Annotated in this window: 50 protein-coding genes (1 of these 50 running past the window's edge); 20 read left to right on the forward strand and 30 right to left on the reverse strand. The window is 62.9% G+C overall.

From position 1 onward, the window contains the following. Positions 1-230: 230 nt before the first annotated feature. On the forward strand, positions 231-437 hold the full coding sequence (locus tag ACT6Q8_RS24425) for a (2Fe-2S)-binding protein (protein WP_054168170.1): 207 nt from the start codon (positions 231-233) through the stop codon (positions 435-437). A gap of 26 nt (positions 438-463) precedes the next feature. On the opposite strand, the gene ACT6Q8_RS24430 is transcribed toward ACT6Q8_RS24425, so the two are convergent. Continuing rightward, on the reverse strand, positions 464-1,012 hold the full coding sequence (locus tag ACT6Q8_RS24430; RefSeq protein WP_156344602.1) for a tetratricopeptide repeat protein: 549 nt from the start codon (positions 1,010-1,012) through the stop codon (positions 464-466). Between the two features lie 127 nt (positions 1,013-1,139). Here ACT6Q8_RS24430 and ACT6Q8_RS24435 point away from each other — a divergent pair, with 127 nt between their 5' ends. Continuing rightward, positions 1,140-1,745: a PAS domain-containing protein gene (locus ACT6Q8_RS24435; RefSeq protein WP_444739451.1), complete on the forward strand. Its 606-nt coding sequence runs from the start codon at positions 1,140-1,142 to the stop codon at positions 1,743-1,745. Here the strand turns inward: ACT6Q8_RS24435 and ACT6Q8_RS24440 are convergent. Then, entirely contained in the window at positions 1,728-3,731 is a 2,004-nt protein-coding gene (locus tag ACT6Q8_RS24440) for a cache domain-containing protein (RefSeq protein WP_054168173.1), read from the reverse strand. The two genes, ACT6Q8_RS24435 and ACT6Q8_RS24440, sit on opposite strands and share 18 nt — an antisense overlap. A gap of 281 nt (positions 3,732-4,012) precedes the next feature. Here ACT6Q8_RS24440 and ACT6Q8_RS24445 point away from each other — a divergent pair, with 281 nt between their 5' ends. Further along, complete coding sequence (locus ACT6Q8_RS24445) at positions 4,013-4,423, forward strand: VOC family protein (protein ID WP_444735129.1); 411 nt, start codon at positions 4,013-4,015, stop codon at positions 4,421-4,423. Here ACT6Q8_RS24445 and ACT6Q8_RS24450 read toward each other — a convergent pair. The 6 genes from ACT6Q8_RS24450 to ACT6Q8_RS24475 form a co-directional block, all read right to left on the reverse strand. Then, positions 4,420-5,127, reverse strand: coding sequence for a GDSL-type esterase/lipase family protein (locus tag ACT6Q8_RS24450; RefSeq protein ID WP_444735130.1), 708 nt, complete (start codon positions 5,125-5,127; stop codon positions 4,420-4,422). The two genes, ACT6Q8_RS24445 and ACT6Q8_RS24450, sit on opposite strands and share 4 nt — an antisense overlap. A gap of 72 nt (positions 5,128-5,199) precedes the next feature. After that, positions 5,200-8,100, reverse strand: a complete 2,901-nt coding sequence (locus ACT6Q8_RS24455; protein ID WP_444735131.1) for a TIM-barrel domain-containing protein — start codon at positions 8,098-8,100, stop codon at positions 5,200-5,202. A gap of 167 nt (positions 8,101-8,267) precedes the next feature. Continuing rightward, positions 8,268-9,890, reverse strand: a complete 1,623-nt coding sequence (locus ACT6Q8_RS24460) for a DUF5597 domain-containing protein (protein ID WP_444735132.1) — start codon at positions 9,888-9,890, stop codon at positions 8,268-8,270. 34 nt (positions 9,891-9,924) lie between these two features. Next, positions 9,925-11,442 (reverse strand): tryptophan halogenase family protein, encoded by a 1,518-nt coding sequence (locus ACT6Q8_RS24465; protein ID WP_444735133.1) that lies wholly within the window; start codon positions 11,440-11,442, stop codon positions 9,925-9,927. Between the two features lie 144 nt (positions 11,443-11,586). Then, positions 11,587-14,568, reverse strand: a complete 2,982-nt coding sequence (locus ACT6Q8_RS24470) for a TonB-dependent receptor (RefSeq protein ID WP_054168178.1) — start codon at positions 14,566-14,568, stop codon at positions 11,587-11,589. Between the two features lie 84 nt (positions 14,569-14,652). Next, the gene (locus tag ACT6Q8_RS24475) at positions 14,653-17,226 is read right to left on the reverse strand and encodes a glycoside hydrolase family 3 protein (protein ID WP_444735134.1); all 2,574 of its coding nucleotides are present in this window, start codon (positions 17,224-17,226) and stop codon (positions 14,653-14,655) included. Between the two features lie 227 nt (positions 17,227-17,453). Here ACT6Q8_RS24475 and ACT6Q8_RS24480 point away from each other — a divergent pair, with 227 nt between their 5' ends. After that, positions 17,454-19,073 (forward strand): alpha-L-fucosidase, encoded by a 1,620-nt coding sequence (locus ACT6Q8_RS24480; protein WP_444735135.1) that lies wholly within the window; start codon positions 17,454-17,456, stop codon positions 19,071-19,073. A 29-nt stretch (positions 19,074-19,102) separates the two neighbouring features. Then, entirely contained in the window at positions 19,103-21,085 is a 1,983-nt protein-coding gene (locus ACT6Q8_RS24485) for a glycoside hydrolase family 97 protein (RefSeq protein WP_444735136.1), read from the forward strand. On the opposite strand, the gene thiL is transcribed toward ACT6Q8_RS24485, so the two are convergent. The 7 genes from thiL to ACT6Q8_RS24520 all read right to left on the reverse strand — a co-directional run bounded on the left by thiL (position 21,076) and on the right by ACT6Q8_RS24520 (position 26,521). Next, on the reverse strand, positions 21,076-22,080 hold the full coding sequence (gene thiL, locus ACT6Q8_RS24490; RefSeq protein ID WP_444735137.1) for a thiamine-phosphate kinase: 1,005 nt from the start codon (positions 22,078-22,080) through the stop codon (positions 21,076-21,078). The two genes, ACT6Q8_RS24485 and thiL, sit on opposite strands and share 10 nt — an antisense overlap. Then, positions 22,077-22,628, reverse strand: a complete 552-nt coding sequence (gene nusB / locus ACT6Q8_RS24495; RefSeq protein ID WP_444735138.1) for a transcription antitermination factor NusB — start codon at positions 22,626-22,628, stop codon at positions 22,077-22,079. Before nusB ends, thiL begins: the two co-directional genes overlap by 4 nt. A 16-nt stretch (positions 22,629-22,644) precedes the next feature. Continuing rightward, a complete protein-coding gene (locus ACT6Q8_RS24500) occupies positions 22,645-23,109 on the reverse strand; it encodes a 6,7-dimethyl-8-ribityllumazine synthase (RefSeq protein ID WP_054168221.1) in 465 nt (154 codons plus the stop codon). A gap of 30 nt (positions 23,110-23,139) precedes the next feature. Then, complete coding sequence (gene ribB / locus ACT6Q8_RS24505; protein ID WP_054168182.1) at positions 23,140-24,282, reverse strand: 3,4-dihydroxy-2-butanone-4-phosphate synthase; 1,143 nt, start codon at positions 24,280-24,282, stop codon at positions 23,140-23,142. A 3-nt stretch (positions 24,283-24,285) separates the two neighbouring features. Further along, positions 24,286-24,876: a riboflavin synthase gene (locus ACT6Q8_RS24510; protein WP_054168183.1), complete on the reverse strand. Its 591-nt coding sequence runs from the start codon at positions 24,874-24,876 to the stop codon at positions 24,286-24,288. Between the two features lie 183 nt (positions 24,877-25,059). After that, on the reverse strand, positions 25,060-25,602 hold the full coding sequence (locus ACT6Q8_RS24515; protein ID WP_054168184.1) for a PadR family transcriptional regulator: 543 nt from the start codon (positions 25,600-25,602) through the stop codon (positions 25,060-25,062). Between the two features lie 88 nt (positions 25,603-25,690). Further along, on the reverse strand, positions 25,691-26,521 hold the full coding sequence (locus ACT6Q8_RS24520; RefSeq protein WP_444735139.1) for a class I SAM-dependent methyltransferase: 831 nt from the start codon (positions 26,519-26,521) through the stop codon (positions 25,691-25,693). 281 nt (positions 26,522-26,802) lie between these two features. On the opposite strand from ACT6Q8_RS24520, the gene ACT6Q8_RS24525 reads away from it, so the two are divergent. The 4 genes from ACT6Q8_RS24525 (at position 26,803) to ACT6Q8_RS24540 (ending at position 28,865) form a co-directional block, all read left to right on the forward strand. Then, positions 26,803-27,477 (forward strand): response regulator, encoded by a 675-nt coding sequence (locus tag ACT6Q8_RS24525; RefSeq protein WP_054168185.1) that lies wholly within the window; start codon positions 26,803-26,805, stop codon positions 27,475-27,477. Continuing rightward, a complete protein-coding gene (locus ACT6Q8_RS24530) occupies positions 27,474-28,004 on the forward strand; it encodes a hypothetical protein (RefSeq protein ID WP_054168186.1) in 531 nt (176 codons plus the stop codon). Before ACT6Q8_RS24525 ends, ACT6Q8_RS24530 begins: the two co-directional genes overlap by 4 nt. A gap of 180 nt (positions 28,005-28,184) precedes the next feature. After that, entirely contained in the window at positions 28,185-28,658 is a 474-nt protein-coding gene (locus ACT6Q8_RS24535; protein ID WP_054168223.1) for a MarR family winged helix-turn-helix transcriptional regulator, read from the forward strand. Positions 28,659-28,673: 15 nt separating this feature from the next. Continuing rightward, positions 28,674-28,865: a DUF6898 family protein gene (locus tag ACT6Q8_RS24540; protein ID WP_054168187.1), complete on the forward strand. Its 192-nt coding sequence runs from the start codon at positions 28,674-28,676 to the stop codon at positions 28,863-28,865. Positions 28,866-28,932: 67 nt separating this feature from the next. On the opposite strand, the gene ACT6Q8_RS24545 is transcribed toward ACT6Q8_RS24540, so the two are convergent. After that, positions 28,933-29,373 (reverse strand): MucR family transcriptional regulator, encoded by a 441-nt coding sequence (locus tag ACT6Q8_RS24545; protein WP_054168188.1) that lies wholly within the window; start codon positions 29,371-29,373, stop codon positions 28,933-28,935. A 546-nt stretch (positions 29,374-29,919) separates the two neighbouring features. On the opposite strand from ACT6Q8_RS24545, the gene rpiB reads away from it, so the two are divergent. From rpiB to ribD, 4 genes are all read left to right on the forward strand, one after another. Further along, the gene (rpiB, locus tag ACT6Q8_RS24550) at positions 29,920-30,354 is read left to right on the forward strand and encodes a ribose 5-phosphate isomerase B (RefSeq protein WP_444735140.1); all 435 of its coding nucleotides are present in this window, start codon (positions 29,920-29,922) and stop codon (positions 30,352-30,354) included. Positions 30,355-30,441: 87 nt separating this feature from the next. After that, on the forward strand, positions 30,442-31,722 hold the full coding sequence (gene glyA / locus ACT6Q8_RS24555; protein ID WP_444735141.1) for a serine hydroxymethyltransferase: 1,281 nt from the start codon (positions 30,442-30,444) through the stop codon (positions 31,720-31,722). A gap of 77 nt (positions 31,723-31,799) precedes the next feature. Then, the gene (gene nrdR, locus ACT6Q8_RS24560; protein WP_054168191.1) at positions 31,800-32,261 is read left to right on the forward strand and encodes a transcriptional regulator NrdR; all 462 of its coding nucleotides are present in this window, start codon (positions 31,800-31,802) and stop codon (positions 32,259-32,261) included. Between the two features lie 11 nt (positions 32,262-32,272). Continuing rightward, positions 32,273-33,379 carry a bifunctional diaminohydroxyphosphoribosylaminopyrimidine deaminase/5-amino-6-(5-phosphoribosylamino)uracil reductase RibD gene (gene ribD, locus ACT6Q8_RS24565; RefSeq protein ID WP_444735142.1) on the forward strand — a complete coding sequence of 369 codons (1,107 nt, stop codon included), beginning with the start codon at positions 32,273-32,275 and terminating at the stop codon, positions 33,377-33,379. 12 nt (positions 33,380-33,391) lie between these two features. On the opposite strand, the gene ACT6Q8_RS24570 is transcribed toward ribD, so the two are convergent. The 8 genes from ACT6Q8_RS24570 to ACT6Q8_RS24605 all read right to left on the reverse strand — a co-directional run bounded on the left by ACT6Q8_RS24570 (position 33,392) and on the right by ACT6Q8_RS24605 (position 40,724). After that, the gene (locus ACT6Q8_RS24570; protein ID WP_444735143.1) at positions 33,392-33,631 is read right to left on the reverse strand and encodes a hypothetical protein; all 240 of its coding nucleotides are present in this window, start codon (positions 33,629-33,631) and stop codon (positions 33,392-33,394) included. Then, entirely contained in the window at positions 33,631-34,035 is a 405-nt protein-coding gene (locus tag ACT6Q8_RS24575) for a hypothetical protein (protein WP_054168194.1), read from the reverse strand. Before ACT6Q8_RS24575 ends, ACT6Q8_RS24570 begins: the two co-directional genes overlap by 1 nt. Positions 34,036-34,108: 73 nt before the next feature. After that, on the reverse strand, positions 34,109-35,023 hold the full coding sequence (locus ACT6Q8_RS24580; protein WP_054168195.1) for a ribokinase: 915 nt from the start codon (positions 35,021-35,023) through the stop codon (positions 34,109-34,111). Positions 35,024-35,083: 60 nt separating this feature from the next. After that, entirely contained in the window at positions 35,084-35,665 is a 582-nt protein-coding gene (locus ACT6Q8_RS24585; protein WP_444735144.1) for a hypothetical protein, read from the reverse strand. Between the two features lie 98 nt (positions 35,666-35,763). Then, the gene (locus tag ACT6Q8_RS24590) at positions 35,764-36,942 is read right to left on the reverse strand and encodes an acetyl-CoA C-acyltransferase family protein (protein ID WP_054168197.1); all 1,179 of its coding nucleotides are present in this window, start codon (positions 36,940-36,942) and stop codon (positions 35,764-35,766) included. Positions 36,943-37,071: 129 nt separating this feature from the next. Further along, positions 37,072-37,854, reverse strand: coding sequence for an enoyl-CoA hydratase (locus ACT6Q8_RS24595; RefSeq protein WP_444735145.1), 783 nt, complete (start codon positions 37,852-37,854; stop codon positions 37,072-37,074). A 134-nt stretch (positions 37,855-37,988) separates the two neighbouring features. Then, the gene (locus tag ACT6Q8_RS24600; RefSeq protein WP_054168224.1) at positions 37,989-39,131 is read right to left on the reverse strand and encodes an isobutyryl-CoA dehydrogenase; all 1,143 of its coding nucleotides are present in this window, start codon (positions 39,129-39,131) and stop codon (positions 37,989-37,991) included. Between the two features lie 93 nt (positions 39,132-39,224). Further along, positions 39,225-40,724 carry a CoA-acylating methylmalonate-semialdehyde dehydrogenase gene (locus tag ACT6Q8_RS24605; RefSeq protein WP_444735146.1) on the reverse strand — a complete coding sequence of 500 codons (1,500 nt, stop codon included), beginning with the start codon at positions 40,722-40,724 and terminating at the stop codon, positions 39,225-39,227. 240 nt (positions 40,725-40,964) lie between these two features. Here ACT6Q8_RS24605 and ACT6Q8_RS24610 point away from each other — a divergent pair, with 240 nt between their 5' ends. From ACT6Q8_RS24610 to ACT6Q8_RS24630, 5 genes are all read left to right on the forward strand, one after another. Next, positions 40,965-43,358 carry an FkbM family methyltransferase gene (locus ACT6Q8_RS24610; RefSeq protein WP_444735147.1) on the forward strand — a complete coding sequence of 798 codons (2,394 nt, stop codon included), beginning with the start codon at positions 40,965-40,967 and terminating at the stop codon, positions 43,356-43,358. 194 nt (positions 43,359-43,552) lie between these two features. Then, on the forward strand, positions 43,553-44,158 hold the full coding sequence (locus ACT6Q8_RS24615; RefSeq protein WP_444735148.1) for a helix-turn-helix domain-containing protein: 606 nt from the start codon (positions 43,553-43,555) through the stop codon (positions 44,156-44,158). Positions 44,159-44,238: 80 nt separating this feature from the next. Next, the gene (locus ACT6Q8_RS24620) at positions 44,239-45,612 is read left to right on the forward strand and encodes an aspartate aminotransferase family protein (RefSeq protein ID WP_444735162.1); all 1,374 of its coding nucleotides are present in this window, start codon (positions 44,239-44,241) and stop codon (positions 45,610-45,612) included. Beyond that, positions 45,609-46,997, forward strand: a complete 1,389-nt coding sequence (locus ACT6Q8_RS24625) for a glutamine synthetase family protein (protein ID WP_444735149.1) — start codon at positions 45,609-45,611, stop codon at positions 46,995-46,997. The genes ACT6Q8_RS24620 and ACT6Q8_RS24625 overlap by 4 nt, the downstream gene beginning before the upstream one ends. Before the next feature lie 71 nt (positions 46,998-47,068). Then, positions 47,069-48,763 carry a YjbH domain-containing protein gene (locus tag ACT6Q8_RS24630; protein ID WP_444735150.1) on the forward strand — a complete coding sequence of 565 codons (1,695 nt, stop codon included), beginning with the start codon at positions 47,069-47,071 and terminating at the stop codon, positions 48,761-48,763. An 11-nt stretch (positions 48,764-48,774) separates the two neighbouring features. Here ACT6Q8_RS24630 and ACT6Q8_RS24635 read toward each other — a convergent pair whose 3' ends face one another. Both ACT6Q8_RS24635 and ACT6Q8_RS24640 read right to left on the reverse strand, forming a co-directional pair. Next, positions 48,775-50,199: an ATP-binding protein gene (locus ACT6Q8_RS24635; RefSeq protein WP_082372330.1), complete on the reverse strand. Its 1,425-nt coding sequence runs from the start codon at positions 50,197-50,199 to the stop codon at positions 48,775-48,777. Further along, on the reverse strand, positions 50,196-50,927 hold the full coding sequence (locus tag ACT6Q8_RS24640) for a response regulator (RefSeq protein ID WP_054168205.1): 732 nt from the start codon (positions 50,925-50,927) through the stop codon (positions 50,196-50,198). Before ACT6Q8_RS24640 ends, ACT6Q8_RS24635 begins: the two co-directional genes overlap by 4 nt. Before the next feature lie 134 nt (positions 50,928-51,061). Between ACT6Q8_RS24640 and ybaK the strand changes: the two genes are divergently transcribed. Next, positions 51,062-51,586 carry a Cys-tRNA(Pro) deacylase gene (gene ybaK / locus ACT6Q8_RS24645; protein WP_444739452.1) on the forward strand — a complete coding sequence of 175 codons (525 nt, stop codon included), beginning with the start codon at positions 51,062-51,064 and terminating at the stop codon, positions 51,584-51,586. 170 nt (positions 51,587-51,756) lie between these two features. Next, on the forward strand, positions 51,757-52,800 hold the full coding sequence (locus ACT6Q8_RS24650) for a sensor domain-containing diguanylate cyclase (RefSeq protein ID WP_054168206.1): 1,044 nt from the start codon (positions 51,757-51,759) through the stop codon (positions 52,798-52,800). A 196-nt stretch (positions 52,801-52,996) separates the two neighbouring features. Here ACT6Q8_RS24650 and ACT6Q8_RS24655 read toward each other — a convergent pair whose 3' ends face one another. The 4 genes from ACT6Q8_RS24655 to ACT6Q8_RS24670 all read right to left on the reverse strand — a co-directional run. Further along, the gene (locus ACT6Q8_RS24655) at positions 52,997-53,554 is read right to left on the reverse strand and encodes a hypothetical protein (protein WP_444735152.1); all 558 of its coding nucleotides are present in this window, start codon (positions 53,552-53,554) and stop codon (positions 52,997-52,999) included. A gap of 117 nt (positions 53,555-53,671) precedes the next feature. After that, positions 53,672-55,075, reverse strand: a complete 1,404-nt coding sequence (locus tag ACT6Q8_RS24660) for an efflux transporter outer membrane subunit (RefSeq protein WP_444735153.1) — start codon at positions 55,073-55,075, stop codon at positions 53,672-53,674. A 23-nt stretch (positions 55,076-55,098) separates the two neighbouring features. Further along, positions 55,099-57,081: a MacB family efflux pump subunit gene (locus ACT6Q8_RS24665; protein WP_054168208.1), complete on the reverse strand. Its 1,983-nt coding sequence runs from the start codon at positions 57,079-57,081 to the stop codon at positions 55,099-55,101. Then, positions 57,078-57,476 carry the end of an efflux RND transporter periplasmic adaptor subunit gene (locus tag ACT6Q8_RS24670; protein WP_444735154.1) on the reverse strand. Its footprint extends 1,020 nt past the window's final position, so the window shows 399 of its 1,419 coding nt (coding positions 1,021-1,419); its start codon lies off the right edge, out of view; its stop codon occupies positions 57,078-57,080. Before ACT6Q8_RS24670 ends, ACT6Q8_RS24665 begins: the two co-directional genes overlap by 4 nt.

The following is a 57,476-nucleotide window of genomic DNA, read 5'->3' on the forward strand; positions in this document are numbered from 1 at the left end:
TAATGCTCTCCCATGGCAGCCTCCATTGCTAACCATCTGATTATAAAAGAGAGTCGCACTTCAAAATAGAATCCACCTTTGTCGGCATCAAAAAATTGATAATCTGTATTATGGAAATTATAAAGCCACCTTGTCGCATCTGCGATGCATTCTCATTTTCCCCTAGCATATGCGACTGATTTGCAGTAACTAATGATCATCACACGCTGGTCCGGGGTTTGGCACCGATCATGTATGTCTGCATCTGCAATGCCATCAACTGTAAGACGGTACGCCGGACTGTTGAGGACGGGGCCAGCAGCATAGCCAGTGTGTTCAAGGCCTGCGGCAAGACCCCGCAATGTGGCCGCTGCTTCACCACCATCCGGGAGATGGTGGGCGAAACCAAGGCTGCTAATTGTGACGCCCACATTACCCCGGCCATCGCCGCCGAATAAGGCCTGAAAGTCTCCGTGTCCGCCGGTTAATGCGGGCAGATACCGATATTCCGGATGGAACAGCCGGTGGGGGCGGGTGCGCCCTCCTTCTCCGCCTTTTTCTTGGCGGCTTCCTTCTGCGCCTGTTCCGCCGCGATGCGGCGGGCGCGTTCGGCCTGCATATCGCGCAGTTCCGTATCCTTGCCCAGCCGGCCACTCAACAGCATCAATTGCCGTTCAGCAGACAGAAATAACGGCTCCTCCGAGCTGCCGCCATTCAGCAGCGGTGTGTCATCCTCGCTGCCAGAGACATAGACGATACGGTAAAGACCATAAGCGTCGTCCAGGCGCCCGACCTCCTGATTAACCAGGGCCAACTTATAGCGGGCCGTCATGTCGTCAGGCTTTTCGTCCACCAGCCTGCCATAGAATTCCAGCGCCATGACATAGTCCTTGGCCTTCAACGCGGCGCGTCCCCGGTCACTGTCATCATTCATGAAAGGGTTCACCGGCTGTGCCCAGCGCGGGGTCAGGCAGCCAGGCAGGACCAGCAGAAGCGACAGGGCAAGGCAGGACAGGGGCAAGCGGCGGATCATCTTCATCCTCGGGCGGGAACGGGCCGTCATGGTGATCCTATCACGCTGGCCCGCCGCGTCGCCTGCTTGATTGTTTGTTTGCTGACACGCCCTGCTCGCGCATAAGCTGTTGCCAAGACATACAGGGATGGGCATGCAGCCGGGCTGGGAAAACAATATCGATGCGGATATGGCGGCCCTGACCACAGATCGCGGCATGCTGGCCCTGTTGCGCCACTGGTGTCAGGCCCGTGCCGCCAATGATGGCACGTTGCCGGTGCGGGCACAGATGGACCCGTGCGACCTGCCCCGGTCGATCCTGCCCTTCATGTTCATCTATGAACGGCAGGGGGACCGGTTGCGCTGCCGCCTGTCGGGCACGCGGATGCGCGATCTGTTCGGGAATGACGGGACCGGCCTGTTCCTGGATCAGATGATCGCACCGCACAGCGTGCCGAGCCGCAGCGCCCTGTTCCACCGCACCCTGGATGGCGGCCTTCCCCTGCTCTATCGCGGGTTTCTGGTGCCGGTGGGCAAAGGCTGGCGCGGGTTCAACCGGCTGCTGCTGCCCGTGGCGGTGCGGGCGGGAGAGCCGGCGACACAGGTGATGGGCATGGTCCGGGTGTTCGATCCGCCGCCGGGTGCGGCGGCACTGGCTGGGGCGGATGCAGATGGTCTGCTGTCCGCCCGGCTGCTGGATGACAGCGAATGCCGGGCGGCCATCGACAGAATGGGATCAGGCCGCGTGCTGTAGCACCGTTTCAATCTGCCGCGTCGTCGCCTCATCCAGGCGGAACTGCACGCGCAGCACGCCGTCCCCCACCGTCACCACCCGGCCTGTCAGGGTGACACCGCGCAGGCCGGACAGGTCCAGTTCGTCCCCCACCGCCACCGCAAGATCGGTGCGGATGGCGGCACCGCCCGCCGACAGGTCGGTGACATGGCCCTGTGCCGCCGCCTGGCTGCCCTTGCCGCGCGGGGTCAGGGTGACCGGCAGATCGACATTGTGTCGTTCAAAGGCGCGGCGTTCGCCGGCCCGGTCGATAGCCAGCAAGAATTCCTCCACCTCCTGGCGCAGTTGTTCGGCCTGTTCCGACAGCTCACCGGCGGCACCATGCAACTGGGTCGAGGCGGACATGGTGAACTGCGCACCCTCGCGGACGGCACTGATGCTTTCCGACACCTCGCCCGTGCGCCGTGCCGCCTCATGCACATTGCGGCTGATCTCTGCGGTGGCGGCGCCCTGCTGGCTGACGGCGCTGGCAATGGTCCCGGAATTCTGACCGATATTGTCGATGATATCGGCGATGGTGGCGATCATACCGATCGCATCCTCCGCTGCGATCTGGACCGCACTTGCCTGACGGGCGATATCGTCGGTGGCGCGGGCTGTCTGTCCGGCCAGGCTTTTCACCTCGCCAGCGACGACGGCGAAGCCCTTGCCCGCCTCCCCTGCCCTGGCGGCCTCGATGGTGGCATTCAGGGCCAGAAGGTTGGTCTGGCTGGCAATATCGTTGATCAGGCCGACAACGCCCTGCACATTGGCGGCAACCTCCGACAGTTCGGATACGATGCGGCGGGCATTGTGGGCCTTGTCCACGGCCTCCGCCGTGATTTGGGCCGTGAGACTGACCTGTCGGCCAATCTCGGCGCTGGACGCGGACAGTTCCTCTGTCGCGGCGGCCACCGTCTGGGCATTGTCACGGGCCACGCCGGCATTTTCCGCGACGGTGGCCGAACGCTGGCCCGTCATTTCCGCCTGCTGCTGCAACCCGCCGGACGTAGCCTCCAGCTCTGTCGCGGCGGCGGCCACGGTGCGCAGCTTGCCGGCCACCGCCAGCTTGAAATCACGCGTCAGCACTTCCAGCGCGCGGCGGCGGCGTTCTTTCGCTTCCTCCTCCCGCTGTTTTTCCGTCTCCAGCAAGCGGGCACGCAGGGCATTGTCGCGGAAGATGGCGACGGCGCGGGCCATGGCCCCGATCTCATTGGCGGCCTTTGCCTCCGGCACCTCCACCTCCAGCCGGCCCTCCGCCAGATCACGCATGATCGCGGTCAGGGCCGACAAGGGCCGGGCCAGGGTACGGGCAATGGCGCTGGAGCAGGCCGCAGACAGACCGCCCAGGATGATAACGGCTGCCACCTGAATCAGCAGCAATTCGCGATGCTTGCGGCTGACATCATCCAGATAGACGCCGGAACCGACGACCCAGTTCCATTCCGGGACCAGGGCCACGAAGGAGATTTTGTCCACCGGCTGATCGAAGCCGGGTTTGGGCCATTTATAGGGCACGAAGCCGGCCTTGTCCGGCCCGGTGGCCATGCGGACCATGTCGCGGAACATCAGGGTGCCCGCCGGATCCTTGAAATCCGACATGTCCTTGCCATCCAGTTCCGCCTTGATCGGGTGCATGACCATGCGATGGGCGGTGTCGTTGACCCAGACATATTCACCGGCAAAGCGCATGGCCTTCACGGCGGCCAATGCGCGTGCCTGCGCTTCTTCCCGCGTCAGGGTGCCGGCCTTTTCCTGCGCCGCATAGGCATGGACGACGCTGGTCGCCCCCTCCACGGCGGCGCGTGCACTGCTGCTGTAGCGATCCTGGAGCTGCGCATATTGCTGTTCGCTGGTCAGGAAGGCGAAGCACACCAGACCCAGAGCCGAAATCAGGACGATCAGACCCAGGCGCTTGGAGATTGAACTATTGTTGATCCAAGTATAAATATTCGCCAACCGCATCATTTTACCACCGTCTTTTATTTATGCTTTCCTGAGTTTCTATTCAGGTTTTTTGCTGTGTCTATATCGCTGAAGAAGACTTTCTCAGCAAATGGCAATTAGGCATTGATGTCTCCGACACCATTCAACTGCCGTTAACTTAAACGCTAACCCCTTGATTCATCGTCACCGGGTGATCAAATTGATGGGCAAGGCGATCCAGTTTGCGCCTTTTCGGGGCCTGTCCGCGTCGCCGTGTCGCACGGGACCGGACTGGGTCAATAGCCGGCATGGGGAGAGATGTGATGGCACCGCCGTTCGACCTTCTGGGGCTGGACCATATCGTCCTGCGGGTACGCGATGTCGAACGGATGATCGGCTTCTACCGCGATGTCCTGGGCTGCTCATTGGAGAAGGTGCAGGCGGAGATTGGGCTCTATCAACTGCGCGCCGGGCGCAGCCTGATTGATCTGGTGCCGCTGGACGGCACGCTTGGCCGCATGGGCGGTTCCGGCCCTGGCGCAGAGGGCCGGAACCTGGAGCATTTCTGTCTGGAAATCAGCCGCTTCGACGATGCGGACATCCGCGCCCACCTTATGGCCCACGGTGTCAGCATCGGCACCACGGGGGAGCGCTATGGGGCGGGCGGCGAAGGGCTGTCGATCTATCTGACTGATCCGGAGGGCAATAATGTGGAACTGAAGGCGCCGGCTTAAATACCAGCCAACGCCTTCAGCGCCACCGGCCCCATGGCCAGATAACCGGCGCGATTGGGATGCACCGGGTCCAGGCCCAGTTCCGCCTGCAGGCCCTTGTTCGCATCGGCCAGGACCGGCCAGTAATCGATATAAGTGTGGCCCTGGTCGCGGCAGAAACCGGCGATCCAGGCATTCAGCGCCAGAATGCGCTCCGTCGGGTCACCCACCGATTTGCGCCAATAGACGTCGCGTGCCGGCGGCACGGACCCAATAAAAACCTTCATCCCCGCAGCCCTGGCCAGCAAGGCCATTGCGGCCAGATTGTCATGGGTCAGGGCCGGGTCATAGGTGCCGCCATTTTCGGCGACATCGTTGGTGCCGGCCAGGATATGGACTGCGCGCGGGGCTAGGTCCAGCACATCAGGCGTGAAGCGCAGCAGCATCTGTGACGTAGTCTGCCCAGAAATGCCGCGCCCGATAAAGCCATGGGTGGGGAAGAAGGCGCCGTCATGTTCGGGCCGCGCCCAGTTCTCCGTAATGCTGTCCCCCATGAACACCACGCGCCGCCTGTCAGCGGGCAGGGCCTTGTCGGTAGCATTGGCGGCGGCGTAGCGGGCGCGATTGGCCCAGTCCAGCGCCTGCACCGGCTCCGCCGCACCCGCCCGTGTCACGGCCAGCATTGGCAACAGGGGAGCGGTGGCAAGCAGATGACGGCGGTTCATGGCGATCCCTTTGAAATCAGAACCAGGGGGTCGGGTGAGGTTTTTGCCCCACCCGACCATCGGGCATTATGCTTAACGCTTCACGACAAGCTGCTTGCCGTCATACACCACCTCACGCTCACCCTTCACGTTGAAGTCTGCGGCCTTGGTGTTCTGGCCGTCGATCCAGCGGACGCGGATGGTGCGCTTTTCCGGCATACCGGGGAACGAACCCTGGCGGTCGGCGATGGTCAGTTCGCCATTGGCCTGGTTCCAGGACAGTTTGATGCGGCTGAACTCACCCTTTTCATAGCCATAGGTGGTGCCTTCATCCTCATAGAGGTCGAAGCTGCCATCGGCCCCGGCATAGATATTGATCAGCAGGGAACCATCCTGCTTCTCCGCCGTGGACTGCACCGCCGGGCCGGTCGGGATGATCGCCCCTTCCCGCACGAACAGCGGGATACGGGTCAGCGGTGCATCCACCGTCACCTCCTGCCCGCCACTGACCTTCTCACCCGTGTAGAAATCCACCCAGTTGGCGCCAGCGGGCAGATAGACGGCCTTGGTGGTGGCACCCTGTGTGTAGACGGGGGCGACCAGGATGCTGGGGCCGAACAGGTACTGTGTGCCCAGATCCTTCACCTTGGCATCGGCGGGGAAATCCTGCGCCAGGGCGCGCATGATGGTCCCGTCCTTATGCCAGGTGTCGCCGGCCAGGGTGTAAATATAGGGTAGCAGGCTGTAACGCAGCTTGGTGTACCAAACCATGGACTGGTAAATGTCCGAGCTTTCCGGCGCGATATTATAGATCTCGCGCAGCGGGAACTGCCCGTGGGAACGGAACAGCGGGCTGAACGCCCCGAACTGGAACCAGCGCAGGTTCAACTCACGCCATTCGGCCTGATCCTCCGCCTTCATCGGTTGCGCCTCGAACCGCTTTTCAACGGAGAAGCCGCCGATATCGGTGGTCCAGTTGGGCAGGCCCGACAGGCTGGTATTAATGCCCGCCGCGATCTGATGCTCCAGATCGACAAAGCGTGAGACCACGTCGCCCGACCAGACAGCCATGCCATGGCGCTGCTGCCCGGCAAAGCCGGATCGGGTCAGGATGAAGCTGCGCTGTCCGCCATCGTCACGGCGTTCGCCCTCATACACGGCCTTGGTCTGCATCAGGGGGTAGGAGTTGAAGAAGGCAGAGCCCGGACCCATCGCCGTCGGCCCGATGCGCAGCTTCACCTCCTCAATCGGCAGGTTGGAATGGACGTCCGGTTCGGTATTGTCCAGCCACCAGGCATCGACCTTCAGCACGTTCAGCTTGTCCCGCATTTGCCGCCAGTAAATATCGCGCGCCTCCTGGCTGTAGGGATCGTAATGGGCGTTTAGATAGCCATCGCCGATCCAATCGCGCTCCCCCTTCTCCACATTGCGGCGATAGATGTAGCCCTTGGCGTCCAGCTCCTTGTAATGCTCCGTATTGGGGTAGAATTTCGGCCAGACGGAGATCATGAAGCGGGCGTTCAGCTTGTGGATTTCGTTCACCATGCCAGCCGGATCGGGGAAGCGTGACTTGTCGAAATCGTGGCTGCCCCAGCTATCCTCGGGCCAGTAGTTCCAGTCCAGAACGATGTTATCCAGCGGAATGCCGCGCTTGCGGTATTCCTTGACGGTGCCCACCACCTCATCCTGGGTCTTATACCGTTCCCGGCTCTGCCAGAACCCATAGGCCCAGCGCGGCAGCATCACGGACTTGCCCGTCAGTTGCCTGTAACCGGCGATGACGCCGTCGATGTCGTCACCGGCGATGACATAGTAATCCAGGGCGTTGGCCACTTCTGACGACAGGGTCAGGGCGTTGCGCTGTTCAGGCGGCAGCGGGGCCTGGTGCGACACGCCGATGTAGCCGCCATCGGGCTGCCAGACGATGCGGATGTCGTGCTGCTTGCCGGCTTCCAAGGCCACCTCAAAATTATGGAACCAAGGGTTCCAGTTCTGCCGCCAGCGATGGATCACTTCCTTGCCATCGATGAAGACGGTGGCATAGCCGGACGAATAAAGCTGGAACTTGTGGGTGCCGGCCTTGTCCGTGCTGATCTTGCCTTCCCAGGTGACCTTCTGACCCGGTGTGTCGCGGGTCTTGTCGGGCCGGCGGTTGCCGCCGACTTCAGCAGGCCAGTTCAGCAGATCATCCAGATCGCGCCAGTCGATCTTGCTCTCCCGGCGGATCAGCTTGGTCTCGCCATCCTTGGTATAGGTGGCGGTCAGCGCCCCTTCCTTACCCTCGGCATCGAACAGCTTCAGGCTGCCATCCAGATCGGCATAATCATGCGGCACGCCGAAGCGGGTGATGGAGTTATTGTCCCACAGCACGCCGTAATTGCGGCTGGACACCACGAACGGAACGGCGATGTCCATATTGTGCTGGGCCAGACGCAGGTCTTCACCATTCCAGTTCAGCACCCCATTCTGATGCTGGCCCAGGCCGTAAAACGCCTCATCCGTGCCGGGGTTGAAGGTCTGGCTGATCGTGTAATAGTCACGGTCCAGAACCTTCACGGGCGCAATCGCACCCCGGTCCTTCTCGGCCAGCAGCGGGTTGCCCGTCTTGTCCAGAAAGCGGACGGTACCGGTGGCGAGCGTCAGTTCCGCCGTCAGCTCCGGGGTCTTCAGCCGGGCGACCTTGCCATCCTGCTCCACGGTGAAGCCACCATTGGCGGGACCGGCCACGGTGATCAGGCTGGCCGGGATGTCCAGGCTGTCGGTCGGCACCGCCGTAACGCGGATCGTACGGTCATTGATGACCTGCAGACGCAGCTTCTTTGCCGGTCCCGACGACAGGGTTGCGACCAGACCGTCCGGGGTCTGCTGTATGGCACCCGGCTGCACCGCCTGGGCCACTTTGTCGCCGCCGGATTTGGCGCCGCCATCGCAACCGGCCAGCAGCAGCAGCGGCAGAAGGGCCGCGCGGGCCAGCATCATGGATCGGAAAGTCATGCGTCGTTTTCTCCCTGTCAAACTGCCAATATCGTTGTGGTGAAGGGGGTTCCCTCACCCTCCCACCGCTACGCGGCGGGCCCCTCCCTCTCCCGCAAGCGGGCGAGGGGCTAAAATTTCTTCCCTCGCGAACGAAGGTGGGAGGGTGAGGGCAACCCGTTCGCCCCTCACTTCGTCGGATACGTCCCCAACTTCACCCGCAACAACTGCGCCCGGTCGGTCAGGTTCAGGCCGTAATCGGTCTGGTCACCGTTCCACACCCGGTTGATGACCCAGGTGCCGTCAACAAACCGCCCCTCCTCCACCCGGTCATAGATGCGGCCCCTCCCATCGCGCGTGCTGATGAAATCCACCCGCGCATGCACACCGGTGATCAGGTAATCATCCTTGCCCATCTCGATCACCACGGCTCCCCCCTTGGGCACCGGGTTGCCGGGCGGCTTTTCCATGCCGAACTGGCCCAGACCGTAGGACAGTTCCACCTTCCACGGTGCATCGCCCAGGGTGATCTGTTCGGCATGCACCGCCTCCGGCTCTGCTCCACCCCAGACCCTTCCCTTCAGGCTGCGTTCCGCGATCAGGTCGGCGATGGGCGTGACAGTGCGGTAGGCCAGGGCGAACGGTGCCAGGGTTTCGGGTGTCACTTTCTCCGCGCCCAAGGGCGCATTGGCGTAGCCGGTATAGTCCAGGCCAAACGGGCTGAACCCTATACCCTGCTGCCCCAGAACCGCGAACAGATAGCGGGCATAGACCGCCTTGCTGCCCATTTCCGCCACCATCAGGGCGTTATCGGGGCGGCCATATTGTCCCAGCGTCTTGGTGTAGGGCGCATAGCCATCCATGTAGATGTCGGGGGCCAGGAAGTCGATATGCGGGGCCGCCGCCTTCCAGATATCCAGCACGTTCCAGGTGGGACCACCGGATGAGTAATTGTACGGGTCCTGATCGTTGAACGGGTCGCGGAGCGCGGCGTTCACATACATGGGCAGGTCGTATTCCTGCTGACCCGCCGCTGCCACCTCGTCACAATAGCGTCCGATATGCCAGGCGTGGAAGAATTCGTCGGCATCCTTGCCGAACACGGTTTTCCAGTTGCCGGGCTTCTTGTTCATGGCCTTGACCAGTTCGGCTGGAACCGGGCCATTGAAAAGCTTTTCCGCCTCCTTACCATGGTCACGGATGGCCCCATAGGTGCCAACCTCATTCTGAACCTGGACCATGATGACGGTGCGCTGCGGGTCCACCTTCTTCAGGTGGCGCATCAGGGTGGCAAAGGCGCGTTTATCGGCCTCCAGCGTTTCCTTGCCATGGGGGGACAGGGAATTGCGGATAATGCCTTTGGCTTCCACCACGCGCGGGAAGCGGTCATTGTTCAGCTTGACCCAGGCCGGCGCATAGTTGGGGCCGTTGTTCTTCCAGGTCGCGAACCAGAGCGGGATCAGCCGTACATTGTTGGCCCGTGCCTGCTCCAGCAGATGGTCGACAAAGCTGAAATCGAACTGGCCTTCCTTGGGCTCGATCTGTTCCCAGGCAATGGGAACCTGAAGCGTGTTGGCCCCCACCTCCTTCACCGCCGGCCAGACATAGGGCAAGGCGGCGGGATAGTTGCTGGAATTATTGACCTGCGCGCCCAGGATCAGGAACGGCTTGCCATCGACCAGCAGGGCATGGCGCCCATCCTGCGTCACCATGCGTGGCAACGGGGCATCGGCGGCCAGGGCCGGGCCGGCGGAGAGAGCAAGCGACAGCAGACCAGCGGCCAGCAGGCGGGAAAAGCGGGAAACAGGCATCACGGCTCCGTTGGGGGTCGGGTGCTGACAAGGCTCAGGCGGCGGTGGCCGGCGCCTTGCAATGACGGTCGATGAAATCGCGGTGGGCCGGCATGGTGGCGACCGCCCGCTGCACATAGTCACGATGGCGGGACAGGCGCTGCTGCAACTCCCCCGCCGCCATGATGTCGGCCATCGGGTCGTACCCGAGCGGGTCCACCCCCTGGCCCAGGAACACGGCAAGCCAACTGGCCTCCGCGAACAACTGCCCATCAAAGCGGGCGATGCGGCCACGGGCACGGAACAGGTCGATCTTGTGCCGCAAACTGTCCGGGATCTGCATGGTGCGGCAATAGTTCCAGAAGTCGCTATCGTCCCGTTCCGTCGCATTGTAATGCAGGATCAGGAAGTCGCGGATCTGCTCATACTCGATCTCGCTCAGCCGGTTGAACTCGTCCCGTGTCGCCTGATCCCGGATATCGGTGGGGATCAGGGCCAGCAGGCGGAACAGGGCCGTCTGGATCAGGTGGATCGAGGTGCTTTCCAAGGGTTCCAGGAACCCGCCAGCAAGCCCGATGCCCAGGACATTGCGCACCCAGGCCTTGTCCCGCCGCCCCGCGGTGAAGCGCAAGGGGCGGGCATCAGCCAGGGGGCGGCCATCCAGATGGCCCAGCAGCAAGCCCTCCGCCTCCTCATCCGACATGAAGGCCGATGAATAGACATGACCATTGCCGATCCGGTGCTGCAACGGGATGCGCCATTGCCAGCCCGCGGTATGGGCGGTGGAACGGGTATAGGGTGTGATGTCCCGCCCGCCCTCGCAAGGAACCGCCAGCGCGCGGTCGCAGGGCAGCCAGCGGCTCCAGTCCTTGAACCCCACGCCCAGCGTCTGACCCAGCAACAGGGAGCGGAAGCCGGAGCAATCGATGAACAGGTCACCCCCGACGCTGCCGCCATCGGCCAGGTCGAGCGCGGTGATATAGCCATCTTCGGCCCGCTGTCGGATGCCGGTGATCCGCCCCTCGATCCGCGTCACGCCCAGCCCTGTTGCGAAATCGCGCAGGTAGGCGGCGTAAAGGGCGGCGTCGAAATGATAGGCGTAGGACAGAAGCGGGGCCGAGGCTGGCCCCTGCGGGATTTCGGGCGCGAACCTTCCCTGCCGCGCCGCCACGATGGCGGGGCAGTAGTCACCGATGTCGGTGCCGTCGCCCAGCACGCGGGCACGCAGCCAGTAATGGTGGAAGGACACGGCATCGATATTGGCGCCGTAGCTGCCGAACGGGTGGATATAGCTGTGCCCGGTACGGGTCCAGTTTCGGAACTCAATGCCCAGCTTGAAACTGGCCTGGGTGCGCGCCACGAAGTCGCGCTCCTCAATACCCAGCAGCTGGTTGAAGAACTGAATGGGCGGGATCGTCGCCTCGCCCACGCCGACAGTGCCAATCTCAGCCGATTCAATCAGGGTGATACGGCCCAGACGGCCCTTGGTCGCCTTGGCCAAAAGGGCGGCCGTCATCCATCCGGCGGTGCCGCCGCCGACGATGGTGATGTCGAGAGCCTTTGCCTGCATCATCCCTCCTCCCCCTACCATCTGCGCCTTTCCGGCGTCTGCGGTAACGGTAACACGGTCTTTGATCAGAAGAAAAAGAAGCCCGGACCGGTGTTGCCACCGGTCCGGAAGTTTCCAGCCCTGGGAGGGGCGTGGGGACTGTCGAAATCAATAATTGGCGCGCAGCACGAAGGTGTAGCGCCGGTCGGCATCCACCCAATTGTGCATGGTCAGCTTGCCCGGAAACCCGACCAGCACCTTGGTGCGGGAATTGGACAGGTTCGCCGCCTCAACACCGGCCTTGATATGGTCGTTGATGGTGAAGAAGGCGGAGGCATCCAGCTGCCCGTAATCATCCGCCCAGGCCGGGATATTGATATTCGCCGCCGTGGTGGTAAGCAGGTAACGCTCACGCCAGTTCCAGGCCAGACGCAGGGAGATGGGGCCCTTTTCGTACAGGCCCTGAATGTTGTAGGACCATTTTGACATGCCCTCCAACGGCAGGTTGGTCGATCCCTGGACATTGGCCTGCTGGTTGGCATCGAACGGATTGACGGCTGCGTTGCGCGTGCCCTTGGACTCGATATGCGTGATGTTGGCCTGCAGACCCAGCCCGCTGAACGGGTCGGGCAGGAAGTCGTAGAACTGTGAATAGGCCAGTTCGAAGCCCTTGATGCTGCCCTTGCCCGCATTGTAGGGCCGCGTCGCAAAGACATCGCGGGTCACGCCGTTATTGGTGAATTTCACCGTCTGCAGCGTGTTGGTGATGAAGTCATAGATGTCCTTGTAGAACACCACGCCTGTCAGGCTGCCCGTCGGCGCGAAATACCATTCCAGCGAGGTATCGAACTGGTTGGAGCGCAGGGGCTTCAGGTCCGGGTTACCGGCACTGCCCTTGAACTGATAGACGCAGTCGGTGACATCGCCGGGACCGGCCCCGCTCTGGCAGGTATTGCCGACCAGATGACCGCCATCGGCGGAGATATTGGCTGTCGCCTGCAGCTGCTGCAGGTCGGGACGGACGATGGAGCTGCCGGCGGCAAAGCGCCATTGCAGTTCGTCCGTCAGCTTCACACGCACATTCAGGCTGGGCAGGAAGTAATCATAGGTCCGCCCCCCTTCAAGCGATGACCGCGCCCCGTTCAGGAAACGCAGATCATCGGCAAGCGCGCTATTGGGATTGATATTGATGCCCGTGGCCGACTGTACCACGGAGAAGCCCTGGCCCTTGGTTTCGGTATGGACGTAGCGAAGGCCGATATTGCCATCGACATCCTTATCCTCACCGAACAACTTCACCTGATTGGTAAAGCGGATCAGGCCATAGGCGGCCCAGGTTTCCTCCGACTGCCGGTTCACGCCGCCGCCACCGCCGGTCTGTGCCTCGTAATCGCCGTTGAAGGGACGCCAGCCGGTGGCCCAATCGGGTTCCAGCTGGATGGAGCGGACTGCGGCGGCACCCTTCACATAATCCTTGGCCAGACGGCCGTCGGGGACCAGGAAATTGCCCGGCAGCTGAATGGCGCCGCGCATGAAATCATCATCGCCATAGCTGTAATACGGGACCTTGGAGCCCGCCTTATCCAGGGTGGCGAGACCGGCGCCGGTCCAGTTCTGGCTGATCCAGCCCCAGTTATAGTTGCTGTCGCGTGTCACAGCCTCGCGCTTGTTGTGGCGCACGCCGAACCGGGCTGACGACAGCCAGTCATCGTCGAATGTGTATTCCGTGTCGAACCGTTCGGCCCACTGATCCGCCTGATTGCGCTGATGGTTGTCCATCGCAGCGTTGTAGTAATAGTTGGCGGGATTGTTGCGATAGCTGTCGGCGATGGACAGGGTCACCTTGGGCAGGCCGCCCGACAGGTCCAGGGTGGAGGCCGGCACAGCGGTGCCACTCGGCATCTGGTTGAACAGCGTGAAGTCGATCGCCTTGGTCTTCGACTTCACATACTGGACATCGCCGCTGAAGGACCAGCGGTCGTTCGGATTGAACTTGATGTTCAGCGAGGCATCTTCGGTGGTCGAATAACGGCGGTTCCAGCGGGCGTCCAGCAGGTCGATATCCTGTGTCGTGCCTTTGCCATCGGCCTGATTGGCGATGGTGCCCTTGATGAAATAGCCACGATCATCATAGGTGAAGCTGGTGCCCGCCGCCGGACCATTGGCCGACCCAGTATTCAAGCCCACCACATGTTCGAGTGCTGCCTGTTCGGCGGCAGAGCGCAGATATTGCGCGGTAATGTCCCAGCGTGCGTCAGGCCGCCACTGCACCACGCCGGCCACACCGAAACGTTCCCGCTCGAAATCCAGGGTGCGGTAGCCCCAGCCATCGGGAACATAGACCGTCTTGCCCGGTGCGACGCCGGCAATGTAGTTGCCCGGCTTGTTGGTGGCGTTCGGGTCGGCGCCCACACGCTCGCGATAGGCATTGACGGAGAAGGTGTCGGCGCGGGTGGACAGTTCGGAATAAGCGACATCGAACAGCACGCCGAATTCGCCCAGCTTGTTACTTTCCCACCGGTCGGAATAAAGGACGGAGCCGGACGGCTTCGCCTCCTTGCGCAGGTCGGTATAGGAATAATCGACGGAACCGGCGAGGATGCGGCCCTTGGCATCGAACGGCGTGCGGGTGCGCAGATTGACCACGCCGCCCAGACCGCCCTCGATCAGGTCAGCTGACGGATTCTTATAGACATCGACCCCGGCCATCAGTTCCGGCGGCACATCCTCAAACCCCAGGGCGCGGCCATTATTGGCACCGAAACTGTCGCGGCCATTGAATTCGCCGCGCACCAGCGACAGGCCACGGATCTGCACGCCGCTGCCTTCGATGGACAGACGGTCGGCGTCCCGGCCATTGGCGGTGCGACCGATGGTGATACCGGGAATGCGCTGCAGAACCTCGGTCACCGACCGGTCCGGCAGGGCGCCGATATCGACGGCGGTGACGCTGTCCACCAGCTGTTCTGCATTCTGTTTGATCGCCTGTGCCGACTGCACCTGCGCACGGATGCCAGTAACGATGATTTCTTCAAGCTGACCGCCATTGTCGGCAGTCTGGGCCAGTGCCGCCTGCACTGGAAACAGCGCTGTCAATGCGATCAGCGATGCGCCCCGGCAAATACCCTTTCGGACCTTGCTCCCACTCATCTCAAAATCCCCCCTTACGGTTTTCTTTGGCTGTGACTGGCATGGTGACCGCCATGCCCCTGGAAAACGTCCCCGCCTGTCGGGTCAGGGACGCATAATGGCGGCAGGACAGATGGCATCGGACACATCCGACACGATCCTGACCGTCGCGATGGAAAGGCCGGCGGGTGCCCCCGAGGCCAGGGTGAAAGGTGTCTCAACCGCCTTCAGCTGTGCGCCCGCCTGCTTGAAACAGGACAGGCGCAGCTTCACCGACCGCCATTGCCCCACGGGCGATGCGGCCAGGGTCGGCGTCAGGTCCAGGGCGGCCCCCTGCCCGATGGCAATCCGCACGGGACCCGCCGGTGCCTGATCGACGCGGTAATCCAGCAGCAGGGCATTACCCAGGGACAGGCGGTCCAGGTCCAGCACCGGTCCACCCGTGACGGTCAGGGCGGCATCGCCCTTGCCCGTCCAGGTCAGCGCCCGCCCCGCCCCCTGCAGCCCGCCGGCATCGACGGGCCGCAGCGACAAGGCCTCCCCCACTGCTACCGTGCTGCCGTCATTGCCGACGGGCACCTGCACCGCGCCCTGGCGCAAGGTGAATTTCCACGGCGCCGGGTTGCGGCCCCGCGCGAACCAGGTGTCGGTATTGGCCGAAGCCGGCGACACGCCCGATTGCTCGGGCAAGGGTTGCGCCAGCACGGCAGCGGCCTTGGATGTGCCCGCATAATCCAGGCCATAGCCAAGCGGGAACAGCGGCGCATATCCCGCCTGCCCCTTGTTCAACACGGCCTGCGCCGCATTGGCAGGCCAGGAGAAGGACAGGCGGCCCTTGAAATCGCGGCGCGGCTTGCCCGTCCGGTCACCGATCAGGACATCGGCGATGGCCCCGCCCTCGCTGCCCGGAAGCCAGGCGGCGACAAAGGCATCGGATGCATTGATCTCCGGATTGACCCAGAGCGGGCGGCCAGACAGGAACACGGCGACCACCGGAATGCCGCGCGCCCGCAGGTTTTTCAGCAAGGCCAGATCGGATTTGTCACCCGGCTGATATTCCAGGGTCGGGATATCGCCCTGCCCCTCGGCATAGGGCATTTCGCCGAAGACCACGATGGCGGCATCGACCTTGTCACCGGCGCTGCCGTCAACGGACAGGATGGCTTCGCCCCCCTGTGCCGACAATGTTTCCTTCAAGCCCGCATAGATCGACTGCGCATTGGGGAAGTCGCTGTTCTTGTTCCCCGTCCCCTGCCAGGACAAGGACCAGCCCCCCGATTGCCGCCCAATATCATTGGCACCGCTGCCGGCCACCAGCACCCTGGCGTTGGCTTTCAGCGGCAGGATATTGCCCTGGTTTTTCAGCAGGACCAGTGACTTGGCCGCCGCCTCCCGTGCCAGGGCACGGTGGTCGGCGCTGCCCAGCAGTTCGCCCCTGCCCTCCAGCGGACGGGCGGCATCAAACAGGCCCAGGCGGAACTTCACACGCAGGATTCGGCGCACGGCATCATCCAGGCGGGCCATGGGAATGGTCCCCGCCTTGACCTGCGCCACCATGTTCTTGAACAGCGCCTTCCAGTCATAGGGCGCCATCAGCATGTCGATGCCGGCCATCACGGAGGCGACGCAATCATCCTCCTTGCAGCCCGGTACCTGGGCATGACCGTTCCAGTCGCTGATCACGAACCCGTCGAAGCCCCAGCGATCCTTCAACACGCCATTCAGCAAGGTGCCATTGCCATGCATCTTCACCCCCCGCCAGGAGGAGAAGCTGACCATGACCGTCATGGCCCCGGCCTGAAGCGCGGGCGGATATCCCGCGGCATGGATGCGGATCAGATATTCCTCACCAACCGCAGTGTCACCCTGGTCGATGCCGTTGGTGGTGCCGCCATCGCCCAGGAAGTGCTTGGCCGACGCGGCCACCCGGCCCTTCTGGACAGCGCTGTCAGAACCCGCCGGCGAGTAGGCGCCCTGCAGGCCCTCTACCATCGCGCCGGCATAGCGGCGCACAAGGTCCGGGTCTTCGGAATAACCTTCATAGGTGCGGCCCCAGCGGTCATCCTGTGGGACAGCCAGGGTGGGAGCGAAGGCCCAGTCGATACCGGATGCCGCCGTTTCCAGTGCTGTCGCGGCACCGATGCGCCGGATCAGGTCGGGATCGTTGGCAGCACCCAGGCCAATATTGTGCGGGAACAGCGTGGCCCCGACGACATTGCTGTTCCCGTGGACGGCATCGATGCCGAAAATCAGGGGGATCGGCTCATGACCCGTACGTTGTTCCAGGGCAACGGCGCGCAGTGCGCGGGCCGTATCGACCCAGGGACCAATGCCCGACCGGTCCGGCGCGTTGAACGGTGCGCTGTCGCCACCGGCCAGGACGGAGCCCAGCGGATAGTCACGCAGATCCGACGGTTTGATGGAGGGAAGATCGGCCTGAATCATCTGACCCACCTTTTCCTCCACACTCATCCGCGACAGCAGAGCGGTGATCTTCGCCTCGGTCGCGGCATCGGCCAGCTTCGGCGCCTTAACCATGGGCCAGCGCGCGGGATCGGCAATACCGGCCTTGCCATCGGAGCCGGGCGGCACCGATCCGGCAATGATACCGGTGGCAAAGAACATGGTTGCCGACAGGCCGCCGGCAATACCGGCCATAAGGATGGTGCGCAGCTTCATCGAAAGCCTTCCCAGCGGGCGACAGCACGGCCTTTTTGATGGCCGCCTTCCGTGCCCGGTTTCCCCCGAATTCACATCCGTCACTATTTCGGATGTTTGTTTTATTAATTCGATGATAGCGCTATCAACCGGCGTACGCAAGGGTGTATAGATGATTTATCGGATAAATAAGCTTGGTCACACCGCGATGGGGTGAAGCCAGCGAGACCGATGGGGGAAACGACGGAATGAAGCTGACGAGACGCCAGCTCCTGGGGACGATACCGGCTGCGGGACTGGCGGCCCTGCCAACCGAAGCCCAAGGGGAACCACTGTTCCAACCCAGCTGGGACAGTTTGGCCGCCGGATACCGCACGCCCGACTGGTTCCGCGATGCCAAGCTGGGCCTGTGGGCGCATTGGGGGCCGCAATGCGTGCCGGAGGCGGGCGACTGGTATGGCCGCTTCATGTATATGCAGGGCCACCGCATGTACGACCACCATCTGAAGACCTATGGTCACCCGTCAGACACGGGCTTCATGGAGATCATCGGGCGGTGGAAGGCGGAAAAATGGGACCCGCGCGACCTGATGGGCCGGTACCAGAAGGCGGGCGCCCGCTATGTCGTGGCCATGGCCCAGCACCACGACAATTTCGATACTTTCGACAGCCGCTGGCACCCCTGGAATTCCACGCGGGTGGGGCCGAAGCGTGACATTGTCGGCGTCTGGGAGAAACTGGCGCGACAGGCCGGCCTGCGTTTTGGCATTTCCAACCATGGCGCCCATGCGTGGCACTGGTTCCAGACGGCCTATGGCTATGATCCGGAGGGGGCGCGCGCCGGTATCCGCTATGACGCCCATCGCCTGACGCGCGCCGATGGCAAGGGGACATGGTGGGAAGGGCTAGACCCGCAGGAGCTTTATGGCGGGCCGATGATTGTGCCTCCGGGGGGCATCGCTTCCACCAAAGCCATGGATGACTGGCACGATGCCCATACCGGCCAATGGCTGGAAACCCCGCCGCCGGGCAATCCAGCTTTCGTGAAATCCTGGTATCTGCGCGCGCTGGATGTGATCGAGAAATACCGGCCCGATCTGGTCTATTTCGACAATTACGGCCTGCCCTTCGGTCAGGTCGGCCTGGATGTGACGGCCCGCTACTATAACCTGTCCCAGCAATGGCATGGCGGGCGGATGGAGGTGGTGGTCAATGGTAAGCGCCTGGTCGACGAACGGCAGCGCAAAGCCATTGTTGAGGATCATGAACGCAGCTTCGTCGATGAAATCCGACCCGATCCCTGGCAGACATGTACCTGCATCGGGCAATGGCATTATGACCGCGGGCTTTACGACCGCGGCGGCTATAAATCCGTCACCCAGGTGGTGCAAAGCCTGACGGACATCGTCTCGAAGAATGGCAACTTGCTGCTGTCGGTGCCCCTTCGCGGCGATGGCCGCCTGGACGATCTGGAAATCCGCTTCTTGGACGGGTTGGCCGCCTGGACTGCCACGAATGGAGAGGCGATTTTCGGCACAAGGCCCTGGCGCCGGTTTGGTGAGGGGCCGACGCGGTTCGCGAAGGACGAAGCCAAACAGGAGCCTTTCACCGCCGCCGACCTGCGCTTCACCACCAAGGCGGGGGCGCTTTTCGTCCTGGCCATGGCCTGGCCCGCCGATGGCCGCCTGATGGTGGCCAGCTTGGCCGGTGACAGTCAGGGTGTGGTGGAACGCGTGGAACTGCTGGGCCGTGAGGACACGCCCCTGCCCTTCCGGCGGACGGCAGCGGGGCTGGAGATCACCTTGCCCGACCGGCCCAACACGACACCCATGCTGGCCCTGCGCCTCACCGGGCGGGGACTGGTGTGAAGCCAAAACAAGAAGGCAATCGGGAGGATATGATGAAGCAAATGCGCACACTGGCACTGCCCCTGCTGCTGACCACGGCCCCGGTGGCGGCGGCCCCCATCGACCTGACCTCGCCCGATGGCACGGTGGCGGTCCGCATCGATCAGGACAGCGCGGAACGGCTCACCTATGCCGTGCGCTATGGCGATGTGGCGGTGCTTTCGCCCTCCATCCTGGGGCTGGATCTGGATGGGCAGCGCAAACCGCTGGTCGGCGGGCTGACGGTTACCGGGACCGCGACACGGACCAGCGACAGCACCTATCGCCTTGTGGCCGGCAAGGTCTCCACGGCGCGCGACCATTTCAACGAGGTGACAGTCAGTCTGGAGGAAAAGGACGCGCCGGGCCGGAAGCTGGATGTGATCATCCGTGCCTATGATGACGGGGTGGCCCTGCGCTACCGCCTGCCGCAGCAGGCGGGCCTGACGGAGATGGCCCTGCGGCAGGAACGCACCCGCTTCAGCTTTGCCGGCGACTTCAACTGCTGGGGCCTCAACCTGGGGCATTTCCGCACCTCACATGAGGGGGAGTTTGACCCCATTCCCGCTGGTCGTATCCGGCCCAGCCACCTGTATGACGCCCCGCTGGTCTGCCAGACAGCGGCCAATGGCCCGGCCTTCGCCATCGCGGAGGCGGACCTCAAGGACTATGCCGGCCTGTACCTGACCCGGCCCGGCGATGGCAGCCTGGGCGTGGAAAGCGTGCTGTCGCCCCGCCCGGACGAACCGAAGATCGCGGTGCGGCGGCCCATCCCGGCGGATGGTGCCTTCAGCCCCTGGCGCATCATCATGCTGGCGCGGCATCCCGGCGCGTTGAACGAATCGAACCTGATGACGACCCTGAACCCCGATCCTGCGTTCAAGGACACAAGCTGGATCAAGCCGGGCAAGGCGTCCTGGGACTGGTGGAATGGCTGGCGGGCACCGGGTGCGCAGAATGATATCCAGGCCAATGACGCCACCGTCACCGCCTTCATCGATCAGGCGGCGGCACAAGGCCTTGAATATATGCTGGTCGATGATGGCTGGTACCTGAATTCCGGCGGTGAGGGCAGCGTGCGGCCCGGCGCCGACCTGATGAAAGTCACCCCAGGCCTGAACCTGCCCGCCATGATCGAGCATGGCCGCAATAAGGGTGTCGGCCTGTGGCTATGGATGCATTGGGAATTGCTGGAACCCAGGATGGAGGCGGTGCTTGCCCACTATGCCAAGATGGGCGTCAAGGGCATCAAGGTCGATTTCATGGACCGGGACGACCAATGGATGGTGGATTTCTATCACCGCCTGCTGACCGTCGCGGCCAGGAACAAGCTGATGGTGGACCTGCACGGCGCCTATCACCCCACGGGCCTGATCCGGACATATCCGCATTACCTGACGCAGGAGGGGGTGCTGGGGGCGGAATATAACAAATGGTCCAGCCGCATCACGCCCACCCATAATGTCATGCTGGCCTATACGCGCCTGCTGCTGGGTCCCATGGATTACACGCCCGGCGGCTTCCGCCATGCCACGCCGTCGACGTTTGATCCGCGCTTCAAGCTGCCGATGGTGCAGACGACGCGGGCACATGGGTTGGCGTTGTATGTGGTCTATGACAGCCCGTTTGCCTGCGTGTCCGACAGCCCCGACGCCTATCAGGGCCAGGAAGGGCTGGACTTCATCCGCACGGTCCCGACCGTGTGGGACGAGGTGCGGTTTGTGGCGGGCGAGGTGGGGCAGTACATCGCCCTTGCCCGGCGCAAGGGCGATGTCTGGTACGTGGGCATCATCAATAACGAGACCGGGCGGACGGTTGATCTGCCGCTGAGCTTCCTGGGGACAGGCAGCTATCAGGCGGAGATCATCCACGATGGGCCCGCCGCCGCCGCTATCGCCCGCAGCACCCGCACATTAAAGGCCGGCGATGCGCTATCCCTGACCCTGGCGGGAGCCGGCGGCGCGGTAATGGTGTTCAAGCCGTCTCAGAAATGACGCCAGCCGCCGGGGCCGAGATCCGTTTCGGCCCCGTCCAGGCCCAGGATGTCCAGGCCGGGTTCGCCGTCGATCACCTTGCCGATGCGGGTGACGGCGATGCCGGCATTCTGGCCGGCGGCGGCGATATCCTCGGCCTTGTCGGCGGGGGCCGTGAAGGCCACCTCATAGTCATCCCCGCCCGTCAGGATGGTGCGGCGCAGGGTGGGTGCCCCCACCAGCAGGCGCAGGGCCGGACCCGACAGAGGCACCGACTGCACATCCAGGACCAAACGCACCTTGCTGGTCATCGCCATGTGCCGAAGGTCGGCAACCAGCCCGTCGGAAATATCCAGGGCCGCCGTACCGAATACGCGCAGCGAGGCGACAAGGTCCAGGCGCGGGGCCGGGCGGCGCAGGCGGGACAGGAGATAGGCGCGGTCGGCCTCTGGCACCGGCTGCGTCAGTGCACCCTGCGCCAGCCTCAACCCCAGCGCGGCATCACCGATGGAGCCCGTGACGAACAGGGCGTCGCCCAGTTTCGCGCCTTTACGCCGGATCATGCGGTTGCGCGGCACCAGCCCCAGTGCCGTGATGGTCAGGGACAAGGGACCGGAGGTGGAGACGGTATCGCCACCCAGCAGATTGACCTTGAAGGCGCGCTGCGCGTCGCCCAGACCCTTGGCGAAGGCCTCCACCCAGTCATCACCAATGCTTTTCGGCAGGCTGGTGACCAGGGAATAGGCCAGGGGTTCGGCCCCTTTGGCGGCCAGATCCGACATGTTGACGGCCAGGATTTTCCAGGCCAGGTCGGCGGGATTGTCGTTGGGCAGGAAATGCACACCGCTGACCATGGCGTCGGTGGTCACCACCAACTGCTGATCATGCGGCACGTCCAGGACGGCGGCATCGTCGGTCAGGTCGAAGGCGCCGGGAACGCCCACGGCCAGGGGCCGGAAGAAACGTTCGATCCGGCCAAATTCGCCCAAGCTGACGGCACCGCCCTGATTGGTCACGACGCGTCGCCCTTGCCCGCCGGCTTGGCGTTCATTTCGGCGGCGCGCAGCGTGCGGGCCAGCTTGTCCAGAACGCCATTGACCATGCCCGGCTCGCGACCCGCGAAGAAGGCATGGGCCACGTCGATATAGTCATTGATGATGATGTGCGGGGCGACGGCCGTATTGGCCAGCAGTTCCCAGGACCCGGCCCGCAGTATGGCGCGCAGCAGCAGTTCCATCCGCTCCAGCGACCATTGCCGATCCAATAACCCGCCCAGATGCTGATCCACCTCGGCCAGACGGCCCTGCACACCGCGCACGATATCGGCGAACAAGGTGGGGTCGGCGGTCACAAACTCCTCACCATCCTGTTCCTGGCCGATGCGGTGACGCGCGAATTCATGGATCACCGTGTCGCTGGACGCCCCGGCCAGATCAATCTGGTACAGGCCCTGGACAGCAGCCAGACGGGCAGCCGAGCGGCGAGCCTTGGCGGACCCGGTGGGCTTGATCTTGGGGGTCGGTTCAGTGGCGGCCGGCGGGGTGATCTTCTTGCGCGGGGGCATATCTAAACCTGGAAACTCAGCGTGAATAGAGACGGAACTGCTTCTTCAGCTCGATCATCTGAAGGCAGGCATTGGCGGCGAAACCGCCCTTGTTCTTCTGATTGACGGCAGCGCGGGCCCAGGCCTGCTCATAATTCTCGGTTGTGAGAATGCCGTTGCCGATGGCCAGCGTATGGTTCAGCGACAGCTGAGCCAGACCATGGGCGCTTTCCTGGCAGACATAGTCGTAATGGGTGGTCTCACCCCGGATCACACAGCCCAGCGCCACATAACCGTCGAAACGGCGGCGACCGGAATAGAAATCCATGGAGCGGACAGAAAACTGGATGGCGGCAGGGATTTCCAGGGCACCGGGCACCTGGAAAATCTCATAGGTAGCGCCCACCGCATCCAGGGCCGCAACGGCACCCTTGACCAGTTCGTCCGCGAGGTCGTCGTAAAAACGGGCCTCAACGATCATGATATGGGGCGCATCAGCCATGGGGGCCATCCAGTCCGTCATGTTGAAAGATCAGAAGGGGGTGGGTATGGCCCTTTGACCGACAATGGTCAAGCCATAGCCTTCGAGGCCCACCACCGTCTTTTTGGTATTGCTCAGCAGCACCATCTTCTTCACGCCCAGGTCGTTCAGGATCTGGGCCCCGATGCCGTAATCGCGCAGCTCGCCATTCAGTTCGGCATTGCCATCATCGATGGCGCGCAGCCGGTCGGCCAGCGAGAAGGGTTGGGCATCGCGCATCAGGACGATGACGCCGCGCCCTTCGTCGCCCACGGCCTTCATGGCGGCTTCCAGGCTGCCCACCGGGCCATGGCGGTTGTCGGCCAACAGGTCCTTGACGATGTTCAGCGCATGCATGCGCACCGGAACCGGCACATCATCATGGATGTCGCCCTTGACCAGCGCCACATGCTCCGCCCCCGAGATGCGGTTGCGATAGACGATCATCTCGAAACGACCGCCGAAATGGCTGTCCAGAACGGTGCGGTAGGAGCGTTCGACGATGGTTTCTGTGCGGCGACGATAGGCGATCAGGTCGGCGATGGTACCGATCTTCAGCCCATGCAGCTGCCCGAACTTCACCAGATCCGGCATGCGGGCCATGGTGCCGTCATCATTCATGATCTCACAGATCACGCCGGCGGCGGGCAGGCCGGCCAGCCGCGACAGGTCCACCGAGGCCTCGGTATGGCCAGCGCGGACCAGGGTGCCGCCATCACGGGCCAGCAGCGGGAAGACGTGGCCGGGGGTCACTATATCGCGGCTGTCGACATTGGGATCGATGGCGACCTGGATGGTGCGGGCGCGGTCGGCAGCGCTGATGCCTGTCGTCACGCCCGTCCGCGCCTCAATCGACACAGTAAATGCCGTCTGATGACGGGTGCCATTCTGCTGCGCCATCAGGGGCAGGCGCAGACGTTCATTCATGGGGCTGTCGATGGCCAGGCAAATCAGGCCGCGCCCGAAGCGCGCCATGAAATTGATAGCCTCCGGCGTGGCGGCAGAGGCGGGGATCACCAGATCGCCCTCATTCTCCCGGTCCTCATCATCGACCAGGATGAACATGCGGCCCTGGCGGGCCTCTTCAATCAGTTCCTCGGTGCTGGACAGCACGGGACGGTCGTCCTCGGTCAGACGGGTTTCGATGGCCGACATTGATTAAACGTCCTTCCCCACCAGCCGCGCGACATAACGCGCCAGCATATCCACTTCCAGATTGATCTTCGCCCCCGGTCCGATCAGGCCGAAGGTCGTCTGCTCCGCCGTATGCGGGATGATATTGACGCCGAAGACATCGTCATCGACCTCATTCACGGTCAGCGACACGCCGTTCAATGCGACAGACCCCTTGGCCGCGATGAAGCGCTTCAGGCTCTGCGGTACACGGAAGCGCCAGCGGTGGCTGTCGCCATCTTGAGTGACGGACACCACCTCACCCACACCATCGACATGGCCATAGACCAGGTGCCCGCCCAGTTCATCCCCCAGCTTCAGGGAGCGTTCCAGGTTGAGCGGAGTGCCGACTCCCCAGTCGCCGACGGTCGTCTTGGCGATGGTTTCGGCGGACACATCCACCTTATAGGCGTCGGCCAGCTTCTCCACGACGGTCAGGCAGACCCCGTTGGAAGCAATGGACGCGCCCATGGCAACGCCGTTCAGGTCGAACCGCGTTTGGATGGTCAGTCTCAGGTCGCCACGGCGCTCGATCTCCACGACGCGGCCGACATCGGTGATGATTCCGGTAAACATGGGCCATAACCTAGGGCTTGGCGCGCATTTGTGCGAGGGGGCGATAGATGCGCGGAGCGCATGGCGGGATGGGGTTAATGGGATGCTGACGCAGGTTGATGGCCTGCATCCCCACGGCATGTGCCCGCCACCGTCGCCCCGTTCCGCATCTGCGGCGGAAGGGGGCATAACTAAAGAATGTGCTCAGGCGACCTGGCTTTCCATCAACGCGGCCGCCACCAGCTCATGGCGGTGTTCCTCCAGGTATCCGGCAACAGCGCGATAGATCGCCAGACCCATTCCCTCCACGAATCGTTCGCCGGGCGTGCGATGGGCGGTGCTGCCCTCCACTTCCAGGGTCGCGATCATCTGACGGTAATCGCTGATCCGGTCACCAATGATCCGGTCCAGATGACGCGGCGGCAGCAGGTGACCGAAGCTCAGGATGAACATCAGGTCGGACCGCAGCTTGTCCGCCGAAGGCGTCTTGATCAGTGCCTGGTAAAGCGCATGCCGCCCTGCGGGCGTGATGCGGTACAGTTTCTTGTCGGGCCGGCCATCACCATTATGCGGCAGCATCACGATCTGGCCCTCATCCAGCAGCCGCTTCAGAGCCGGATAAATGGACCCGAAGCCCGCATCACTGAAATGGCTCAGCGGACCTTCTTCGAATTCCTTACGAATTTCATAGCCGGAAGCATCGCCACGGCTCAACACACCGAGGCACAAGGTCTTTACATCAATCATCACACACCTGTCTGACAGTGCCGGCACGATAGAGCCTGCCTGACCATAGTCAAGTGATGCATCGAATTGATATATAACATTCCGTTAATCATGTTTGCAGCCGGATCAGGTTAACCGCCATATCAACGTGGAACCGCCCCTGCTCATCCGTCGCTGTGGCGAAATCAGCGGCGATATGGGCATGCAGGGCGGCGCGCTGATCGGGTGGCATCGGGGCGACAAGGGGGCTGAACGCCATCTCCAATGTCGGCAGCCAGAAGGGATGGTCTGCCCTGGCAGGGGTGTTTAGTATCAATGTCTCCGCCCGGACATGGCGGAAACCGGCGTTTTCAGCCTGTCGCAGCAGGTTTCCCGGGTCAGCGAAGCGGAAAAGTGGGGAAAGCAAGGCATCCACCCTCTCCCCATATTCGCGGGAGAGCAGGCGCCCCAGACGGTCGAACAGGCTGTTCCCTGTCCGTGGCCCCCAGAGCGCCAGGGCGGCAACCCCGCCTGGGCGCAGGACCCGGCGCATCTCCGCCAGGGCGGCTTCATGGTCAGGCACGAACATCAGACCGAACCGGCACAGAACCCGGTCGAATCCAGCATCGGCAAAGGGCAGGATGGTCATGTCGGCGGCCACAGAATGGGGCGGATGCGGATGCCCCCTGGCCCGCCGCCCGAGTCCCGACAGCATGGCGGGAACCAGATCGCAGGCCACGACAAGACCATCGGCACCGATCCGGTGGGCCTGGGTCAGGGATGGTTCACCCACTCCGGCGGCGATATCCAGTACCCGTGAGCCCGGCGGGGCACCGGCAAGGTCGAGAAGCGGCTGATTAATCCGATCGGCGGGGTTGGCCATGCCATCGGCCCAATGATCCCAAGCATTGGCGCTTTCCGTCCAGCGCTGACTTTCAACTATCGCGACAGTCCCGTTCATGCTGGCCTTCCGCAAACGTATTCATTGCTTGTTTAATGTTTTGTTTACGCCAATCAATTTTACTGGAAACTGACCTTCCCACGCAGGGTAGCATGGTTACCAACGCATGGATGATCATGTTAACCCTATATAAATATCAACCAATTTAAATGCCGAGACTCTGGCAAAGGCTGAACTTATGCTTTGGGTGATACTCTCTGTGCTTGCATTCGCCGTCGGGATGACGATAGCTGTAACGGCACGCCCCGCACGGGGCGGTCTTGCGCGGAACGTCTGACCCGATGTCAAAACCACCCTCCAGCGGCAAATATTATCGGTTCGACGGTCTGTCCGTGCTGATCGCGGACGACAACCGCTTTGTGCGTTCCATCATGGTCACGATCTTCAAGGCGCTGGGAATCGGCAAGGTTCTGCAGGCCGATAACGGGGAGGAGGCAATGGCCATCCTCGACGTTTCCGCCCAGATGGACAGCACCGCGGGCCGCGATGTGGACATTATTTTCGCCGACCACCTGATGGAACCGATGGATGGGATCGGTTTGCTGAAATGGGTGCGCGAACATGAAAGCGACAAGATCCGTTTCCTGCCCGTTGTGATGATGAGCGGTGAGGCCGATGAGGCGGCGGTGCGTCTGGCCCGCGACAGCGGCGTGACGGAATATCTGGCCAAGCCCATGTCGGTCATCAATGTGGCCAGCCGTCTTCTCGCCATCATCGACAAGCCGCGATCCTTCGTGCGGGCGCCGAATTATTTCGGACCTGACCGCCGGCGCCAGACGTTGCCCCATGATGGTGCCGATCGCCGCCTGATGAGCCCCGAAGATGTGCGGGTTGTTGACGAAGGCGCTCACATGGTTATCGACAGCCAGGGTGGTTCTGTGGAGAATCCCGCTGAGAATGTTGATGGGGGGGCTGAGGTTCCGGCGGAAGCCGAGGCCCAGCGGGCAAGCGCATGAATGACAATCTGAAGCCCGACGCACGTGTGCCGGCAGTCGAGATCATTAAGCGGCCGAACAAGCTGCGCGAGAAGGTGGGCGGCTCCGCCGATGGAAAGCCGGGCATGATCGACCCGGCCGCCCTTGCACGCGCCAGCACACACGTCGCCCGCATGTCCGATGCCCATATCGCCCAGACACGCGTCGATCTTACGGAATTGCAGGACGCCTATCGCCGCGCCATGACCGACGTCGATAACCGCCCCACCCATCTGAAGCGGGTGATCAAGGTCAGCGACGGTATCATGACGTTGGGCAAGACCTTCGGATATGATCTTCTTTCTGATTTCGCCAACTCACTGAACCATTTCCTGGTGCCCATCCCCAACCCAAGCGTGGCGCAGCTGGCCGTTGTCGGCCTGCATATCGACGCCATGCATGTTCTGGTGCGTGACGATATCAAGGGTGATGGCGGCCAGATCGGACAGGCCCTTGCCGTGTCCTTGAACATGGCCCGCGCCAAGCTGGGCGCGAAGCGCGGCGCGTGACATACACGCCGCCCGATGGGTTTTCTGGCACATTGTTACGGAATTCGGTTATTTTACGCGCCGCCTCCCCGAACGGAGTATGGTTTTTGACTAGTCACAGGCCCGGTTCGTGATAAAAGGCGGTCGTTATTGCCGGTGAAGTTTCACGCACGCGGGCGCATGGGACCAATGGAGATGGCATTGCGGCAACCCTATTATGACAGCATCCTGCTTATCGAGCGGCTGCATCGCCATTTCCTGGAAGTGCTGAAGATCGAGCTGGACCGTCTTGGCATGCAGGACATCAACAATGTCCAAAGTCTGATCCTGTATAATATCGGCGATGATGAGCTGACCGTCGGTGAATTGACGGCACGGGGCTATTATCTTGGCTCCAACGTTTCTTACAACGTCAAGAAGATGCATGAGAACGGCTACCTGACGCAGGAACGTTCCACGCATGACCGTCGCTCCGTCCGTGTCCGCCTGTCCGACAAGGGTCTGAAACTGCGCGACCGGATTTCGGAACTGTTCTCTCGTCAGGTTGATGCGCTGGACAAGTCCGGGCTGTCGGCGGAGGAACTGACGCGCGCAAACGAGACGATGCGCACGCTGGAGCGGTTCTGGACCTCCTCCCTGTCCTACGGCGCTTATGCGTCGTCGGGGCCGCTCTGACCGCGGGCCGCCGCCATGCCACGGCCGCCCCTGAATGAAAAGGATGTGCTGATCGAATTCCACCCGGTCGGCAATATCGTACGGGTCAGCGCCATCGACCCGGCCACCAATACCGAGGTTATCATTCAGGGGCCGGCCAGTGCCGGTAAGACCGTTCTGGCTCGCAACGCCCTGGCCAAATTGAATTACGTGCTGCGCAAGGGCTAGTCCTGAGACCAAAAAGGCCGCGCGGGCAGTATCCCGCGCGGCCTTCTCTTATGGAAACCCTGGCAGGTCAGGCCCGGCGGCGGGAAGCGCTGCGCGTATCACCCCGACCCAGACCGATCTTCTTCGCGAATTCAGACCGCTGTGCCGCATAATTGGGCGCAACCATGGGGTAATCAGGCGGCAGGCCCCACTTGGCACGGTATTCTTCCGGGGTCATGTCGTAGGTGGAACGCAGATGCCGCTTCAGCATCTTCAGTTTCTTCCCATCCTCCAGACAGACGATATATTCCGGCGTCACCGACTTCTTGATCGGCACGGCAGGACGCATTGGTTCCTGCGGTACTTCAGCAGGAACGCCCTGCAGCCCCGTCAAGGTTACATAGACGGCGTTGATGACCTCCGGCAATTGCTGCGTCGGCAGCGTATTCTGGCCGACATAGGCGGATACGATCTCCGCCGTCATACGCAGCAGATCCCCCGTCAACACCTCATTCCCTTGCTGTTCCATTGCACCCAACATTCCTGAACGGTTAATCAACTATGAACGGACGCTTCGCATGGGTGCGTCCGCATGTCAACACGGAACCGTTGAAAACGAGAAAGTTTTTTACTTGGATTGCTTTTATCATATCAGTCTATGGTTGACGAAACATCACAAGTCACTGATTTCGCTTTTTGTGACAACGCCTTGGCCAATGGATATTAGTCTAAATAGACGAACCCGGCGAACAATGGATTTTTCAGCAATTGTCAATATTTATCAAATTACCTTCATTTCCGGTGATGGCGTTGGATAACCACAGGGTAAGATGCCTCCATAGGATTTGCCGTCAATCTGTTTCAATTATTTCTATTGTACCATTACTTTCAAGCCTGCAACGGTTGCTCCAGGCGCGCGCCGGGGGCAAGGCCGGGCTGCTTTCATGGGCCAGGGCGGGAACTGGTGTGGCAGCGACACTTCTGCTAGGGTCCTGCGCGTCGGCGACCCCCTAATGATGGGGTCGCTTCTCTGTTTCCAGGGGTGCCGGGCCTCCTTGCCCGGAGAGGGTGGATTATGGGTATCCAGACCATCGCGATTGCCGGCGATCATGCCAGCCCGGAACTGAAGGCCATCCTGGCCGAACAACTGCGCGCAGCCGGTCACACGGTCCTCGACCTTGGCACCAACGGGCCGGAGTCAGCGGATTATCCCAGCTTTGCGGATGCTGTCGCTGCGGCCCTGACCGATGGGCGGGCCAATGCTGGCGTGCTGATCTGCGGCACCGGTATCGGCATTTCGATTGCCGCCAACCGCCACCGCCACGTGCGCGCCGCCCTGTGCCACACGCCGACGGAGGCCCGACTGACCCGCCTGCATAATGATGCCAACGTGCTGTGCCTGGGCGCGCGCACCATCGGCGTGGAGGTGGCGAAGGATTGTGTTGCCACCTTCTTCACTACGGAATTCGAAGGCGGTCGTCATGCCCGCCGTGTCGCAATGTTGGGCTGAAAGTGCGGTCGCCTCGGATGCTTGCATTTGAGGCGTGAATCGCACGATCAACGAGACGCCCGACCGGTACCAGAGGACCAGACGAACATGAGCATCCAGGGTTTCTTCACCGACAAGCTGTCCGATGCCGATCCCGAACTGTACGCATCCCTGCGTCAGGAACTGGGCCGGCAGCAGGATCAGATCGAACTGATCGCCTCGGAAAACATCGTCTCCACCGCCGTGCTGGAGGCCCAGGGTTCGGTTCTGACCAACAAGTACGCCGAGGGTTATTCGGGCAAGCGCTATTATGGCGGCTGCGAATATGTCGACATCGCCGAAACGCTGGCCATTGAGCGCGCGAAGAAGCTGTTCGGCTGTGAATATGCGAACGTTCAGCCGCATTCCGGCGCGCAGGCCAATCAGGCCGTGTTCATGGCGCTTTTGCAGCCCGGCGACACCTTCATGGGCATGGATCTGGCCGCCGGCGGTCACCTGACCCATGGCGCGCCTGCCAACCAGTCGGGCAAGTGGTTCAAGGTCGTGTCCTATGGCGTGACCCGTGATACCAATCTGATCGATTATGATGATGTCGAGACGAAGGCGCGGGAGCATAAGCCCAAGCTGATCATCGCCGGTGGTTCCGCCTATCCGCGCCAGATCGACTTTGCCCGCTTCCGCAAGATCGCGGACGAGATTGGCGCCTATCTGATGGTGGACATGGCCCATTATGCGGGTCTGGTCGCCGCCGGCGTCTACCCCTCGCCGCTGCCGCACGCCCATGTCGTGACCACCACCACGCACAAGACCCTGCGCGGTCCGCGTGGCGGCATGATCCTGTCCAACGATCTGGACCTGGGCAAGAAGTTCAATTCCGCCGTGTTCCCTGGCCTGCAGGGCGGCCCGCTGATGCATGTCATCGCCGGCAAGGCAGTGGCCTTCGGTGAGGCGCTGCGTCCGGAATTCAAGACCTATGCCGCCAATGTCGTCGCCAATGCCAAGGTGTTGGCCGAGCGTCTGATCGCCGGCGGCCTGGACATCGTGTCCGGCGGCACCGACAGCCATATCGTGCTGGTCGACCTGCGTCCGAAGAAGCTGACGGGCAAGGCCGCCGAGCATGCGCTGGAAAATGCCGGTATGACCTGCAACAAGAACGGCGTGCCGTTCGACCCCGAAAAGCCATTCGTGACCTCCGGCGTGCGTCTGGGCACCCCGGCGGCCACCACGCGCGGCTTCGGCACCGCCGAATTCGCCCAGGTCGGCGACATGATCGTGGAGGTGCTGGACGCCCTGGCGGTCAGCAATGGTGACAATGCAGCGGCAGAGGGCCGGGTGCGCGCGCGAGTACAGGAACTGTGCCGCCGCTTCCCCATCTACCCGACGCTGTGATTGACAAACCCCGGTTTCGGCCTCATGCCGGAACCGGGGTTTTTGTTTGGCAACCATAATAATTCTGGAGGGGTTTCATGCGCTGCCCGTTCTGCGGGAATGACGATACCCAGGTGAAGGACAGCCGTCCCACCGATGATGGGTCCGCCATCCGCCGTCGCCGTTTCTGCCCGGCCTGCGGCGCCCGCTTCACCACCTTCGAACGGGTGCAGCTGCGTGAGCTTTATGTGGTGAAGGCATCCGGTCAGAAGGAACCGTTTGACCGGGAGAAGCTGTTGCGCTCTATGCGCATTTCCCTGCGCAAGCGGCCTGTGGATGCCGACCGGATCGACCGCGTCGTGAACTCCATCGTGCGGCAGCTGGAGAGCAGCGGGGAAACCGAAATCCCCTCCACCCAGATCGGTGAGATGGTGATGAACCAACTGGCCGGCATCGACAAGGTCGCCTATATCCGCTACGCGTCCGTCTATCGCGATTTCCGCGAGGCGGCGGATTTCAACGATTTCGTTGAAAAGCTGCGGCCCGAAGACAACGATTGAGCGGGGATGGCGTGACTGACGCGGCCCCGTCTTTCAGCACGGATGATACGGCGCATATGCGCGCCGCCCTGGCCCTGGCCCGACGCAATCTTGGCCGTGTCTGGCCCAATCCGTCGGTCGGCTGCATCGTGGTGAAGGATGGACAGGTTGTGGGCAGGGGCGTCACTGCCCCCTGCGGTCGCCCGCATGGGGAACCGCAGGCCCTTGCCCAGGCCGGTGATGCAGCACGCGGCGCCACCGTCTATGTCAGCCTTGAACCCTGCAACCACCATGGCAAGACCCCGCCCTGTTCAGAGGCGCTGATCGAGGCCGGCATCGCCCGTATCGTGGTGGCGTGCGAGGACCCGGACCCCCGAGTCTCGGGCGGCGGTATCCGTCGGCTAAGGCAGGCCGGCATTCAGGTCGATGTCGGGCTTTGTGCGGAAGAGGCACAGGCGGTCAATGCCGGATTCATCAGCCGCATCCTGAAGGGCCGCCCCGGCGTCACTCTGAAACTGGCCACCAGCCTGGACGCCCGTGTCGCCACCTCGACCGGACACAGCCAATGGATCACCGGCCCCGACAGCCGGGCGCGCGGCCACCTGCTGCGCGCCAATCATGATGCCATCCTGGTCGGAATCGGCACGGCGCTTGCCGATGATCCCGAACTGACTTGCCGGCTTCCGGGGTTGGAGGGGTGCAGCCCCGTGCGCGTGGTGCTAGACAGTCATCTGCGCCTGCCGCCTACCGCAAAGCTGGCCCAGGGTGCTGCCAGCGTGGCGCCTACCTGGGTGGTGACGCTGGCGGACGCAGACGGGCCCCGAGCTGCGGACCTGGAGGCGCTTGGGGTCCGCATCCTGCGGGTTGATCGCGATGAAACTGGCCACCTGCCCATTGCCGCCGCTCTGACCGCCCTGGCCGGTCAGGGTATCACACGGCTGCTGGTGGAGGGGGGGCCTGCTGTGGCTACCTCATTCCTGAAGGCAGGACTGGTGGACGGGGTTGAATGGTTCCGCGCCCCGATGCTGATCGGCGGCGATGGACTACCTGCGTTGGGCACCCTGGATGCCGAAATGCTGGAACAGGCGGTACGGCTTTTCCCGGCCGGTGACGAAACGCGCCGTTATTTCACCGGCTGATTCGGGTTCAGGTCAGCGCATCACCGCGCAGGTGCGGTCGCGGCACTGGATCAGGACGAAACTGTCCTTCGGTGCCGCACAACTGACCTTATAGATCGTCTCCGCGATGCGGCCCGTGACCTGCTTCATGACTTCCAGCTTGGTCGGCTTGCAATTGGCGGACTGTGCCGCCTCCCGCGCCTCGGCTTGCTGTGCGCGGGCCGGCAGGGCGGATAGCAGGCACAGTATCAATAAAGCCGCCGGACGCCGCATCACGGCTTCTTGCGCTGGGTGAAGGCGGCGGCCAGGGCCTTCAGATTGTCGGCCTGTTCCTGTCCATCGTCGGGTGCGGGTGCTGCCCCACCACCGCCCGTGCCCATGCGGGCGATGATGGCATCCATCATCTGGGGCGACAGTTTCTTCGGCCCGGTGGATGGACGCGCTGCACGCACCACGCCCTGGCCGGGGGCCGGGGCTGCCGTGGTGATGGAACCGCCACGGGCCACCCGGTCCACGGCGCTGCCAGCAATGGCCTTCAGGAACGGCTTGCACAGACCGCGCAGCAATTGTTCGTCATCCAGCGCCCAGGCGATCAGCACACGCTGCGCCTGGCTGCGGCTGCCCTGTGCGGCCTTCAATGCCTCACGGATCTTGAGCGTGACATAGGTGTCGCTCATGGCCCGGCCCTCCCGGATGGATCAAGGTTCCTAGATTAGCCAAGCAAGGCCCGGTTTCCCAAGTGATTTCGCGTCACAGGGCGGCCCGTACCTCTTCAACGACAGGCATGGCGGTACCGGTGCCGATGCGCGTGCAGGCGATGGAAGCCGCGACATTGGCATAGCGCATGGCGGTTGCCAGATCATCCCCCGCCGCCAGCCGGGCCGACAGGCTGCCCACAAAGCAATCACCCGCCCCCGTCGTGTCCACGGCCACCACCTTGCGCCCCGGTACCAGGGTTTCGCTGTCCGTGGTGACGGCCAGGGCCCCGCGCACGCCCAGCGTGGCGATGATCACCTGATCCGGGCGGCGCAGCAGGCGGCGGGCCGTGGCGGCGATATCGGCCACCGCGGCGTCGCCCGACAGTTCCACGCCCGCGAAATGGCCCAGCTCCGTCTCATTCACGACCAGGATGTCGGTATCGGTCCACAGGCTGTCGGGCGCGTCATCCAAGGCAGGTGCGGCGTTCAGCAGGGTGCGCGCACCGGCGGCACGGCCCCTGGCGAACAGGGCGGCGATGGTGGTGCGCGGCACCTCAAACTGGCTGACCAGGATGTCGCCGGGCGAGACGGTCAGGCCATCGGCATCGGCGGGCACGATCTGCTTGTTGGCGGCGGGAATGACCACGATACGGTTTTCCGCCGTCGCATCCACCAGGATCAGGGCCGATCCCGTCGCCTCATCCGCCGACCGCCCCACATGGGTAGCGTCGATGCCCTTTTCAGCGAAGAAGGACAGGATACGGTCACCGAACATGTCCTGCCCGACCTTGCCCACAAAGGACACGGGCACACCCTGTTGTCGGGCGGCGACGGCCTGGTTCAGGCCCTTGCCGCCCGGCATCAACTGCACCGTCTGGCCATTCACCGTCTCCCCCGCCTTGGGCGCGCGTTCCATGGTGGACAGGATGTCGTAATTGATGGAACCGATAACGGTGACCTGGGCCATGGGGCTTTCCTTCTGGGGTGAACGATCCTTCCTAGCGCGTCCGGGGACGCCTTGGAAGCCTCACTCATGCCCCCACGGCGCCGGCGGAGCGGCGACGGGTTTGGTCAGGTCGAAGACCATGCGCACGACGCGACCGGGCCGGGCCAGTTCATAAGTGAAGGTCCCCTGCCCCTGTTCCAGGGTCCAGACATTCTGCTGCGCACCGGGCGGCAGCTTGTTGTCGGTGAACAGGGTCCGGGAGAAGGCATCTGCGGGAAAGGATTGGCGCCCGGCAGTGCCGGGGGCGATGGTGTCGCCGCCATATTGGGTCAGCTTGTCCTCCGTACCATCAGCATGGCGGTGATCATGCTTCAGGCGCAGGCCGGTAGCCGTGCGGGTGACGATCCAGGTGCGCGACCGGTCTTCGCCCACATGCAGGGGGATGCGGACCTCGCCAGACTTGCTGCAATCGCGGACATGCATGACAAGGCGCTGGCCCGCGAACGGATCATTGGCGGCCCCGCTTTCGTTCGTGGTGATGATCCCCTCAAAGGCCTTGCCGCAATGTGGCCGCAGGCTGGCCAGGAAATCATCCGCCGGGGCTGCTGCGACGGGCAGGGACAGCAGCAGGGACAGGGATGCCAGAATATTACGGATGCGCATGGACCCAACCTTTGTCTTGATTATTACTGGACCGAAATGAAATGGCCCACCCCGCCATTCAGCGAGGTGGGCCAACAATAACCGACAGGCAGGTGCAGTTACAGCCGTTCGATGACCATGGCGATGCCCTGGCCGCCGCCGATGCACATGGTGATCAGGCCATAACGACCGCCGATCCGTTCCAGCTCATACAGCGCCTTCACGGTGATGATGGCGCCAGTGGCACCCACCGGATGGCCCAGCGAAACACCGGAGCCGTTGGGGTTCACCTTGTCCGCCGGGAAGCCCAGCACCTTGGACACGGCACAGGCCTGCGCCGCGAAAGCCTCGTTGCTTTCGATCACGTCCATATCGGCGACGGTCAGCCCGGCGCGTTCCAGCGCGATGGGCACAGCATGGACGGGGCCCAGGCCCATCACCTCTGGTTCCACACCGGCATGGCCCCAGCTGATTATGCGTGCCAACGGCTTGGTCCCGCGCTTGGCGGCCTCAGTCGCGGACATCAGGACCACAGCGGCGGCACCGTCATTGACGCCGGATGCATTGCCGGCGGTGACAGAACCGTCCTTCTTGAAGACGGGCTTCAGCTTGGCGAAGTCGGCCTCGGTAGCGTCGGCGCGGAAATGCTCATCCGTGTCGAACAGCTTGGTACCACCCTTGACCTTCACCTCCACCGGCAGGATCTGCGACTTGAACCGGCCCTCGGCGGTGGCACGGGCGGCGCGGCGATGGCTTTCCAGGGCCAGCGCATCCTGGGCGGCGCGGTCAATCTCATGGCGGGCGGCCACATTTTCCGCCGTGATGCCCATATGGATCTTGTGGAACGGATCGGTCAGGACGGTGACCATGGCGTCGACCACGGCAGCATCGCCCATGCGCTGGCCCCAGCGGACCGACGGCATGACATGGGGGGAGCGGCTCATGCTCTCCGCCCCGCCGGCCACGGCCACGTCACATTCGCCCAGCTTGATCATCTGGGCCGCGGAGATGATGGCCTGTACGCCTGACCCGCACAGGCGGTTCAGGGTCAGGGCCGGGGCCTGCACCGGCACGCCAGCATTTACGGCGGCGACGCGGGCCAGATAGGCATCGTGCGGGCCGCTGGGGATCACCTGGCCCATCACGACATGCTGCACATCGGCGGCGTCGATACCGGCGCGGCTCACGGCCTCCTTGATCACCAGCGTGCCCAGCTCGGCGGGCGCATGATCCTTCAGGCTGCCGCCGAAACCGCCAATGGCGGTGCGGGTACCGGCAACGATGACGACGTCGTTCAAGCTGCTCACGGGTGATCCTCCCAGATCTATTATATTGCGGCGCAACAGATAAGCCTGATGTAGTGGCCTTGCAACCGCTACAAAAGCAAGGGGCGGGGAAGCTCTGGCCTCCCCGCCCCCGATAAGCCCTTACTTGCCCGTGAAGTTGGGCGGGCGCTTTTCGGCGAAGGCGGCCATGCCTTCCTTCTGATCGGCCAGGGCGAAGGTGCTGTGGAAGACGCGGCGTTCGAACAGCAGGCCCTCGGTCAGGGTGGCTTCGAAGCTGCGGTTCACGGCTTCCTTCGCCATCATGGCGGCGGGACGCGACATGGTGGCGATCTTTTCCGCCGTCTTCATCACCTCGTCCATCAGGTCGGCCACGGGAACCACGCGGGCCACCAGACCCGACCGTTCCGCCTCCGCCGCGTCCATCATGCGGCCCGTCAGGCACATTTCCATGGCCTTGGCCTTGCCGATGGCGCGGGTCAGGCGCTGGGTCCCGCCGGCACCGGGGATGGTGCCGATGGTAATCTCCGGCTGGCCGAACTTGGCATTGTCGGCAGCGATGATGAAATCGGCCATCATGGCCAGCTCACAACCGCCACCCAGGGCATAGCCGGCGACGGCCGCGATGGTCGGCTTGCGGCAGGTGGCCAAACGGCCCCACTTCTTGGTGATGAAATCGTTCAGATAGGCGTCCATGTAGGAGAAATTCATCATCTCCTTGATGTCCGCCCCCGCCGCGAAGGCCTTTTCAGAGCCGGTGACGACGATGACATTGATCGCGGCATCATCCTCAAAGGCGTTCAGGGCCTTTTCCATGTCGGTCACCAGACCGTCCGACAGGGCGTTCAGCGCCTTGGGCCGGTTCAGCCGGATGATGCCGACGGCGCCCTTGGTTTCCACCAGGATATTTTCGTAGGTCTCGGTCATTTACTCGCCTCTTATATTCGTTCCCTCAGACGCCGGGCGCCGCCATCCGGCGGCTTGGCTCACGGCGCATGTGCGCCGGGCCAGCAGTCGCTGACCTCCAATCTACCAAAGGGCAAGCCTCTGGTAGATTGGCATTATGCCCCACCCAGCAGGCGGCGGGCGATGATCACGCGCATGATCTCGTTGGTGCCTTCCAGGATCTGGTGGACGCGCAGGTCGCGCAGGATGCGTTCCACCGGATATTCGCGGATGTAACCATACCCGCCATGGAGCTGCAGCGCATCATTGGCGACCGTGAAACCGGCATCGGTGGCAAAGCGCTTGGCCATGGCGCAGTAGAGCGTGGCGTCAGGGTGGCCGGCATCCAACGCCGCCGCCCCGCGATGGACCATCAGGCGGGCGGCCTCCAGCTCGGTTGCCATGTCGGCGAACTTGAACTGCAAGGCCTGGAACTCGCTCAGCTTTTTGCCGAACTGCTGCCGCACCTCCATATGCTCCCTGGCCGCATTCAGACAGGCGCGGGCGCCGCCCAGGGAGCAGGAGGCGATGTTGAGGCGGCCACCATCCAGGCCCTTCATGGCGATCTTGAAGCCGTCACCTTCAGCGCCCAGACGGTTGGCGACCGGCACGCGGCAATCCTCAAAAATCACCTGCGCCGTGGGCTGGCTGTTCCAGCCCATCTTCTTTTCCTGCTTGCCGAAGGACAGGCCGGGTGTGCCCTTTTCCACCACCAGACAGGAAATGCCCTTCGGCCCTGGCCCGCCAGTGCGCACCATCACGACATAGATGTCCGAGGCCCCGCCGCCGGAGATGAAGGCCTTGGACCCGTTCAGGACATAATGGTCGCCATCACGCTCGGCCCTGGTCCGCAGGCTCGCAGCATCAGAGCCAGCCCCCGGTTCGGTCAGGCAGTAGCTGGCGAACTTCGCCATGGAGAACAGGTCGGGCAACCATCTGGATTTCTGATCGTCGTTGCCGAACGTGTCGATCATCCAGGCGGCCATATTGTGGATGGAGATGTAGGCGGCCGTGGAGGGGCAGGCCGCCGACAATTCCTCAAACAGGATCGATGCGTCCAGCCGGCCCAGGCCCGTGCCACCAGACGCTTCCGAACAATAGATGCCGGCAAAGCCCAGCTCTGCCGCCTTGCGCAGCGTGTCGACGGGGAAGATATGGTGTTCGTCCCATTCGCCCGCGAACGGAGCCATATGTTCGGCCGCAAAGCCGCGGGCCAGATCCTGGATGGCGCGTTGATCCTCGGAAAGATCGAAATCCATCGGGCGATCCTGTTCTTGATGGTCGAAGATAGGCCAATGGCAGCGGCCCCGGACAATCATGCCGGGGCCGCCCGATCACCGCAAATGCGGCAATCAGCCCATGATCGGAATGACGAAGGACGCGCCAGAGCGGATGCCCGACGGCCAGCGCGACGTCACCGTCTTGGTCTTGGTGTAGAAGCGGACGCTGTCCGGGCCATGCTGGTTCAGGTCACCGAAGCCCGAGCGCTTCCAGCCGCCGAACGTGTAATAGGCCAGCGGCACGGGCAGCGGCACATTGATGCCGACCATGCCGACATCCACACGGGCTGTGAAGTCGCGGGCAGTGTCGCCGTCGCGCGTGAAGATGGCGACGCCATTGCCATATTCATGGTCGGTGGGCAGAGACAGCGCCGTCTCGTAATCCGGTGCGCGGACGATGGACAGGACGGGCCCGAAGATTTCTTCCTTGTAGATCCGCATGTTGGTGGTCACGCGGTCGAACAGGACGCCGCCGACATAATAGCCGCCTTCATAGCCCTGCAGGTTCACGTCACGGCCATCGACCACCAGTTCGGCCCCTTCCCGCACGCCGATATCGACATAGGACTTCACCTTCTCCATATGCTGGCGGGTGATGACCGGGCCGAAATCGGCCTTCTCATCGGTGGAGGGACCGACGCGCAGGGTGCGAACGCGCGGGGCCAGCCGTTCGACCAGGGCGTCCGCCGTCTTCTCACCCACCGGCACCGCCACCGAAATCGCCATGCAGCGTTCCCCAGCAGAACCATAGCCGGCGCCGATCAAGGCATCGGCCACCATGTCCAGGTCGGCATCGGGCATGATCAGTGCATGGTTCTTGGCGCCGCCAAAAGCCTGCACGCGCTTACCATTGGCCGTGCCACGAGTATAGATATACTCACCGATGGGGGTGGAGCCGACGAAACCGATGGCCTTGATGTCGGGATGGTCGAGGATGGCATCGACCACTTCCTTGTCGCCATTGACGACATTCAGGATGCCCTTGGGCAGACCCGCCTCATACATCAGTTCGGCCAGCATTAGCGGCACCGACGGATCGCGTTCCGACGGCTTCAGGATGAAGGCGTTGCCGCAGGCGATGGCCGGGGCGAATTTCCACATCGGGATCATGGCGGGGAAGTTGAACGGCGTGATGCCGGCCACGACACCCAAGGGCTGGCGCATCGAATACATGTCGATGCCGGGGCCGGCACCTTCTGTATATTCACCCTTAAGCAGGTGCGGGATGCCGATGGCGAACTCCACCACTTCCAGACCACGCTGAATATCGCCGCGCGCATCGGGCAGGGTCTTGCCATGTTCCAGGGCCAGCTTCAGCGCAATCTTCTCAAAATCGCGGGCCAACAGTTCCAGGAACTTCATCAGGACGCGGGCGCGCTTTTGCGGGTTGGTCGCGGCCCAGGCTGGCTGGGCGGCCTTGGCATTGGCAACGGCCTCGGCCAGTTCCACCGTGCTGGCCAACGGCACCTCGGCAGAGATCTCACCCGTCATGGGGGTGAAGATGGGGGCGAAACGGCCAGACTTGCCCTCAACACGGGCGCCGCCGATGAAATGGTACAGCTTCTCGACCAAGTGATCCTCCCTGGGTTATTGGCAAGGAGGGTGGCACGGGACCGTGCGCACGACAAGGCGCGGTTTGGCGCAAGCGAGTGTGCGTGAATGCCCATAGCGTCCCTTATCCCCGCCGTCTGTCCAGTTCCGCTTTGTGGCGACAGATCCCCTTTTGGCAGGCTATATCTGCGGGACGGCACGCGACCTGTCCGCAGGGGCAAAGGCGTGCATCGACCGATATTCAGGGGCAAGGAGTCTGTCGTGGCGGTTGCGTCCCAGGGTACCCATGATCTGCTTGCCGATGCCATTGCCAGCCTGACCTTGTGGAAGTCATCACCCTTCTTCGTACAGATCAGCGGTTGCACACCGGTTCCGAACGACCCGCTCCATTCCCACATTGCCAGGCGCGGATTATCCGGCCTGATTATCGAGCCGGTTTTTGCGCGCTATCAACAGCTTGTTCAGCAGAGCCAGGAGATGCCGCTCGTCAAGGCGGTTCATGCCAGCATCTCCGGCATCGACGGTCAGCGCCCGCTTTGGTTTTTCAATGCAGAGGCCTTTTCCAGGGGTATCCTGCCGCCCCATCTGGCAACCGTCATCACCTTCGCTCAGGAATCTCTGCTCGCAGATATCTCTGTTCTGGGGCGCGCAACAGCAGAGGAGACGGCCCGCGACCTCTTGGCCTCGCTGCTTGACCAGACAATGGTGCGTGCTGTCCGGCTTGATACGCTGTTCCGTGAACAGGGCGTGCGGCAAGTCGACATTCTGCGGTTCGACAGCGATGGCTATGGTTTGGATATTCTGAACGCCTTCGATTTCAAGCGGGCGCGACCGGCAGTAATCCATTACCGCCATGAGGGATTGAGCTTGGCGGACCGCCGAACCGCCGCTGAACTGTTGATGGCGCAGGGCTATCGCGTCGCTATCCAGGGCGAGGATACAATCGCCCTGCGCGACGGGCAGGCCATTGTCAGTGCGCAGACCCCGAGCCTGTTGGTCATGGCCACGCGATTGCTGGCCGAGGGGCGTACGGCGGATGCGCTCAATATGGCCGACCACCTTGTGATGTTGAACCCGGAGCAGGCTGAACCTCTTGCCCTGCGGGCCCGCTGTCATCAGAGCCTGGGCAATCTTGTTGAGGCACTGGAGGATTTCATCCGGGTGCGGGACCTCACAGGTTCACTCACCGACCACCTTCCCTTCGTCTCTGCCGTACTGGATCAGGTGTTGCCGCGTGTCGCCACCCTGTTCAGCGAGTGTGGATTTGAGGAACTGGCCCGTTATGTCGTGCCGGTGACAACCCTGCTACCCGACCATGCTCCCTTCCTGGAGGTGGCGACCCGGACCATGGTCCTGCTGAACCGTGAGACGGAAGCAACCCGATGCGCACAATTGCTGCTGCCCCTGCGACCCGATAACGAGTTGTGTCTACATCTGCTGACCACCAAATCCCGAAATGAACGGGATTGGCCGACCTTCCGGCGCCTTGTCACGGCATTGGCGCGCAAGGCAAACTCCATCGTCGAACCGCAGGTCCGGCAGTTGCTGATTCTTGAGTTGCTTAATCTGCTGATCTGTCCCGGTCGCCCCGAACCGGAGGATCAACGCCTTGTCGATGAAATGACAGGCATCACCTCGCAATTGGCCGCCAGCCATGTGCCGGATGGTAATGCCGAGAAAGATGCCTGGGTCGCCCATTTCGACGCAGTGTCACGCGGCATACGATTGGCGGAGGAGTTGGGTCCCGTACCGACCGGAACCGCGGTGGCGCCGGCTAGGTTGATGACGGCACGCGGACTGCCGATCACACCCGCCGGTTTACAGGCCAAAGCCAAGGAACTTTCCGCCCAAACCGTGCTGCTGGTCGCCGCCGATGAGCGGTACTTCCGGCGCTATGCGCGGCTGTTCGTGTTGTCGGCCCTTCGCAACCTTGATGTGCCCGCGCTGATCATTGTGCATGTGATTGGCGGGGCGGCGCGAATGCGGGAATTAGTAGACGTTATCGGCATCGACGATGACCGGCTGATCCTGACAGGTGATGATTTCGATCCGTCGCAGGTCACGACAACGTGTATCGCCGATCCGCAGACGCCGATTCCCAACCTGCCGGTCGCACATTTCCAAAGTGTGCGCTTTGAACAGGCTGACTATCTTCTGCACGCGCTCAATCTGCCTGTCTTTGTTGCCGATATCGACTGTCTGCTGCTGCGCGGCGTGGGGGACCTGCTGCACCGCATGCAGGGCACGGACGTCGTTTTCAACTGTAATGACTTTGCACGAATGGTCTGCAGCCTGTTGACGGCGAACCTGCTGTTGATCGCGCCGACGGAAACGGGCCGCGCCTTTTCAGGCTTTCTGCGCCAATATCTGTCCCTTGCTCTGTCCAGGCCGACCGTATCGCGCTGGATTGATCAGATCGGCCTGTTGTTGGTGCGCAACCATGTCCAGACCGTTGTGCCAACCGCCAGCATCGACTATTTCGCCACGGAAAGTGACATCAACAACATTGTATACCGCCAACTGATCAGTCCGGATCGATATAGGTTCTTTGCCCTATATCAAAAGTTTTACCTGCCGTCGCTGGCCCCGCTGATTCGTAGCTGGGAACAGGACCTGTCGCTGTCACCCAGCACCTTACCATGGGGGTGGGAGTAGGCCGGCTTTCAGCGGCAACTTATTGATATTAAATAATAATACAAATTTAATTCTACGCGGCCCTCCAGCCTGTTAGAAAACCATTAAGGATTTCAGTAAAAAGCAACCTAACCCTTTGGGGGGTAGCTACGACCTTTCCGCGCCACACTGAAGATGTATGTTTCCTATGAAGTCTGTCAGGGGAGACATCACAAGTGCAACATCATGACGGTGTTCATCTGCGCATGATGCGCACCTCACGCGGGATGAGCCTTGCGGCTCTGGCCACGTCGGCGGGGCTGTCGAAAAGCGAAATATCGAAGCTGGAGAACGGTGTCCGGCCTTTCCGCCCGGACCACGTTATCCGGCTGGCCAAGATTTTTGGCGTCGGTCCGACGGAAATGCTGTCGCCCGCCAGCCCGCTGCGCACCATGCTGAGCGAGAACAAGGCCGACACGGAATTGCCTCTGTATGAAGGGCGCGATCTGGCCCGCGATGGGGTGGATGCCAAGAGTGCCGGTACGATCCCCCGCGCACCGCAGATGCGCAGTATCGCCGGCGCCTACGCCGTGACAGTCCATGATCTGTCGAACGCGCCCGCCATCGGCATCGGTGCAACCTTGCTGGTCAATCCTAATGCGCCCGCCAATGTTGGCGATCTGGTCATCAACCGCCTGAATTTCAGTCCGATTGCCTTCTACCTGCGGCAGGATGACGAGGGCGTGATCTATGGCATGACCCTTTCCCGCCGCCGGGTTGAGCTGTCCATAGAGGATGTGGAAAAGCTGCACAAGGTGGCCGGAATCTGGTTCCCGCATTGAGGCACACTTAAGCGCCCCTTGACGCCCGCCCTGCCCGGCCCCGACATTCGGGGTCGGACATTGCGGGAGAGGAATGAATGATGGACGGTTCCGGTGGCATAGCCGCGAAAACCATCCAGGCATTGATGGCAAGTGAACGCGTGCGTTTCGTTTCCGCCCACCCTGACGCCGCGGCACGCGCAGGTAACGGCTTGCCCGGATTCTATCAAGGCGTGCCAATGCATTGGATGCGGGATTGGCCCATGCCATTCCCGATGCTTGTGACGAGCGCACAGGGCGCCACCTTGACCGACAGTGACGGCCATGTGCTGGCCGATTTCTGCCTGGGTGATACCGGGTCGATGTTCGGGCATTCGCCGGAACCGGTGCGCCAGGCCCTGATGGCGCAGGCGGGACGTGGCCTAACCTATATGTTGCCCACCGATGATGCGCTGGCGGTTGGTGCGCTGCTGCGCGGCCGTTTCGGCCTGCCACACTGGCAGGTGGCGACAACGGCAACGGACGCCAACCGCTTTGCCCTACGGGTGGCGCGTGCCGTGACCGGTCGCGGCAGAATTCTGGTTTTCAATGGTTGCTACCATGGGGCGGTGGATGAGACATTCGTGCGGCTGATTGACGGCGCACCTGTCAACCGCCCCGGCCTGCTGGGTCAGTTCACCGACCTGACGGAACGCACGCGGGTGGTGGAATTTAATGACCTGCCGGCGCTGGAGGCTGCCCTTTCCGACAGAACGGTGGCCTGCGTGATCACCGAACCGGTGCTGACCAACTGCTGCATGGTTCTGCCCGATCCGAGGTTTCATGAGGCACTGCGACGTCTGACGCGCGAAACGGGTACCCTGTTGCTGATTGATGAGACACATACGATCTCGACCGGCCCCGGCGGCTACACGCGCGCGTATGGGTTGGAACCCGACATGTTCGTGCTGGGCAAGCCCGTTGCGGGTGGGGTGGCGGCCAGTGTCTGGGGCTTCACCGACGAGGTGGCGCGCCGGCTGGATGCCGTGCGGGCGGTGACACCGTCGGGACATTCCGGCATGGGCACAACCCTGTCGGCCAATGCCCTGGCCCTGGCCTGCATGCGCGCGACTTTGGAACAGGTGATGACCGACGCGGCCTATGCTCATATGGAGGCGCTGGCGGGGCATCTGGCAACCGGGCTGTCAGGCGTGATTGATCGGCTGGGTCTGCCCTGGCATGTGGTGCGGGTGGGTGCGCGGGTAGAGTTCATCTGCGCACCCGGCCCCTTGCGCAATGGGACGGAGGCGGAGGCGGCGCATGCGAGACCACTGGAACAGGCCATCCATCTCGCGCTTCTCAATCGCGGCGTTCTGATCGCGCCGTTCCACAACATGATGCTGGTCTGTCCGGCCACGACGGGGGAACAGGTCGATCGCCTGATCACCGCCTTTGCTGAAGTGGCCGGCATTCTGGCACAGGGCAAAACCCCATGATGGCGCGCATCGGCGACTGGGCAGAGGCCGAAGCCTTTCTGGCGGCACATCCCGATGTGGAAGCTGTCGATATCGTCCTGACCGATGCCAACGGCATCGGGCGCGGTAAGATCATCCGCCGGCATGAGGTGGAGGCGCTCTATAAACAGGGCCGGCACCTCCCCTCCTCCATCCTGGGTCTGGATGTGACGGGGGAGGATGTGGAAGAGACGGGGCTGGTCTGGTCAGTTGGTGATGCCGACCTGCGCGCCTGGCCCATCGCCGGCACGCTGGTCCCGCTGCCCTGGACATCACCCAGGCGGGCACAGGTTCTGGTCAGCCTGTACCACCTGGATGGTCACCCGCATGGGGCCGATCCGCGCCATGCCATGGCCGCCCAGATTGACGCGATGGCAGCGGACGGGCGTTATCCTGCCGGGGCCTTCGAACTGGAATTCTATCTTCTGGATGCCGAACCCGGCCCCGATGGCCGCCCACGCCCGGCAGCCATGGCGCTGGACGGACGGCGGCATGGGCAGGTGCAAGTCTATGGCCTGGACGATCTGGACGGGATGCAGCCGTTTTTCGGGCCCGTCTATCAGGCCGCGAAGGTGCAGGGTCTGCCGTTGGAGACCCTGATTTCCGAATATGCACCGGGGCAATATGAGCTGACCCTGCATTACCGCCGTGACCTTCTGCGCGCTGCCGATGATCTGGTGATGCTGAAACGGCTGGTGCGGGCCATGGCGCGACGGCAGGGGATGGTCGCCTGTTTCATGGCCAAACCGTTCGCGGCGCATGCCGGATCGGGGATGCATCTGCATGTATCGCTGAATGACAGCCAGGGAAACAACCTGTTCGCGGAGGATGAGGGCGCGGTGTCCCCCAATCCGCTGCTGAGTCATGCCATCGGCGGTCTGGCGGCGACCATGGGGGATGGGATGCTGGCATTCGCACCCCATGCCAATTCTTGGCGCCGGTTCGTGGCCAAGCTCTATGCGCCGGTGCAGCCTACTTGGGGTGTTAACGATAGGTCGGTTGCGTTACGGATTCCGGCGGGACCGGTCACGGCTAGGCGCGTTGAACATCGCCCCGCCGGGGTTGATGCAAATCCCTACTTGGTGGGTGCAACCGTCCTTGCCGGGATGCGGCATGGCATGGCGCATGCCATCGATCCGGGACCGGCAGCCGATTATCAGGGCTTTACCCAAGAGACGCCCTTTGCCCGCACCATGCCCGGTGACTGGCGTGCCGCCATCGCGCAGGCCCAAGGGTCGGACTTTCTGAAGGATGCGCTGGGGGCTGATCTGCACCGTTCCTTTATCGCGATCAAGCAGGCTGAATTATTCCGTGTCGCGGGCTGCATACCTGATACAGACTACCATTTATATCTGCATCAGGTTTGAACATCGCCTTTTGATTGATGTTATCGGCGTCGGCGTGGATAGTGTGCCTGCACTATTCATCGCCCTGTCCCATGCGCCTGCTATCAGCCCTGACATTGCTGCTGTTGCTGACCCTGCCGTCATTGGCCGGGGTGGTGGGTGTTTCCGGTCAACCCACCGCCTTTCCGCCGGGCGAGGGCGCGCTGTGGTTGGGTTTGGAGGTGCCGGAGGACAATGTCGCGGCGGTCAGTGTCGGCATGCGACCCGTGAGGCCACTTGCCGTGACGGTGCGCCAGGGCGATTGGGGCGCGCAGACAGATGTGACGCTGGAACTGGCCGAGGCACGCGGCCTGTTGCCCAATCTGGTGTTGGACAGCAGCGGGCATGGTGGCGCCATGACGGGGCGGCTGGACAGCCTGCTTCTGGGCTGGACGCGCAGCGGGGTGGAGGTCACGGCGGGGGCGGCCCGCTCAGGCATGGGTGATGTCAGACCGGTTCTGCAGGTACTGCTGCCCGTGAAGACGCCGGTACCGTTTATCAATGATACCTGGATTCGTGCCGGGATCGGCGGTGTGGATGGACCAATGTTGGGTGCCGGGTGGTCACCGGAACCAGGACGCATGTTGAGCATCACCTGGTTGCGCGACCGGGGGCTGGTGGCGGGCATCACTGAACAGATTGCAGGGGACGACCTGTCGCAGCCCTATTTCGGACGGTCGCGGCAACACGACGCCGGAGCATGGACGGATATCGGACCCTTCATGTCACCGGGTGGGGCGCTGCATGCCGCCCTGGCCGATCAGCATCCGACGTCGGATAGGGTGAGCGTGGCTAGCCACCGCCTGGGTCTTCCCGGCGTGTCGGCGCGGCTCTATGCCCCGGATCTGCGGAAATGGAAACGCCATCGGATCAGCGCAGCCGAGATTCGTCGGGGTACGCGATTTGAGCGCGCGCCGACGCCCGGAAATCTCGCCCATCATTGGGAAATGACGCTGGATGCGACGATGGAGGTGGAGGCGGGGCCGCGCGGATATCCCGCCGCAAGCCGTGCATCCGCTGGTGCGCAACTGCATCTGCTGCCTTGGTCTGGATTGATCCTGACGGCGGAGGGGCGGGTGGCAAATGCGGGTAACATTCCCCCGCCCCGCTGGTATCCCCCGTCAAAGGGCCGGGACGATGCGGCTCTGTATCTCTATCGACGGTTCAGCCTGGACCGGGCACAGATGGCGTTTGCGCACGCAGTGACACCCTCGCTGGACGTACTGGCCGAAATTGGGCACTTGGACCCGATGTATGGCGGCGGCGGCGGGGAGTTACGCTATCAGCAACTGACGGCACGTTGGTCACTGGGGCTGGCTGCGCACTATGTCTGGAAACGCCCGCCCAGCGTTGAAACGCTTTATCGGGGCAGTGGCCGCACTACCGGCTTTATGAATGCTGGCTGGGAAGGACCGGATGGGGGTAGCCGCAGCGAACTGTCATTTGGCCGTTATCTGGCCGGTGACCTGGGGATGACGTTCACCCTGAGGCGGCAATTTGGGTGGGGTCTGGAGCTGGGCATGGACGCCACGGCGACGACACGCACCAGCCGCTTGGGCCTGTCCGTGACCCTGCCGCTGATCGGGCTGGGTCAGCATGTGGATACGCTGGCCCATGTGAAGGTGCGCCCCCTGGCGCGCGAATATGCAGAAAGGCTGGACCGTGCCATCACCCTGTCCGATCTGCGCCACACCGCCGGCTATGCCAGGGTGGTGGGGGATTGGGATAGGGGGTTCAGGCGACGGTAGCGCTGAACCGGTTACGCAGCCTTGCGCAGAATTATACCTTCTTTATCTGGACTGGTCACAATGGGGATCATGATAATGGCGTCCAGGCCGCCATCCGGGCGGTTGGACAGACGGATATCGCCACCATGCCCACGCACGACAGATCGGGCAATGGACAGGCCCAGCCCGACACCGCCGGTGCGGCGATTGCGCGACGCTTCCAGCCGCACGAACGGTTCAAACACGCGCTCCATATCAGGTTCCGGGATACCGGGCCCGTCATCCGCAACAATGATCTCCGCCCCGGCCCCATCACTGCGGATGGAGACGCGGGCGGTGCCGCCATAGGCCAGGGCATTTTCGATCAGGTTGCGGATGGCACGGCGCAGCGAACTGGTCCGGCAGATCAGGGGCAGACGGTCTGCCGCACTGAAATGCACGGGATGGCCGGTATCGGCGAAATCATCGCAGACGCTTTCCACCAGGGTGGAGAGATCGGCACGCACCGCCTCTTCCCCCAGTTCCTCCCGCGTGAAGGAGAGCGTGGCCTCCACCGTCGACCGAAGTTCATCCAGGGTTTCCAGCATCCGGGACTTGGTTTCCCCCTCATCCAGCAACTCCACCCGCAGGCGCAGATTGGTGATGGGGGTGCGCAGGTCGTGGGAAATGGCCGCCAGGATGCGGGTACGGTCATCCACGAAACGCCGGATGCGGGCGGCCATGGCATTGAAGGCATTGGCCGCACGGCGCACCTCCTCCGGCCCGCGTTCCGTCTCCAGCGCGGGGACCGCCTCCCCCCGGCCCAGCCGGTCGGCGCTGTCGGCCAGATCACGCAAGGGGCGCGACAGGCGGCGGGAGATGTAGAAGGTGGCGGCAGCCACCATCAGGATGGAGGTCAGCAGGGTCCAGGTGGAGGTGGAGGACCAGACGGTGGGCTGTACCATGCGGCGGTTGACGGCGTTCAGCCATTGCCCGTCATCCAGGCGGACAGAGAATTTCATCCCCATCTCCACCGGTTCGATGGCGGCCCAGGGATTGTGGAACCAGGAGGGTTCGGCATTCTCCGCCCGGTTCCACATCTTGAACTGCACGGCACTAGGCGGCAGGTCCAAAATATCGATCAGCCTATCACGCACGGCCATGGCCTGCGGATCTGTCAGGCGATAATCGGGCGGAATGGACGGGGCATCATCCACCGAGTAGCGGGTTTCCCGCGCGCGTATGGCCGCCAGCGTGTCGGACCGGTGTTCGCGCGGCAACGTATCCATGACGCGGCTGGTGGCCGCGATGCGCAGCAGCGTCTCTTCAATATGGGTGCGGCGGACGGTGGCGGCCTTATCGTCCAGCGATGCCGTCCAACTGGCGAATTTCGCCACCAGCATGGCACCGACCAGCAGCGCCACCATATGGGTGAACAAGCTGCGCGGATGGCGCAGGAAGGACATCACCCCCTTCATGCCGCCCGGACCTCCGTCGCCAGGCAGTAACCGCCACCCCAGACCGTCTTGATCAGGGTGGGGTTGCGGGGATCGGGTTCGATCTTGCGGCGCAGGCGGCTGACCTGATTGTCGATGGAACGGTCGAAGACATCGGCCTCCCGCCCCTTGGTCAGATCCAGCAGTTGTTCACGGGTCAGCACCATGTTGGGGTGGCGCACAAACGCCTCCAGCAACGAAAACTCCGCTGTAGACAACGAAACGACGACGCCATCGGCTCCGGTCAGTTCGCGGCGATTCAGGTCCAGCATCCAACCATCAAAGGAAAGTCGGCTTTCATCGGCCTTTTTTCGCGCACCGGTCACGGGTAAAGAGTGGCTGCGGCGCAGAACGGCGCGGATGCGGGCCAGAAGTTCGCGCGGCTCAAACGGCTTGGTCACATAATCATCGGCACCCATTTCCAACCCGACAATGCGGTCGGTCGGCTCCCCGATGGCGGTCAGGAAGATGACGGGCGTGTCCATCGTCTCCCGGATATGGCGGAACAGGCTGAGCCCATCCTCCCCCGGCATCATGACATCCAGCACGATCAGATCGGCGGCACAGGCGCGCAGCCGCCGGCGGGCCACCGCCGCATCCTCTGCCGCCGTCACACGCATTCCATGCTTTTCCAGGAAGCGGGTCAGGGTCTCCCGGATGTCGCGGTGGTCATCGACCAGGAAGATATGGGGATTGTCAGCGGCCTGCATGGATCGGTAACAGTTAAATGAAGATTACAGGAAGATGGCACGCAAGGGCATGCACGGGAAGGCATGACCGCGTACCAAATTGTATCGGTTTGTGACGGGTTGCGGACTTGACCCGGCGGTTGCGCGCGGAAAAGATGGCGACCCGGTCCCATTATGAAGAACGCCATCCCATGTCCACCAAGGCAACCCCCGCCGTCAACGCCCTGAAATCCGCCGGCGTGGTGCACCGGCTGCTGGAATATGACTACGACCCGGATGCCGACGCCATCGGCATGGCGGCGGCCGCCGCCCTGGGCGTTGATCCGGCCATGCTGTTCAAGACACTGGTATCGGATGTGGAGGGGATGGGGCTGGTCTGTGCCGTGATTCCATCACCGGCCCGGCTGGATTTGAAGGCGCTGGCCAGTGCGGCGGGCGGCAAGCGGGCTTCCCTGGCCGATCCGAAGGCGGCGGAACGGGTGTCGGGCTATGTGATCGGGGGGATCAGCCCGCTGGGCATGCGCAAGCGTCTGCCGACCCTGATTGATGCCAGTGCCGGGGGCTTGACCGAGATGATCATGAATGGTGGGCGGCGGGGGCTGCAGATCGCGGCGGCACCGGCGGATATCGTCCGGGTGCTGGGAGCGAAGCTGGCACCCATTACTGTAAACAAATTATAACACCTTGGTACTAATATTATATTAGTGAGCCTTGATGGGATTGTAACCCAATCGCCATAGGCCCAAGAACCACACCGACAGAGCGAATGGATAGCTATCGCACCCGTGCCAACTGCATATACATTTCGGGGAATTAACCAGTTCCAGACATGACGGGAGGCGGGGCGACCATGGCGGCGATCATCGACACCCAACCGCCCGGCGGGGCGTTTCATGCCGGGGCCTGTGGCCTGCAAACGGATGAAGCGCTGCGCCTGCGCACGCTCGACCGGTATCATGTGCTGGACAGCCAGCCGGAACCGCAGTTCAACCGTATCGTCACCCTGGCCAAACGGGCTTTGCGGGTTCCCATCGCATTGATTTCCCTGGTTGATGAGGAGCGGCAATGGTTCAAGGCGCGCGACGGGCTGTCGGTGGAAGAGACCCCGCGTTCCCTGGCCTTCTGCGACCATGCTATCCGCCGGCGTGAGGCGATGGTGGTAGAGGATGCGCGCCTGGATGTCCGTTTCCGGGATAATCCGCTGGTCACCGGCGAGCCGGGGATCCGGTTTTATGCGGGCGCCCCCCTGATCACCCGCGACGGGCAGGCGCTTGGCACCGTCTGCGTCATCGACCGCGTGCCCCGCAGCTTTGATGAGGATGACCGCGAAACCCTGACCGATCTGGCCGCCATCGTCATGGACGAGCTGGAATTGCGGTTGGCCAACCGTGAACTGGCGGTGCTGGCGCAGACGGACCCCCTGACCGGTTCCCTGAACCGTCGCACCTTCTTTTCCCTGTCAGAGCGGGAGATCGGGCGGCGGCGGCGCACAGGGTGTGACATCGCGGTCCTGGTGCTGGATATCGACCATTTCAAGAAGATCAACGATACCTATGGGCACAGCGTCGGCGACCGGGTGCTGGCGCAGTTTGCGGACCAGATCGGCCAGACCATCCGGGTTCAAGATGTGTTTGCGCGCTTAGGGGGTGAGGAATTCGGCCTGATCCTGCCGGATGCCAGTCAGAGCCAGGCTGTTGAAACCGGGGAGCGCCTGCGCCGCATTGTGGAACAAACGCCCATCCATACCGACAGCGGACCCGTCCGGATTACCGTCAGCCTGGGCGCGGCGACGGTCAAACCGGGCGAGATCAGCGTGGAACCGGCCCTGCGCCGGGCGGACGAGGCGCTGTACCGTGCCAAGCATTGCGGGCGCAACCGGGTGATCGCGGCCTGACCGGTGTGCTGATGTTGACACGGGATTCACTACCAGAAGGCTCTTGCGGTGCCGCGCCTTTACCTCTGCCACCCAGGCTCCAGGACGAAATCAGGCGCTTCATCAAGGAGCACAACGGATCAGCAAAGCCCTTCGCTTAAACAAAATCAGCCGAAGCCATTCTCGAAAAACTCCGAAGCACCCCTGATCCAGAGCACTAGCGGCGCTTTGTGAGCAACTTTTCTACGTAAAAACACGAGCACCACCGCAGGACAATTTGGATAATCAAAGGCGGAACAAATATGATTCCTACCCACAAATACTGATTTAGTAAGTTATTGGGCGATACCGCTTCACCGATAATAAGCAGAGATATTGGAACCGCCACCAAAGCGGACAGCAATAAGGATGCGACAGAGCATTTTATAGCAATAAATACCGACTTGCTTATCCATAAAACAGGAATCAACACAATAAATGTAATAAACCAGCCAGCCCCAAACGGTAAGTGAAAATATTCCGTCCAAAATGAACTCGGCGAAGTCTTCGAGAATAAGAATTGATCAGGCAAAGAAATTATTGCCAGACCAAAAAGAATTCCACTGCCCAGCATTGCCAATTTTTCCCGTTGCACAACTCTCTCCGTGTATACCCAACCTGAAGAACTCATCTTGCTGGTGGATGTAGAGTCAACCCTTTGATCTAATGTAGAATTCGGGCGCAACACCTGAAACTTTCCGATCAATGTAATCGCACCCACCACGCGCAAACCCACGCCGCCCCCACTTGACCCGTCACCTGATCCAGCAAGGAACACAAGGGATCGGCAACACCCCTCGTCTTGAGAAAATCCGCTCTGGATCTGTACCTGTTCATTGGGTCAATGCATTAGTTACGCCGCGGTCCAGCCGCCGCCCAGGGCACGATACAGCGAGATGGCGGCCTGCAGCTCCGACAGGCGCACCTGGGTCAGCTGATCCTGTGCCGACAGCAGGGAGCGTTGAGCGTCCAGGAGGGTCAACAGGTCGGTCGCCCCCTCGCGGTAGCGGGTTTCGGCCAGGCGGAACAGTTCACGGGCCAGACGCACCGCCTCTTCCTGCAGGACCCGCTGCTTTTCAGCGTTGCGGGCCGCGGACAGGGCCGTTTCAACATCGGAGAAGCCGGTCAGAATGGCCTTGCGGTAGGTTTCGACCAGTTCCACGCGCCGGGCCTGCGCCACCTCCACCTGCGCGCTGCGGCGGCCACCATCGAACAGGCTTTGGGCCAGCGACAGACCGGCATTGGCGACGGCATTGGGGGCGTTGATCAGGGTGGACAGGCCACCGCCCGTCAGATTGCCGGACAGGTTCAGGGTGGCGGACGGGTAAAGGGCGGCACGGGCGGCGACAATGTCGGCACCTGCAGCCTCCAGCTGTTTCGACGCGGCCTTCAGGTCGGGGCGGCGTTCCAGCAGGTCGGCGGGCGCCCCCGCCCCCGTAGCCGGCAGACCTAAGCCCCCCAGGCCCGTGGCGGACAGCGACAGATCGGCGGGCGCGCGGCCCAGCAGCACGGCCAGAGCGTTGGATGCCGCCAGTTCCTGCTGCCGCAGGGCCGGCAGGGTGGCGCGCTGGCTGGTCAGGGCGGTGCGCTGCTGCGCCACTTCCAGGGCTGTGGCGGCACCGTTGCGGAACCGGGCATCAACGACGGCCATCACCCGTTCGGCAAGGGTCAGGTTCTCCTCGGCACTGCGAATGCGGTCGCGCAGGGACAGGACCTGGAAATAGGTGTTGGCGACGGTGGAGGTAACGGTCAGGGCCACCGTTTCCTGATCCAGCCGGCTGATTGCGGCACTGATCGCGGCGCTGTCGGCGGTGGCACGGTTCGCCCCCCAGAAATCCAGCTCATAGCTGGCGGACAAGCCGGCACTGGCGCTGCTGCGGCCCGACCGTCCGCCGGCACCGGACAGGTCGGTTTCCTGCCGGCTGATCCCGGCGCTGGCATTCAGACTGGGCAGCAGGTCGGCCCCCGCCGCGCGGGCGCGGGCATCGGCCTGCAACAGGCGGGCGGCAGCGGCGGCGAGGTCGGGGTTGGCCTTGCGCGCATCGGCCAGAAGCGACACCAGCTCCGCCGACCCGAAACCACCCCACCAATCGGCGGCGGGCCAGGGGCTGGCGGCATTGGTGCCAGCGGCCTGTGTCCAGGCGGTGGGCGGGGCGACGGGGCTGGCCGTGCTGCCATAATCGCCCTGTACGCAGCCCGACAGAAGGGTGCCGGACAGCAGCAGCGACAAGAACAGGCGGGAATGTCTGACGATCATGCTTGGACGATCCGGAAAAGAGGTCAGTCGGCGGCCAAAGCCACAACGGGATCCAGCAGGGCCGCCCGCCGGGCGGGCGTGTAGCCGAAGATCAGGCCGGTGGCGAAGGCGCAGGAGAAGGCCAGAAGCATGGGCGGCAAGGTCAGCTGGATATCGACCTTGAAGATGGTCAGGAACAGCGAGACGCCGATGCCCAACACCACGCCGATCACCCCGCCCAAGGCGGAAACCAGCAGCGCTTCCAGCAGGAATTGTTGCATCACATGGCGGGCGCGGGCACCGGTCGCCATGCGGATGCCGATCTCCCGCGTGCGTTCGGTGACATTGACCAGCATGATGTTCATCACCCCGATCCCACCCACCAGCAGTGAGATGGCGGCGATGGAACCCAGCAGGATGGTCATCGTCTCCCGCATCGCCGACAGTGTGTCGATGAAGGAGGCGGTGTTACGGATCTGGAAATCCTCCGCCTGATGGCGCGTGGTCAGCAGGCTGGTGATCATCGCCTGGGTTTCATCGATCATGGCCAGATCATCGACCAGAACCGTGATGGAGCGCAGATCACGCCGCCCGAACAGACGGTAGGAACCGGTGGTCAGGGGCACGAACACCACATCATCCTGATCCTGACCCACGGGGCTGGCGCCCTTAGGCGACATGACGCCGATCACCTGGAACGGCACATTGCGCAGCAGGATATAGCGGCCAACCGGGTCCTGTCCGGGGAACAGGATATTGGCCACCGTCTGCCCGATCACAGCCACGGGCGCATATTGGTCCATCGCCGCCTGATCGAAGAAGGTGCCGCTGGACGGCTCCCACGATCTTGCCAATTGCACATCCGGGCTGGTTGCCGTGATCTGGGTCTGATAGTCCAGATTGCCGGCACGCGCCGTCATGCCGCCCGTATATTCGGGTACCGAGGCCACGACATTCGCCACCTTGGCAATGGCGGTGGCATCATCGGGGACCAGGGTGGCAAGCCCGTTGGCATTGCGCTGCCCCGGCGCGCCGGGTCGGATGACCAGCAAGTTGGTGCCCATGGCGCTGATCCGTTCCACCATGGCCTTCTGCGAACCGTTGCCGACCGCCAGCATGGTGACGACCGAGGCCACGCCGATGACGATGCCCAGCAGGGTCAGGACGGTGCGGTAAAGATTGGCCGACAGGGCACGCCGCGCCATGCGGAAGGCTTCCAACACTTCCTTGGCTGTCCAGCCCGTATCCTCCCCCTCCTCCGGCACCTGAATGGTGCGGGCAGCAACGGGCGGCGGGGCCGGGCTTTCCAGGGCGTGGTCGGTCGGGTGGTCGGCGACGATCTGGCCGTCCTTGATCTCCACCAGACGGCGGGCATTGTTGGCCACGTCGCGGTCATGGGTGATCAGGATGACGGTATGGCCCTTGGCCGCCAAGTCGGATAGAAGCTTCATCACCTCCACGCCGCTGCGGCTGTCCAAGGCACCTGTCGGTTCATCGGCCAGGATGACCTGACCACCATTGACCAGAGCGCGGGCGATGGAGACGCGCTGCTGCTGACCGCCCGATAGCTGGCTGGGCCGATGGTCCATGCGTTCGGACAGGCCAAGCGTCGTCAGCAGATCCTCGGCCCGTTCCCGCCGCTGATCGCGGCCCAGGCCGGCATAGATGGCCGGCACTTCCACATTCTCCACCGCCGTGGACATGGGAATCAAGTTGTAGGACTGGAACACGAAGCCGAACGCTTCCCGCCGCAGCATGGCCAGCATGTCGCGGTCGAAGGTGGAGACGTCGCGCCCGTCGAACAGGTAGTTGCCCGTCGTCGGGCGGTCCAGACAGCCCAGGATATTCATCAGGGTCGATTTGCCAGACCCCGACTGGCCCATTATGGCGACGAATTCACCGGGATAGATTTTCAGCGAGATGCCTTTCAGCACCTGAACCGCCATCTCCCCGTTGGAATAGGTCTTGGTAATGTCCACCAGTTCGATCAGGGGGGTGGCATCGCCCCTGCTGTGCGGCGTGCTCATAGCATCCCCGGCGGGCGCATGCGCTGCATGTTCTGCTGCTGCTGTTGCTGCTGGGCCTTCAACTGGCCGGCGGACGGCTTGCGGCCCACCACCACCTGATCGCCCTCATTAAGGCCGGACACGACCTCTGCATTCACGCGGTCGCTGACACCGATCATGATACGGCGATCCTCCACCGTACCGTCGGCCTTCAGCACCTGCACCATGCGGGGCCGTTCGCGCGCACCGGCATCGGCCGGCTGGGCGCCGGCGGGGGCCGCGCCGTCACGGCGGCGGCGCTCGCCATTGGCACCGGCGGGCGGCGTGCCGCCCTGGACACCGGCCTGCGGCTGACCGCCTGCCTGCTGCGGACCACCGGCGGCACGCAGCGGCGGACGCTGGAACGCGGCGACGGG

The organism is Niveispirillum sp. (assembly GCF_052437035.1).
In the GTDB taxonomy this organism is placed as follows: Bacteria; Pseudomonadota; Alphaproteobacteria; order Azospirillales; family Azospirillaceae; genus Niveispirillum.

Excerpts from the sequence above, each read along its gene's own strand:
- ACT6Q8_RS24425 (WP_054168170.1), top strand. The coding sequence starts at position 231 with ATGTATGTCTGCATCTGCAATGCCATCAACTGTAAGACGGTACGCCGG.
- ACT6Q8_RS24430 (WP_156344602.1), bottom strand. The coding sequence starts at position 1,012 with ATGATCCGCCGCTTGCCCCTGTCCTGCCTTGCCCTGTCGCTTCTGCTG.
- ACT6Q8_RS24435 (WP_444739451.1), top strand. The coding sequence starts at position 1,140 with ATGGGCATGCAGCCGGGCTGGGAAAACAATATCGATGCGGATATGGCG.
- ACT6Q8_RS24440 (WP_054168173.1), bottom strand. The coding sequence starts at position 3,731 with ATGATGCGGTTGGCGAATATTTATACTTGGATCAACAATAGTTCAATC.
- ACT6Q8_RS24445 (WP_444735129.1), top strand. The coding sequence starts at position 4,013 with ATGGCACCGCCGTTCGACCTTCTGGGGCTGGACCATATCGTCCTGCGG.
- ACT6Q8_RS24450 (WP_444735130.1), bottom strand. The coding sequence starts at position 5,127 with ATGAACCGCCGTCATCTGCTTGCCACCGCTCCCCTGTTGCCAATGCTG.
- ACT6Q8_RS24455 (WP_444735131.1), bottom strand. The coding sequence starts at position 8,100 with ATGACTTTCCGATCCATGATGCTGGCCCGCGCGGCCCTTCTGCCGCTG.
- ACT6Q8_RS24460 (WP_444735132.1), bottom strand. The coding sequence starts at position 9,890 with ATGCCTGTTTCCCGCTTTTCCCGCCTGCTGGCCGCTGGTCTGCTGTCG.
- ACT6Q8_RS24465 (WP_444735133.1), bottom strand. The coding sequence starts at position 11,442 with ATGATGCAGGCAAAGGCTCTCGACATCACCATCGTCGGCGGCGGCACC.
- ACT6Q8_RS24470 (WP_054168178.1), bottom strand. The coding sequence starts at position 14,568 with ATGAGTGGGAGCAAGGTCCGAAAGGGTATTTGCCGGGGCGCATCGCTG.
- ACT6Q8_RS24475 (WP_444735134.1), bottom strand. The coding sequence starts at position 17,226 with ATGAAGCTGCGCACCATCCTTATGGCCGGTATTGCCGGCGGCCTGTCG.
- ACT6Q8_RS24480 (WP_444735135.1), top strand. The coding sequence starts at position 17,454 with ATGAAGCTGACGAGACGCCAGCTCCTGGGGACGATACCGGCTGCGGGA.
- ACT6Q8_RS24485 (WP_444735136.1), top strand. The coding sequence starts at position 19,103 with ATGATGAAGCAAATGCGCACACTGGCACTGCCCCTGCTGCTGACCACG.
- nusB (WP_444735138.1), bottom strand. The coding sequence starts at position 22,628 with ATGCCCCCGCGCAAGAAGATCACCCCGCCGGCCGCCACTGAACCGACC.
- ACT6Q8_RS24500 (WP_054168221.1), bottom strand. The coding sequence starts at position 23,109 with ATGGCTGATGCGCCCCATATCATGATCGTTGAGGCCCGTTTTTACGAC.
- ribB (WP_054168182.1), bottom strand. The coding sequence starts at position 24,282 with ATGTCGGCCATCGAAACCCGTCTGACCGAGGACGACCGTCCCGTGCTG.
- ACT6Q8_RS24510 (WP_054168183.1), bottom strand. The coding sequence starts at position 24,876 with ATGTTTACCGGAATCATCACCGATGTCGGCCGCGTCGTGGAGATCGAG.
- ACT6Q8_RS24515 (WP_054168184.1), bottom strand. The coding sequence starts at position 25,602 with ATGATTGATGTAAAGACCTTGTGCCTCGGTGTGTTGAGCCGTGGCGAT.
- ACT6Q8_RS24520 (WP_444735139.1), bottom strand. The coding sequence starts at position 26,521 with ATGAACGGGACTGTCGCGATAGTTGAAAGTCAGCGCTGGACGGAAAGC.
- ACT6Q8_RS24525 (WP_054168185.1), top strand. The coding sequence starts at position 26,803 with ATGTCAAAACCACCCTCCAGCGGCAAATATTATCGGTTCGACGGTCTG.
- ACT6Q8_RS24530 (WP_054168186.1), top strand. The coding sequence starts at position 27,474 with ATGAATGACAATCTGAAGCCCGACGCACGTGTGCCGGCAGTCGAGATC.
- ACT6Q8_RS24540 (WP_054168187.1), top strand. The coding sequence starts at position 28,674 with ATGCCACGGCCGCCCCTGAATGAAAAGGATGTGCTGATCGAATTCCAC.
- ACT6Q8_RS24545 (WP_054168188.1), bottom strand. The coding sequence starts at position 29,373 with ATGGAACAGCAAGGGAATGAGGTGTTGACGGGGGATCTGCTGCGTATG.
- rpiB (WP_444735140.1), top strand. The coding sequence starts at position 29,920 with ATGGGTATCCAGACCATCGCGATTGCCGGCGATCATGCCAGCCCGGAA.
- glyA (WP_444735141.1), top strand. The coding sequence starts at position 30,442 with ATGAGCATCCAGGGTTTCTTCACCGACAAGCTGTCCGATGCCGATCCC.
- nrdR (WP_054168191.1), top strand. The coding sequence starts at position 31,800 with ATGCGCTGCCCGTTCTGCGGGAATGACGATACCCAGGTGAAGGACAGC.
- ACT6Q8_RS24570 (WP_444735143.1), bottom strand. The coding sequence starts at position 33,631 with ATGCGGCGTCCGGCGGCTTTATTGATACTGTGCCTGCTATCCGCCCTG.
- ACT6Q8_RS24575 (WP_054168194.1), bottom strand. The coding sequence starts at position 34,035 with ATGAGCGACACCTATGTCACGCTCAAGATCCGTGAGGCATTGAAGGCC.
- ACT6Q8_RS24580 (WP_054168195.1), bottom strand. The coding sequence starts at position 35,023 with ATGGCCCAGGTCACCGTTATCGGTTCCATCAATTACGACATCCTGTCC.
- ACT6Q8_RS24585 (WP_444735144.1), bottom strand. The coding sequence starts at position 35,665 with ATGCGCATCCGTAATATTCTGGCATCCCTGTCCCTGCTGCTGTCCCTG.
- ACT6Q8_RS24595 (WP_444735145.1), bottom strand. The coding sequence starts at position 37,854 with ATGACCGAGACCTACGAAAATATCCTGGTGGAAACCAAGGGCGCCGTC.
- ACT6Q8_RS24600 (WP_054168224.1), bottom strand. The coding sequence starts at position 39,131 with ATGGATTTCGATCTTTCCGAGGATCAACGCGCCATCCAGGATCTGGCC.
- ACT6Q8_RS24620 (WP_444735162.1), top strand. The coding sequence starts at position 44,239 with ATGGACGGTTCCGGTGGCATAGCCGCGAAAACCATCCAGGCATTGATG.
- ACT6Q8_RS24625 (WP_444735149.1), top strand. The coding sequence starts at position 45,609 with ATGATGGCGCGCATCGGCGACTGGGCAGAGGCCGAAGCCTTTCTGGCG.
- ACT6Q8_RS24630 (WP_444735150.1), top strand. The coding sequence starts at position 47,069 with ATGCGCCTGCTATCAGCCCTGACATTGCTGCTGTTGCTGACCCTGCCG.
- ACT6Q8_RS24635 (WP_082372330.1), bottom strand. The coding sequence starts at position 50,199 with ATGAAGGGGGTGATGTCCTTCCTGCGCCATCCGCGCAGCTTGTTCACC.
- ACT6Q8_RS24640 (WP_054168205.1), bottom strand. The coding sequence starts at position 50,927 with ATGCAGGCCGCTGACAATCCCCATATCTTCCTGGTCGATGACCACCGC.
- ybaK (WP_444739452.1), top strand. The coding sequence starts at position 51,062 with ATGGCGACCCGGTCCCATTATGAAGAACGCCATCCCATGTCCACCAAG.
- ACT6Q8_RS24650 (WP_054168206.1), top strand. The coding sequence starts at position 51,757 with ATGGCGGCGATCATCGACACCCAACCGCCCGGCGGGGCGTTTCATGCC.
- ACT6Q8_RS24660 (WP_444735153.1), bottom strand. The coding sequence starts at position 55,075 with ATGATCGTCAGACATTCCCGCCTGTTCTTGTCGCTGCTGCTGTCCGGC.
- ACT6Q8_RS24665 (WP_054168208.1), bottom strand. The coding sequence starts at position 57,081 with ATGAGCACGCCGCACAGCAGGGGCGATGCCACCCCCCTGATCGAACTG.